The following is a 57,671-nucleotide window of genomic DNA, read 5'->3' as shown; positions in this document are numbered from 1 at the left end:
AATGTTTTATGAACATCGAGTGCTTTTTTGTGTTCCGTTCCATAGAGATCCTGATAACTTCTATGAAACTGAGAAGGCTGACGTTTGTATATCTGACCGCCGGATTTTTTTTGTTCGTCGATGACAATGGGCTTAAAGCCATTTTTGATCAGGGTTTCTGCGCAACGAATACCCGATGGACCGGCCCCTATAATGACGATTCGTGGACTTTCCATACGGCCTCCGGTTCGGTTGTGACAATTTTCATTCCTTCAGAAACATAGGTTGAACAGGAACGGATTCGTTCTCCGGATTCTGTCCATACCCAGCAATCCTGACAGGCTCCCATCAGACAGAAACCGGAACGGTCTTTGTCACCAAATTCGTTAGTACGCAGCTTTGAGTCATGACACAGAATGGCCATCATAAGCGTATCGCCATCCAGTGCCTGCACCTGCTGACCATTAATTGAGAGAGTCACGGTTTTTCTGTCCGTTTCATTAATTCGGATAAATCTCGGATTCATGCATAATTTTCCTTTTTCTTTAATGGTTCCAGCACATGGATGTTGTTGTCGCTGTCAGACTGACTGGATTGCGATAATTTAAGCAATGTCGGTAAGGCCGGCTCCTGTAAATGACACAGAATCTGGCTTTGTTTATTGATGATTCTCCTGCTTGGAGCCACACTGCTGCATTGACTGGACATGCGTTTTGGACAGCGATCAACAAAGGCACAAATTTCAAGCTGTTTCGGGTTAGGTATGGAGTCTAAAACCTGAGTGGCTATCCGCGACTCATGGATCCAGTGAGTTCGCATTTGTGGAATCGAATCCATTAACAGGGCCGTATACGGATGTAACGGGCCGTGATATAACTCATTGACCGGTGATGACTGAACCTGAGTGCCTTTGTAAAGGACGATGACATCATCACACAGCGTTCTGACACTGTTCATATCGTGGCTGATAAATAAGTAGGCAAATCCCAGACGATCTTTCAGATCATTTAACAATTCCAGAATAGCAGCACCCACTACTGTATCCAGAGCCGAGGTTACTTCATCGCAGATAATTATATCGGGTTCTGCCGCTAATGCTCTGGCAAGATTGATTCTCTGTTTTTGTCCTCCGGATAAAGCAGAGGGTTTTCTGTCGATGACGTCAGGTGGTAACTGAACCAGTTCAATTAACTCTTCGATTCTCTGGGTTTGTTCTTTTTTGGACAGCTTGAAATAGGTTTTCAGTGGTCGTCCAAGTAACTGACGAACGGTATGTTTCGGGTTTAATGCGGTGTCGGCACTCTGGAAAACCAGCTGAATTTTCTGGCATTGTGCTTTACTGCGCTGAGACAGTTTAGGGGATAGTTCGTATCCCTGATATTTTGTTGTCCCGAGAGCCGCCGGAAGCATGCCGACCAGTGTTTTTGCTAACGTGGATTTTCCAGAGCCGGATTCGCCGATAATGCCGATAGCCTGTCCGGGATATAAGTTGAAATTGATATCGTCAAGAACCGGAAATTCAGGCATCCCCTGAGAATTTCGTCTGCCGTAACCGGCGACTAATTTCCGGACAGCTAATAATGGTTCCTGTTGTTTCTCTTCATCTGTTTCGCTGGCTTGCGGGTGACCATCTGGCGCTGAGGGAGAGGCGGCATCAATGAGCTGTTTTGTATATGGGTGAACCGGGGCTGAAATGATCGTTTCAATGTCATTGACTTCTTTTTCCTGCCCCTGATTGAGTACCACTACTTTGTCTGCAACCTGAGCGACGACAGCAAGGTCGTGGGAAACATAAATAGCGGTTACATTGCGTTGTTGTACGACTTTACGAAATACCTGAAGCACCTCCACCTGAGTGGTGACATCCAGAGCGGTTGTCGGTTCGTCGAGAATCACCAGCTCAGGGTCGACGATCAGTGCCATTGCAGCCATAATGCGTTGCAACTGTCCGCCTGAGACTTCGTGAGGATAGCGTTGACCTATTTCTTCCGGGTCAGGCAATGCTAATTCTTTAAATAGTCTTATTGCCTTATTAATCAATTTATTGCGCGTATCAAGGTCGTGTAACAGTGCTGACTCAATCACCTGATCGATTAAGCGTTTGCTTGGATTAAAGGCAGCTGCAGCACTTTGTGCAATATAGGTTATCCGTTTCCCACGCCACGCTCTTAACTGGGGCTGGGAGGCATTGAGCAGATTATCTTCACCCAACCATACTTCACCGGATGTGAAGTGACATCCCGGTTTTGTATATCCCATCAGAGAAAGTGCAATGGTGGTTTTTCCTGAACCGGATTCGCCGATCAGGGCGAGTACTTTGCCTTTTTCCAGACTAAAACTCACGTCTTTGACGATCGGAACGGAGCCATGATCCTGTTCTGCGCTAATACAAAGTCCTTTTATATTAATAAATGCTGTCATAGCGCGTCCTTTAGTGTTGTTTGTTTCTTTGTTCAGCAATGCGGTCAATGACCAGATTGACTGCTACGGTCATCACGCCGATAGCCATCGCCGGGGCAATAAGAGCCGGTGCTCCCTGACTCAGTCCGCCGATATTTTCTCTTACCAGTGAACCCAGATCGGCATTTGGTGGCTGAATACCCAGCCCGAGGAAACTTAATCCGCTTAGCAGCAATACGATGAAGACAAACCGTAATCCGAAATCGGCCAAAACCGGATTAAGGATATTAGGAAGGATTTCTCTTATCGCAATGTATATGGCATTTTCGCCACGAATTTTAGCGACCTGAACGTATTCCAGTTCGCTTTGTCCTATCGCCAGACTGTAGGCAATGCGGAATGCGCCTGGTGCATATCCGATCACTGCTGTGATGATTAACAGATGGATCGACGATCCAAAGCCGGCAATAATCACCAGCGCCAGCATTTTGCTGGGAATGGAGATAAGGGCATCGACAAGACGAATGATCACTTCTTCCAGCCACCGGGGTGACATAACGCCAAGCAGAGCAACAAATGTTCCGACCGTTGAAGCTAAAACAGAAGCGGCCAGAGCCAGCCCGACGGTATACCGCATTGCTGTAAGAATCCGGCTTAAATTGTCACGTCCCAGATAGTCGGTTCCCAGTGGAAACTGGCTGGTTACCGGAGCGAAGATGGTTTTTGATACCACTTCACCAACCCCATGAGGGGCAAGGGATGGCCCGAAAATAGAGAGGAAAAAACACAGCAGACATATGATTGAGCTGAGTTTTTTCAGCGGAGACAGGCGCTGGGCCAATGATTCCTCTTTTCTCATGCTTTTTTCCTCAGTCTTGGGTTAAAGATAATGGCACTGATGTCAGCAATGAGAATGAGTGCCAGATAGCCGGTGCAGAAAAGCATGGTGCATGCCTGCACAAGAGCAATATCCCGGTTGGTAACGGCATCGACCATCAACCCGGCAATGCCGGGGAAATTAAAAATGGCTTCGACGATCACCACACCGCCAAACAGATAAGATAAGCTTAGCGCGACGGCATTGGCGATAGGGCCGATGGCATTTGGTAACGCATGGAAAATAGCAATCCGGAGAGTGGACAGCCCTTTCAGATAGGCCATTTCAACATAGCTGGTGTTGAGCTCGTCGGCCATTGCTGCTCGGGTCATTCTGGCCATCTGTGCCGTGATAACAAAGCAAAGCGTCATTACGGGGAGCGTATAGGAACGAAGAAAGTCCAGAATGCCATCACCGGAGCCTCCGTAGGAAATCGCAGAGAACCAATGAAGCCTGACTGCAAAAATCAGCACAGCGATGGTTGCAACAAGAAATTCGGGGACGGCCACTAATGCCAGAGTGATGGTATTAAGCAGTTTGTCCAGTTTCCCATTACGGTAAATGGCCGCGGTTATGCCCAATGTCAGTGCGATTGGTACTGAAACTACAGAAGTAGCCGCTGCCAGCATCAGGGTGTTTTGTAGCCGTCCTTCCATTAATTCTGTGACCGGCATGTTATTGGCAAATGACTGTCCCAGATCCCCGCATAAGAGATTAATAAGCCAGTGCAGATAGCGTGTTGTGGCGGGCTGGTCTAACCCCAGTTGAGTTCGTAATGCGGCAACCTGCTCAGGCATGGCAAATTGTCCGAGAATCTGCTGTGCGGCATCACCGGGTAAAATATTCGTGATCGTAAACACAACAATAGAAACCAGAAATAACGTAAGCAGAGCACTAAGAAGCCTACGTATAACCAGAGACAGAATAACGTTATTCATCAGGCGGCCCTCAAGATTGAAGTAGCAACGGCGAAACGCCGTTGCTTTTATGTTGGTATCAAAGTCAGTTTGTTATTACGCGTCTAACCAGACTTTTTCTGCAAACATATAGCCCATGAAACCTCCCAGAGGGTTTGTTCCATAACCTTTTAGCCGGGAGTCTACGCCATCGATGTTACTGATGAAGACAGGAATACCGATGCCGCATTTTGTGTTAACCAGCGTCTGCATTTCTGCGTACATTTGTGCACGTTTGTCATCATCTGTTTCCTTACGGGCATCAATTAACAGTTTATCAAAGTGGCTGTTTTGCCAGTGGGATTCATTCCAGGCTGCACTGGACAGGAAGAACTGGGAGAAAATAATATCGGCGTTAGGACGTGGGTTAATATTGCCGAAGCTTAATGGGTGTTTCGCCCAGTGATTTGACCAATAACCATCAGCGGATTTAGTCTGAACATCCATTTTGATGCCGACTTCTGCCGCGGATTGTTGCATCATAACAGCAATATCGACAGAGCTGGTTGCCGCACTGGATGCGACCAGTGGTATTTTTGCGTCCGCAAAGCCTGCTTTCTTAATTAAATACTTCGCTTTGTCCGGATCAAATGTGGTTTGTGGCAGTTCACTGTTAAAATACCGGGCACCGGGTGCGATTGGCGTATCATTACCGATGACGGCGAAATCCTGGAAGATGGCCGATTTTATTTGTTCTCTGTCCATCAGAAGTTTCATTGCCTCTGTGAAATCAGCGCTTTTACCTGGCATCATATCCTGCCTGATAATTAAATCCGTATAGTTCCCTGAAGGCGCATTGACGTAACGGTGTCCGCTGCTGGCTTCAATACGGCTTGTGGAACGTGGATTGACTTCATTAATGACATGCACTTCACCGGACAGTAATGCGTTAACCCGCGATGGCTCATCCGGAATGGCAAAGAGTTCAATTTCATCCAGATAAGGTAATCCCGGTTTCCAGTAATTTTCATTCTTTTTAACAAGGGTGCGCATGCCTGGTTTGAAGTCTGTGACTTTAAACGGACCGGTCCCAATGCCTTTGTTCAGACTGATGTGAGCCGGAACGATCAACATATGGGATATAGCCAGAATCGAAGGCAGTTCGGCGTTCGGTCCTTCCAGCGTAATAGTGACATCGTATTTCCCTGCTGCCGAAACAGACTTAAATTGTTTGGCCAGTCCCATGACTTTTGAGGCCGTTTCCGGCTTTTTATGCCGGTTCAGTGAGAATACGACATCTTCTGCCGTTAGTTCTTTTCCATCGTGGAACAGAACGCCTTTTCTCAGTTTAATGTGCCAGACAGTGGCATTTTCATTATCGATGCTTTCTGCCAGTTCCAGATGCGGTACCAGATGTTCATCGAACTTTGTCAGACCGTTATAAACCATGTAATGACGGGTATAGTCAGTGGATAGTGCTCCTTTAGCCGGATCTAACGTATCCGCCGTTGATGAAGATAAACTGGCGACTTTAATTTTGCCTCCAGGCTTACCTAAAACCGGCTCTGAACCTGATTCGCTTTTGGCAAATACATTGAACGGTGTCATGGTTGTCGCGCTGGATGCCGCCAGTAACAGACCTGCTGCCCCTAATGATTTAAGTATGTTTCGTCTGGAACGGCCTTCACTGGTCAGGTGTTCATAGTCATTCAGGCATTCCTGACCGGTAATGATTTTTTTATCTTTCATAATATTGCGTCCTTTCTATATTACGATTGGCTTGAGTGAATGGTGTTTAATGCAAATAGTCCTGAAGTTTGTAGTAAGCACCAACCATCGGTAAAAACCAGGGTTTTCCCGTATAGGCCGGAATGGCGTGCCATGATTCTTCACGCCATGGATTTGCATCGATATTTCCGGCGATCATTTTTGCCAGTTGCTGACCCATGTAGGCCGACATCTGAACACCGTGTCCGCTGTAGCCCATGGCATAGAACATGCCGTTGTGCTGACCGGCACGGGGTAAACGATTCGGTGTGATATCGACGAGCCCACCCCAGCAATGAGATGCCTGAACCCCTTTTAAGTCCGGGAACATGTCTCCCATCGCTTTCGTGAGGATTTCGCCGCTGACAGCATCGGATTTCGGATCGGACATGGCAAATCTGGCTCGTCCCCCAAATAAAAGACGGTCATCACCCATGACCCTGAAATAGTTGCCTATAATCCGGCTTGTCACATACGAGCGCTTATGTGGCATCAGTTTTTCAATGAGTTCCGGGCTTATTTTTTCGGTAACAACAATAAAGCTTCCGACAGGAACCATGCGGCGCCTGAACCAGCCAAGAGGTCCATACTGGCTGATACCGCTGGCGGCAATCACATCTTTTGCCGTAATTTTCCCTTTCTGAGTTTCGATGGAAAATTGAGAGCCGTTATTTTTGATGCCGGTTACCTGAGTATGTTCATACAGATGAGCACCATATTTCACTGCTCTGTCTGCAATACCAACGCCAAGTTTTCCGACATGAATCTGAAAGGCATTTTTCTGGACCATTCCGCCATAGAATTGTTCAGAGGCAATTTCTGTTTTTAATTCTCCGGCATTCAGAAATTCAACCTCGGTATCCACTTCTTTTTTTATTAGTTCATAAGTTTTGTAAATTCTTTCCGCATGCTGAGGTTTTGCAGCCAGTTTGAGTTTGCCACTTTCCCTGAGTTCACAATCAATGTTCTCTTCCTGAATAATGGTGCGGAGGCTGTTGACTGCGTTGGCGTAGGCGGTGTAGTAACGTTTGGCTTTGTCTAATCCGATTGAGCCGGCCAGTGATGCAAAATCCTGAGCAACCCCTGTACTGCATTGTCCGCCATTTTGTCCGGAAGCGTGCTCCATTATCTGGTCTGCTTCAAACAGGGCGACACTTGCTCCCTGTTTGGCCAGTGTGTAAGCGGCAGATAATCCGGTTAATCCACCGCCGATAATAGCAACATCGTAGTAACTGTCTTTCAGTTCTGCCGAACCGTTGGTAAATTTGGGTTTTGTATCGATCCAATATGATTGGTTAATCATATATGACTCCTAATTTCCTGGTTTAATCCAAACCCAGCAAGTCAGCGAGCGCATTGATGTCGGGGACCTGATGATATGAGTAAATGCTATTAGCAGGTTGTTCATGGCCGCGGGCAATAAAGGCTTTATTCTTAATGCCAATATCATCGGCTGAAAATAGGTCATAACGGAAACTGGACGAGACATGAAGAATATCATCAGGGCTGCAGTTAAGGTTATCAATCATGTATTCAAAGGCGGCAAGGCGAGGTTTGTAAACTTTTGCTTCTTCGGCCGTAAATACTTTATGGAATGGTGCACCCAGTTTTTCGACATTATCCATAATCTGACTATCACTGGCATTGGAGTAAATAACAAGCGGAAATTCTTTTGCCAGACGGGACAGGCCTGATGGTACGTCTGCATGCGGTCCCCAGGTCGGAACAGCATCATAATAACTTTGACCTTCTGCATCATGATACGTGATGCCCCAGCGTTTGCAGGTCCTTTCTAATGCACTTTTCACTACCTGATCATAAGGTTGCCATGCACCAAGAACTTCATCCAGCCGGTAACTTGCAAAGTCTTTAACAAACGCATCCATACGTTCTGGTGAAATACGATTTTTAAAGATCTCTCTTGTCATTGTTGCCATCTGAAAATTGGTCAGAGTGCCATAACAGTCAAAAGTAATGTATTTGGGGCGAAGTGTACTCATCGTATTCATCCTTAAAACTTAAAGTAACAGTTTAGAAACATTTATATATCAATTAATAATATTTATTATTACATCACAGTTACACAGCAGATGACGTTTAATTCGGTGACTCAAAAGCAGGAATACACTTTTTTCATTTATATTACAGCAGTAAATACGGTGTATTTTCCGGCATCAACGAAGTGAAATAAAAAAGGTGGTAATGCCGAAATTTTTTTCTTTATGTTTTAAAATTCAGTTGGTTATATTTTATTTTTGATGTTTTTTAGAAAATAGAAGACGTTGAAATCCAACTTGCGAAAGAAAATTTGAGTGAGTTTATGTATGAAAACCGAAAGAATCTGCGGGCAAAGAGGATGGTAAGGAGAAAAAGAATGGTTTCTTTTTCTCCTGTGTCTGAATGTTAAAAATCAATAAGCACGCTCTTACTGTGCAGGTTTGCCTGAAAGGCTTCGACGCCGATGTCTTTGCCGATTCCGGATTGCTTAAAGCCACCTGTCGGCATGATATGATCAAAAGACCGGCCATAGCGGTTTATCCATACTGAGCCGGCCTCCACTTTTCTCATACCAGTCAGTGCCCGTTTTATGTCGTTTGTATGGATTCCGACGGCCAGTCCGTAAGTTTCATGGCTGGCTAAATTCCAGGCTTCCTCATCAGTCTGAAAGGTTTGAACCGTTAGAACCGGTCCGAAAATTTCACTGGTAATGGCGCAGTTATCTGCTTTATTCATTTTTAATATGGTAGGAGTATAAAATGTTCCGCCTTCCAACACTTTTTTACCACCGCATATCAGTTCCGCGCCATCTGCAATACTCTGACTGACAATGGATTCAATCCTGTCGGCTTGCCTGGCGGAAATGATAGGTGGCAGAGTCGTTTCTTTATCCCATGTTGCTCCCATTTTTAACTGGCTGAAATATTCAACGAGTTGTTGGGTGAATTGCTTTTCTATGGATTCGTGGATGATAAGTCTGGAACCTGAGACACAAACCTGTCCGGCATTTCCTGTTATTGCTTTTGCAACAATGGTTGCGGTTTTATCCAGATCTGCGTCATTAAAAACAATTTGCGGACTTTTCCCGCCAAGCTCTAAAGTCGAGGGCTTAGGACCTTTTAATGCGCAGGTTGACATAATTGCTGCACCGGTTGCCGTTGATCCGGTAAAGGTGACTTTGCCGATGGAAGGATGTTCGCAGATTGCCTGTCCGACGGTATGTCCCAGTCCCTGAACGACATTGAATATGTTTTTCGGGATACCTGCATCGCATGCCAGCCGGGCAAGGTGGTTACTTGAAAAGGGGGTCAGTTCTGAGGGTTTGAGGACAACCGCATTTCCGGCTGCTAATGCCGGTCCGACTTTCCAGATAAGCATACTCATCGGGAAATTCCATGGCGTAATAGCACCAACTACGCCGTAAGGTTGGTTTATTACCATCCCAAGCCGGTTTTGTTGTGTTGCGCCTATGTACCCTCCGTGTTTATCTGCAAGTTCAGCAAAAAATTTGAGGCAGTCAACCACGTAAGGGATATCCCATTGCAGTACTTCATGGTATGGGCGGCTTGAACCTAATGATTCAAGCTGAGCCAGATATTCACGGTCGTTTTCGACAAGACTTGCCCATTTAAACAGATAGTCTGCCCTATCCCGCGGAGCCATCGTTGCCCAGTCTGTTTCGGTGAACGCCTGTTTCGTACTGTTGATGACAAAGTCGACGGTATTTTCAGAGGCGCAAGGTAGTGATGCGTATGGTTTCCCTGATGAAGGGCAGCATACTTCAGATAAGGTATCGTCATCAAACGTGCGTAGTTCTCCATTGATGAAATGACCGTTTGGGATTTCTATATCCTGAGGGTTGTACCAGTCCATATGGTCTATCCTGATTTTATGTTTCCTTTTTTATTATGTTAATGAAGTGGTGCAGTATGTGATACCGACATGCTATGCCGATTCAGCAGCAGTGTTGTTTTAAGCACGCCGAAACAGCGTGATCTGCCGTTCTTACTTTTTACTCTTGCCTTTGTTTTTAAGTAATGGAATAACATTACGGGTGGAATCAGGAAAACACGTCAAAGGATTGAAAATGGATGTAACGATGCCAATTGAAAATGTTGTTGTGAGACCAATGACTTCATCTGATCTGATGAATGCTCTGTCCATGACGCAGGCACTCCACTGGCCTCATACGTATCAGGACTGGGATCAGATAGTGTCACTTGGCCCTTCACTGGTGATGGAAATAGACGGTGACATGATTGGTACGGCTTGTTTAGTTCCTCAGGGCGACTATGCCAGTGTCGGATTAATTGTTATTTCAGACCAGTATCAGGGGCATGGACTCGGGCGCAGGATAATGCATGACATTATGGATTGTGCTGCTACGGATTCTTATTTTTATCTGACCGCAACAGAGATGGGAAAACCTTTATACAAAAAATTAGGGTTTGTGGAATACAATGTGATTGAACAGTATCAAAATACAGTTTCATCCAAAGACATTACATTGGTTCAGCCAATCGCGAATGCGGATATCAGAACATATCAGACAAAAGACTATGACCGTCTTCACTCGCTTATTAACGCAGCAACCGGCATGGACCGTAAAGCTATCCTTGATTTAATGCTGAGGGTTTCCTCTCACACCCTGGTCGTTTCTGATGATGGTGAAATTACGGGATTTGCTATGTACCGTCCTTTTGGCCGGGGGTTTAGTATTGGTCCGGTGATCGCTGACTGTACCCAAAATGCGCTGGCCCTTATTTCATCGTTATTAAAGAATGCCGATGGAGAATTTGTCCGGCTGGACATCATTAATCAATATCCTGAAACAGGAAAGATGTTGACAGAGTGGGGACTGGCTAAAGTCGATACGGTCAGTCAAATGGTAAAAGGTAAAGTCCCTGAAGTGAATGGGCATTTTAAGCAGTTCGGGTTAGTGACACAAGCTATCGGTTAGATTGTGTGTTTATCCGTCGTTAAATGGAATTTATTGTTTAATCTTTAAGGAGTCTATTATGGGTGGGATCAGTACATGGCAACTATTAATTATTGCAGTTATTGTGATTGCATTATTTGGTACTAAAAAACTGCGTAATTTAGGTAGTGATGTCGGTGGCGCCGTCAAAGGATTTAAAAAAGCGATGGAAGATGATTCTCCGAATTATCAAAATAATAATAAGGAATGAAATAACAGCAATAGAAACGATTCAATGATTCAATATTGAAAGAGGGCTGATTGTGTTTGAAATTGGATTTTGGGAACTTGTTCTTATATCAGTTATCGCATTATTTGTTTTTGGACCTGAACGTCTTCCGGATGCGATCCGAACCGTAAGCAGAAATATTCGTTCTGTCAGAAATATGATGAATAATGTTAAGACTGAGTTGACAAAAGAAATTTCGATTCAAGAAGCCCGGGAATTACCTGAAGTGAAAATGGTTCATCCTTCAGGGGATAGCTTACCGGAAAACAGTCTGACTGGGGAAAGACCGGTGATTCAGAACGAAGCAAACAGGGATGAGATAAAAGCCGTAAGTCATCATTTATAGGAAGCTGTCTGGATACATATCCGGTTTTTATTGAGGTATAAATTATGGTTGCTAAAAATCATGAAGGAACATTGATTGGCCATCTGATAGAGTTAAGAAGTCGTCTGTTAAAAATGATTGGCGCCATCTTTTTTGTTTTTCTGTCGTTGGTTTATTTTTCCGACAACATTTATGAATTTATTGCCAGCCCGTTAATTGCCCGTCTGCCTGAAGGCACAAATATGATTGCCACTGATGTAGCTTCTCCTTTTTTTACACCACTGAAATTAACGATTGTTGTTGCCTTATTTATTTCCATTCCTTATGTGCTATATCAAATATGGGGGTTTATTGCTCCGGGTTTATATAAACATGAAAAAAAACTCATATTACCGTTATTAGTTTCCAGCTCTTTTCTTTTTTATCTTGGTGTTGCATTTGCTTATTATGTTGTGTTCCCGTTAGTCTTTAAATTTTTTACATCAATCACACTCAGTGGTGTTCAGTACACAACGGAAATATCAAGTTATCTTAATTTTGTCCTGGCTTTATTTGTTGCATTCGGGATGGCATTTGAGGTACCGGTTGCCACTATTTTATTGTGTTGGACGGGAATTACATCAACGGAGAGCTTAGCCAGAAAACGACCTTATATTATTGTGGTTGCGTTTGTTGTCGGAATGCTTTTAACACCACCGGACATCATCTCACAAACGCTTTTGGCGGTGCCTATGTGCTTACTATTTGAAATAGGAATATTGATTGCCCGTTTTTATGAAAGAAGCCGTAAATTGTCAAACGTTGAAGTGCACTGAGCCAGCCAGAGGCTGACTCAGTCTCTTTTATTCAGAACGTGAGATAAGCGCACAGAGTGATGACCGGAACGGTAATTAATGTCCGCAAAATAAAGATAATAAACAGTTCGAACAGATTAACCGGGATTTTACTTCCGAGTAGTAAGGCGCCTACCTCTGACATGTAGATGAGCTGCGTTACGGACATTGCTGCGATGATAAAACGGGTCATTTCGCTGTCAATGGATGACACAATAATGGCCGGGATAAACATATCGGCGAAACCGACCATCACTGTTTTGGATGCGGCCTCTGCTTCAGGGATATGGAGCAGTTCTAAAAATGGCACAAAAGGTTGACCCAGCAAGGAAAAAACAGAGGTATGCTCTGCCAGTACCAGTGCGATTGTACCAAGTCCCATGACTACGGGTAATACCCCGAAGACCATATCAATGGCATTTCTTAGTCCCTCGACAAACACATGCCTGAAAGACGGTACCTGATTGGCTTTTTTCAGTGCGAGATGAAATCCCCAGCTAAAACTGGTGTGTCCATCAGGAATGTAGTTCTGGTTTGGGCTGGGGGATGTACCGTCAATGTAGACATCTTTCTTGAAACGTAGTGGTGGAAGGCGTGGTAAGACAACCGCGGCCACAAGACCGGCGATGCAGATTGTGGCGTAAAATGGGACAAACAATGCTTCCAGTTTGACCTGAGCCAGAACCACCAGACTAAAGGTTATCGACACTGCAGAAAAGGTGGTGCCTACGACAGCGGCTTCCCGCTGTGTGTAGAATTTTTCTTCGTATTGCTTACTGGTTAAAAGAATGCCGACACTGCCATCACCAAGCCAGGATGTCATGCAGTCGATGGCACTTCTTCCCGGTAAGTTGAATAACGGGCGCATAATTTTACCCAGCAGGGTCCCGAACAGTTCCAGTAGTCCGAAATTGAGCAGTAATGGCAGAAGAAGACCTGCGAAGATGAAGACAGAGAAGAGAGTAGGAAGTAAGCCGTTTAAGACCAGACCACCGGTATTTTCTTCCCAGAGCCATTCAGGACCAAGTCTGAGGTAAGCGCAAAAAACACAGACACCACCGATGACACGGACTAAAAGCCAGACCGGTGTCGGGGAAAGCAAGTTATGCCAGAAAGTAGACTTTTGAATACATTGAGGTTTGACCACAGTGTATATAACCGAACATACGGACATTGAAATAATAATAACAGAGATGATTCCGATAATACGGTCTGCCAGAAAGGAGCGAAGTAATGTCGCAAGAACGGCAACAGGTATGGTTGTTGTTTCTTTATAGCTTAATGGCGCCATAAAGAGATACAGTCCCAGACATGAAGGAATCAAAAATCGTAATAATAGCTTCGCAGAAACCGGATTTTGGTCTTGGATAGCGGTTGAATCTGAACTGTCGCTCATAAAACTCTCGTATAATTTGAAAAGATTGTCCGTCCGCTGAAGCGATGTCTTCTCATGATTTTTAAAAAGCGCGGAGAATATCTCGTTTTCTTTAAAATTGCAATACTATTCAATATCAATCATTAGTTATTCAATAATTAATATTGTAGGTGGATTGTTATATAGATTGTTATCTTGTTTTGATAAAATCAGGGATGTTCGTATATGTTTGTAGTGTGTATGTGGCTGAAAAGCGTGATATTAGAAGTTGTAGACATGCGACAAATTTCTTATTATTCATAGTGTGTGAACAAAAACTCACCAGTGTCTTGCGTTTTAAATTGTACAAATTAGTGAATATATTTCTATAGTTAAAGGTGAAGCGTGAAACATAAGGTAAATCTTTCACGACAAAACGGAGTTTGCAGATGATTAATAAACGTTATTTCAAAACTAAAAATGAGGTCGAAGTTACTTTTGAGTTAGAAGCTCCTGAGTCTTCTTCAAAAGTTGCTATCGTTGCTGATTTCCTTGACTGGAAACCAGAGCCAATGAAAAAAGTAGCTAAAACAGGAATGTTTAAGTTTAAAACCAGATTACCAAAAGATGAGGAGTTCCAGTTCCGGTATTTACTTAACGACGTCGAATGGATGAATGATCCAGGTGCAGATAAATACATCGCTAATGATTTTGGTGACGATAATTCTTTAGTATCCACCTATCAGTAGTCAGTAGTGTTTGCCTGATTGTTAATATTTAACAATTTGCATAAGATTTGTTACCTATTGAAAGTAGTATGAGATAGTGCAGGGCACTTAATGTGCCTTTTTTGTTATTTCTTTGACTTGATCTAGGTGACAAGTCTGTTACAAGCATTTAATCTTTAGCTTTTGCTGAATTAAACTTGGATCTATTGTGGTATTTCAATCAATCAACGAACGTGTAGTAGGGTTATCCAAAAAGCCAAAGCTTTTGTTGGCAACGGTGCCGGTTATTGCGTTGGTCGCTTTATGGAGTACGTTTAGTTCTGATGTGTCAAGAACATCGGTTAACGTACAAATTCCGGAAAACAGACTTGTTGAACAAATTATATCTGACAGGCATGTGAAGTCTGCACCTGTGCCGGATTATGAATACCATATTCGTTCGGGCGATAGCCTGAGTAAGATTTTTGAACAGCTTGGTTTCGGTTATTCAGATTTAATGAAAGTGATGGAGACTGATCTCAACTATCTTTCATTAGATACAATTAAACCAGGTGATACCCTCCGGTTTTGGAAAGGTTCTGACGGACATTCTCTTCAGAAACTGTCTCTTGAGCTAAGTCTGACGGACAGTGTTGTTTATACACGTCTGGCTGATGGCACCTACGATTACAAGCATATTACTATCCCCGGGACATGGAAACGAAGTGTTTTGCTTGGTTCTATTCACGGTTCTTTTTCTCAGTCCGTTTATAAATTGGGTTTGAGTAGTAATGAAATTGAACAAATTGTCCGTCTCTTAAAAGATAAAATTAATTTCACCCGGGATCTGAGGGCCGGTGATACGTTTGAAATAGTTCGTTCCGTTCAGTCCGTTGATGGACAGCTGACCGGAAGCAGCGAAATTCAGGCGATTAAAATTGGTGTAAGAGGGAAGCCAATCTCTGCTTATCTGTACAAAGATGGACAATATTACGATCAGAATGGTCAAAGTCTTCAGAAAGCGTTCAGAAGGTATCCGACGGCCAGACACTGGCGTATCAGCTCTCCATTTAATCCACACCGACGTCATCCGGTGACCGGGCGGTTAGCGCCGCATAATGGTACGGACTTTGCGACACCGGTTGGAACACCTATATTATCGACAGGCGATGGTGTGGTAGAGTTGATTCGTAACCATCCTTATGCCGGTAAGTATATTGTTATTAAACATGATAATGTTTATAAAACCCGCTATTTGCACTTGAGTAAAGTGCTGGTGCATAAAGGACAGCATGTCTCCCGTGGTCAGAGAATCGCACTTTCTGGGAGTACGGGACGCGTTACTGGTCCACACTTGCATTATGAGTTGATCATAAGAAATCATCCGGTTAATGCAATGACGGCAAAAATTCCGATGGCGACATCTGTGCCGAAGAAAGATATGTCTGACTTTATTGCCCGACGTAATAAGCTGAACAAATTGATTGAAAATAAAGAACTGGCGATGAATCAAAACAGTTCTGGTTCGGTGAACAGCTAATTTTTAAAAGTCTGAGTGATGTTAAGACGTTTATTTGCCGGCTTCCGTTTCATTTTCTGCATACTGCAATCTGTTGATAATTTCATTGGGAGTTATTGGTTTGCTAAAATAATAGCCCTGAATCCAGTGACATCCCATTGAATACAGTTTTTCCAGAGCCGTTCTGTTTTCAACTCCTTCTGCTATTAAATCTAGCCCGAGAAGTTCTGCCAACTGAACAATAAGTTTTACAATTTTTTCTGACGTAGAGTTTTCGAGCATATTTTTGATAAACGAAGCATCAATTTTCAAACAGTCTACCGGGTAGGAATGAACGTAATTAAGGCTGGAATAGCCAGTCCCAAAATCATCCAGTGCGATCCTGAATCCGAAATTTCTTAAATAGTAGAGTACATCATTAACGGATTTATCCTGCTCAAGTAACGCGGTTTCGGTGATTTCTAGTGTGAAATCGCAAGGTGAAAATTTCCAGTCTGTAATGGTTTTGGTCAGCAGATCGGCATAATTTTGTGAATGATTTAGTTCTTGAGCAGAGCAATTGAGTGACAGGTGAATGTTTTTACCGATTGATTGCTCTATCTGAGCTTTGGCCTCGCATGTTTTTTGTAGAATTAAGTGACCCAGATCTACCATTAAGCCGGATTGTTCCGCAGCGGCGATAAACTCCACAGGTGAGATGGAACCCAATTCGGTACTCTGCCAACGGGTGAGCACCTCAAACCGTTGCCATTCGGTGTGTTTTCGGTGGATGATAGGTTGCAATACGACATAAAATTCGGAACGTTTAGCGGTTACTCTGTGAAGTTCATTCTTTAACGCTTCGACAATTTGTGTCTGACGATAGTACTGCTCATATAGCTCTGTATTAAAACACGAAATCAGTTTTCCCTGTGTGTTTTTGCAGTCTTTTAGAGCCAGACTGGCATTAAGTAAAATTTGCTCTGCATCGGTTTCATGGTCATTTCTGGTGACAACTCCACAGCTTGCGGATAATTTTATATAAACGTTGCCTTGCCGATATCCTTTTGAAATCACTTTAAGGATGTTTGTACATATTTCTGTCGGATTTTTATCGAAGAGGATAAAGGCAAATTCGTCTGCGGCGACTCTGAATACGAACTTATCATCATTAATGACATTTTGTATGCATGAAGAGACATACCTTAAGACCTGATCGCCAATATAGTTACCATAAATGTCATTGATTGCTTTGAAATTATCGAGATCGATCAAAACCAGACTAAATGTATTATTGTGTTCTGATGTTGTGATAAGCCGTTCAAGAGTATCGGATAAGTAGCTTCGGTTAAAAAGTCCGGTCAGGTTATCGTGTGAGACTTCATAATTTAATTTTTCAAACAATCCATCCGTTTTGCTTTGACATTTAAGGCAGAAGGCGTGTTTTATGATTAGCTGAGTTGCAAAGTGATGCCAGTTCAGGATTTCATCCGGTTCGACAATAGGTCCTGTAGTCAAAGAGATTAACAGTCCTAGCATTTCTCCTTTTTCTGTTATGATGGCGCTTCCCACATATCCCTGAATATGATGAATCGTAAAATAATCAGAGTATGAGAATAGAGCGGAAAGCTTATTTGGCACGATATAGTCTTTGCGGGAATTGTCATTTATATGTTGGGACACGATTAGCTGAAGATCATCCAGCAGGTAGTGATTAGCTGGTTGCTCTGAAGACAATGCTTTAATTTTGTTGCAGCGATACAAATAATCTAAAGTAACAACCATTGTGATATGAGTTGAAAACAAGTTATGGATTAAATCAGTCGCGCGCATGTACACAGTGTCATCCGTCATATCGTGGATTAAGTCGGTAACCTGTTTGATTGCTGCAACTGACTGATAACGAGATTTAGAATCCATAAGCGATCCTTTTTTTGATCTCTGCTTGTTTCTCATTTGTATTTAACTGTGGTGTAATTATGGTCAACTTTCCAGTTTTAAATGAGAATTGATGCATAAATGAATGCGCATTTTATCTTTAAATTCTTTCAATAAAATTCGTTAATTGAGGTAAATTAATGCAAGAAACTGAATTTCAAGAGCTTGTTAAGCAGGCCAGCAGCATGGGGTCATTACCAGAAGCCTTAGCATTTTTAAAAAATTGTGATCTTGAAGATGTCGCTTCTGCAGCTAAGGATCTGACCGGGCAGTTTGCATTAGCTGAAATGGAAGGTGTGAACAAGATTTATCATGTCATTACAGAGAAAGATGAGCAGGGTAACGAGGAAGAGCTGCTGGAATTTATCATGAATGAAGGCGATGATACGTTAATTTTTGTTGCCTGGTTCTTTTCAAGTCAGTTTTCACTGAAAACGCGGGATGTTTACCGTGCGGCAGGGAAAACGTATAAACAACCAAAGCGTTCATAAAAAGATTTTGTGAGAATTAACAGGGAAGTTAAATGAAGCAGATTAAAGTTGATGGGAAGTTTGTAACACCATCTAAAATTGTTTGTGTTGGCCGAAATTATGTTGAGCACATAAGGGAACTTAATAATGTTATTCCTGAACAGATGGTTCTGTTTCACAAACCAAATTGTTCAGTGACGAATGTACTGCTCTCTTTTCGACAGGAGCCACTTCATTATGAAACGGAAATTTGTCTGGTTATTGAAGGAGGACAGTTCCGGTATGCCGGAATTGGCCTGGATCTTACCAAGCGCGAATTGCAGTCCTCACTAAAGGAAAAGGGACTGCCTTGGGAACGGGCTAAATCTTTTGCCGGTTCTGCGGTATTTAGCCGTTTTATTTCTCTTCAGAATATTGCTCTTGATACGTTAAATCTGGAGCTTTATATCAACTGTACCCGAATTCAGTGTGGTCATGTTAACCAAATGATTTATTCCCCTCCGGTGATTCTTGATGAAATCAATAGTTATTGTGATTTAGAGGATGGAGATGTTGTGATGACCGGGACGCCTAAAGGTGTTGGTGTTGTTCACCGGGGAGATGTTTTTCTTGCCAGACTGAAGAGTGAAGAGACGATTCTTTTGGAAGCCGAATGGATAGCGCAGTAGTCCCAGGATGTTTTTTAAATCAAAAAAATACAGCAAGCAACTTCCATACTGAAGCGACTTGCTGCCTTGTCTGAGGATTATTGACCTAATTCAGCCTGATGTTGTTTGATGAATGACGTCATATGCTCATCAGCGTGTTCCTGAGCTTTCCAGTACCCTTCTCCGGGTGCCATTGGGTAACTCAGTTCGTAATAACATTTTATCTTAGGTTCTGTTCCTGAAGGGCGGACGATAACGCGGTAGCCGTCCTCTAAGTGATAGATCAGAACATCACTCTCGGGGAAATCAAGCGGTTTGGTTTCACCTGAACTGAGAGTTTTTACCGATGACAAAAAGTCTTCAGTGCATAGAATTTGTTTTCCGGCGATTCGTGTCGGTGGGGTTAGCCTGAGTTTCTCACCGATTGATTGTTCATTGGGGTCAAAGGCAATGCTTTTTTGGGCGGTAACATAGAATCCATACTGTTGGTAAATCTCTGACAATCGATCCCATACCGATTTTTGTTGTTGTTTCAGGGTTTCTGCCAGAGAGGTAAACACAGCAAAAGCGCTTAACCCGTCTTTATCCCAGACCAGATTGTTAACGGTATAACCCAATGCTTCTTCATAGGCAAAAACAAATGGTTTTGTTTCAGTCTGATTTTCCATTGCAACATTGGTGAGCCATTTAAAGCCGGTCAATGTTTTAAAATAGGAAGCGCCATATTTAGATGCAATGTTCTCCAATAAGCTGGAAGAGACAATGGTATTGCCAATCCAGCATGGTTGTTGCCTGTTCGACAAAATGTAGTCAGCCAGCAGAATGCCAACCTGATCGCCGGTAAGCATCCGGTAATGGCCGGATTCTGTTTTTGCAGCAGCGGCAAAACGATCGGCATCGGGATCATTAGCACAGGCAATATCGGCATTCTTTTCCTTTGCTAAGGCAATTACTTTATCCATTGCACCGGGTTCTTCGGGGTTAGGGAAGTTAACGGTCGGGAACATTCCATCGGGATCGTATTGTTCTTTTACAGTGTAAAACCGTTCAAAACCGGTTGTAGAAGCGATGGTTGAAATGAAACGTCCACCGACTCCGTGCATAGCCGTATAAGCGATAGAGGCTTGTTTCGGTGTGGTTGTAATTAACTCAGAGCTTTTTAGCATTTTATCCAGGTAAGTTTGATAAAATGATTCACCCAGCCAGTGAAGTTTACCGTCTGCATTACTCAGAGAGGTCAACGTTATGGGCAATTTTGTAGCTTCGTCTATACAGGCGGCAATACCATGATCGTGGGGTGGAATAATCTGAGCACCGTTTTCCCAGTATACCTTGTAGCCATTATATTCAGGTGGATTGTGACTGGCAGTCACAACAATCCCTGCTGCGGTTGAGAAATGTCTGACACCAAACGCAACAAACGGGGTGGGAACCACATTGTCGGTCAGATAAACGTTAAATCCTAACGAAAGAAGGACTTCGGCGCTGTCGTGCGCGAACTGTTTTGAATCTGGACGGGCATCATAGCCGATGAACACGCCCTTCTGTTTTGCGTTCGGAATGGTTTTCTCAAGGTAATGACCTAAACCGAGAGACGTTTCTTGTACAACGAGCCGGTTCATCCGGTTTGGGCCAGCTCCAACTTTCCCCCTCAGTCCGGCAGTACCGAATGCCAGTCTGGAAGAGAACCGTTCAGCAAGTTCCTGTTTATTCTCAGTATTGATAAGTTGTTGTAATTCCTGACGGGTCGAAGGGTCGGGATCTCTGTTTAGCCATTGACTGATCGGACTTTCCATACTGTTTTGCCTTTGCTTTGTGTTGATGTTTTAAGTGTACGATAACTTTTTATAGGTAAATGTGCACGCAATCGTTAAATAGTGTTATCTTCGGATTTGGTTACATATAAAAATTAGATCAAAAGGCTGTTTTAGCTTTGTTTCTATGATGATATAAAAATTAAATGTAAATTATTGTTTACATCATGGTTTACAGATAATGTTATTATCTCTATTGCAATAAGTTTTAAATAATGCTTGCAAGTCTTGTAATAAGCCGCTAACTTACCATGGTCAACGAACAAAGTCCTGTCGTTTTAGTTAATTTTAAACGTAGGTACATATTAAAAAGTAGTAAAGGATGTAGAGCAGAATGTTTCAAACTGATGATGTAAAAATAAAAAAAGTTAAAGAATTATTGCCCCCTGTTGCGATCTTAGAGAAGTTCCCTGCTACTCATACTGCGTCTTCAACTACGTTTAATGCGAGACAAGCTATTCATGATGTACTGGAAGGAAAAGATGATCGGCTTGTTGTAGTCATTGGCCCATGCTCCATTCACGATACTGAAGCCGCATTGGAATATGGCCGTCGTTTAAAAGCGTTACGTGAAGAACTCGGCGATAAACTTGAAATTATTATGCGGGTTTATTTTGAAAAACCACGTACAACCGTTGGATGGAAAGGTTTAATTAACGACCCTTACCTGAACGATACTTACGAAATTAATGATGGTTTAAGAATCGCGCGTAAATTGCTTCTTGATCTGACTGATATGGGAATTCCAACCGCAACAGAATTTCTGGATATGATTACACCGCAGTATATTGCTGATTTAATCAGTTGGGGGGCTATTGGTGCAAGAACTACGGAATCTCAGGTTCACCGCGAACTGGCCTCTGGTCTGTCATGTCCTGTTGGATTCAAAAATGGCACTGATGGAAATATTAAAATAGCGGCAGATGCAATCCGGGCGGCAGAAGCTTCACACCACTTTTTATCTGTTACTAAGTATGGTCATTCAGCGATTGTTGAGACTGAAGGAAACCCATATTGCCATTTAATCCTCCGTGGTGGTAAAGAGCCGAATTACAGTTCTGCACATGTTACTGAAGTTGCGCGTAAACTGGGTGAAGCCAATCTGCCACAGAAAGTTATGATTGATTTCAGCCATGCGAACAGTCTTAAAGAATATCAGCGTCAGATGGCTGTTGCAGAAGACGTCTCAGGACAGATTGCAAATGGAGAAAAAGCTATTTTTGGTGTGATGGTTGAGTCTCATCTGGAAGAAGGTCGTCAGGATCTGGTTGATGGAAAAACAGCGACATACGGGAAGTCTATTACAGATGCATGCATTGGATGGAATGATACCGAGCTGATGCTTCGCCAACTGGCTGGCGCAGTCGCTGCCAGACGGGAACGCAGTTAAGCCGGTCCCGTATAGAGGAAAGATGAAAAGCATAAGGTTTGTCCTTATGCTTTTTTTGCTTTGAGCTGTTTCATCATTGACTGATAAAACAAGCAGGCCGCGATACCTGCAAGGCAATTTCCAATTAATGCCCCAATGTAAATCCCCTGAATTCCCCAGATATAAGAGCCAATCCATAAAGACGGCAGGAAAAAGGCAAACAGTCGTAATCCTGAAATGATCAGCGCTTTATATGAATAACCCAGTGCGTTTGATACTGAGACAATCAGAATGCAAACGCCAAGAGGACCAAGACTAACAGGTATCCAGCATAAGTGCCAGTTTAGCAGATTCTGAACACTGGACTCGCTGGACATTAACGTTGTTAATGGACCGGAAAAAATAAAGGCAATAAAAGCCAGCAAGGACTGAAACACCAGAATAAACCGGATGGCAATGTTAAGCAGTTCTTCAATTTTTATGTATTGCTTTTGTCCTAAAAGTTTACCGATCATTGGTGGTATTGACATGGTTAATGCCAGAACGGAAACGATGGAAAAAAATTCAAATCGTGAGCCGACAGCCCAGGCTGCAACCGCCGATGAACCAAACATTGCAAGCAATTTAGTGGCCAGCATTGACGACAGCGAGGGCAGCAACTGGCTAACCATCGCTGGTCCCATTATTGATAAAATACCGGCAATACTATGGGTAATATCGAAACCTTCCCAATGAAACGTCATCCAGTGTTTCCGGTAGACCCGTGGTAAGACGATGAGTATTCCGGCCGCAAATGAGACGATAGTGGCGATTGCCGCTCCCCGGATGCCTAAATGAAACTGAAAAATAAAGATAGGATCCAGTATCACATTCAGAATACTGGTTAGTACCATCATCGAACCGGGTAGCATGGTATTTCCATTTGCCCGGCACAGGCTATAAAGAAAATACAAAGTGGCCCCTGCCCATGCACTGATTAACCAGAGCGGCCAGTAGCTGTCAATAATTGGGAGAACATTGGTGGGAGCGCCCAGCAAATTCAGTATTGTGTGCCTGAGAACATAAATCAGGCCGCAAAATACGGCTATGGAGGCACATCCCAATAGGAGTATTAATCCACCTAATTGCCGGGCCAGAAGGCATTTTTCTGCACCGATAGCTTTGGAAATAATGGCGGTTGTTGCAATCCCCAAACCGACCTGAATACCGATAATAACCATCTGCATAGGCAGGGTAAATCCCTGCGTCGCCAGAGGTAATACCCCAAGCTGACCAATAAAAGCACTGTCAACCAACTGAAAGCTCATCAGAGATAAAACTCCAAAAAGCATTGGCCATGTCATAGAAAACAATTGTCTGGAAAGTGATGGTCGCATTAGTTGCTCGTTCCGAGGTGGTCTTCATCAAAAACGGGCAACCAGTAGACCATAACTGAACGGTAAACCCAAGAGGTTACCGAAAAATTCGGCAATGCTGGTTACTATTTGTTCACTTAGACCTGAATAATGGATAAGTCACTATAAATTAAACAAATTGCATTTAAACTACAATTAAGCATGGAAAGTTAAGCAGGAAAGATTATGTCAATAAAATGTATGAGTGCATCTCAGTTATATCGTACGACAGAACTTGAAAACTTGCCTTGTAAATCAACCAAAGAGTTATCGCCAATTGATGAAATTATTGGTCAGGAAAGAGCTCAGAAAGCCGTTGAATTTGCAATGTCAATTAAAGAAAAAGGATACAACATTTACGCCATTGGCCGTAACGGTCTGGGTAAGCGAACCATGGTACTCAGATATCTCAGCCGTCATCAGTATAATTCGGATAATCTTTTTGACTGGTGCTATGTTGCCAATTTTGATGACATCCGCACCCCAAAAGTTCTTAAGCTTCCAAGAGGTATTGGCAACCAGCTACGTCAGGATATTGAAAAACTGATCACCAAATTAGTGAATGCTATTCCTCTTGCTTTTGATAACGAGATCTATATCAGCCGGGCTGAAAAACTTAAAGATCAGCTCTCTGCAACTCAGCAGGATGAACTGGAAAAGATTACAAGCAGTGCAAAAGAAAAGGGCGTGAGTCTGACCATTACTCCACAGGGCGACTATCAGTTTGTTGCCATGAATGGTGAGGACTTACATACCGAAGAAACGTTCGAAGCTCTGGATGTGGCAGAACAGGAACGCTTTGGAACCGTAATTGATGAACTGGAAGTCAGTCTGCGTAATATGGCTCGCCTTCTGACGGAGCTGGAAGAAGACTACAGTAATAAAATTAAAAAACTGAATGAAGAAGTGACGTTAGAAGTCATTTCTCATTTTATTAAAAATCTGAAGTCGGATTATACAAAATATCCGGAGATAAAAGAGTATCTGAACAATCTTCAGCAAGACATTATTGAAAATGCCGATCTGTTTTTAGATGATAGTAATGAGCAGGGTGAACTGGCCACGGCTTCCCTTGATAAAAAATTGCCCCGTCGTTACAAAGTGAATGTCTTGGTTGCGCATTCGGATGATTCTTTCCCTATCGTTGTGGAAGAAAACCCGAACTATCATACTCTGTTCGGTTACATTGAAACCGCCACTTTTAAAGGAACAGTTTTTACTGATTTCTCTCTGATTCGTTCTGGCAGTATGCACCGGGCAAATGGGGGGGTGCTTCTGATGGATGCCATTAAAGTGTTGGAAAGGCCGTATGTCTGGGATGGCCTGAAAAGGGCACTGAGGGCCAGACAACTTAGTCTGACATCGCTTGAGAAAGAAATAACGCTCACCGGAGCCGTATCTTTGGATCCGCAACCCATTCCTTTGGATGTGAAGATCATCCTGTTCGGTGATTACCATACCTATCAGCTTCTGACCAATTATGATCCTGAGTTCAGAGAACTGTTCCGTGTGACGGCTGACTTTGAAGATGAAATGAAGCGTGATGAAGAATCCGAGCTTCAGTACGCCCGCTTTATTTCCAGTTTCGTTCATGATAATAATCTTCTCCATTGCGATAAAAAAGCGATTGCCCGTTTAATCGAGCACAGTGCCCGGATTACCGGCGATCAAAACAAGCTCTCGTTACATTCTGCTCACATCGGAAATTTATTGCGTGAATCGAACTATGTTGCCCGTCAGGCTAATTCGAATATGATTCGTCAGTCTCATGTGGATGACGCTCTGAAGAATCAGGAGCACCGGGTTAATCGTCTTCAGCATGGTGTGATGGAAAGCTTTATTAATGGCACGACATTAATAAAAACAGAAAGTGAAGCCGTGGGGCAGGTGAATGCATTATCTGTCTTGGCGACGACCGATCATGATTTTGGTGTTCCAAACCGAATAACAGCAACAACGTCTTTTGGCGATGGTGAAATCATTGATATTGAGAGAAGTGTTGACCTTGGCGGCAGCATTCACTCAAAAGGGGTGATGATTCTTTCGGCTTATCTTCATTCTATCTTTGGCAGAACGGCTCACGTTCCTCTGACGACCACCATCACGTTTGAACAGTCCTATGGAGGCGTTGATGGCGATAGTGCCAGTATGGCGGAAGTCTGTGCGATTGTGTCAGCGTTTTCCAAAATTCCGAATCGTCAGGATATTGCCATTACCGGTTCGATGAATCAGTTTGGCGAAGCTCAGCCTATCGGTGGAATTAATGAAAAAATCGAAGGGTTCTTCGATGTTTGTGTCATTAAGGGACGAAAAGCATCACAGGGGGTGATCATTCCCCATTCCAATATGCATAACTTAATGCTGCGTACCGATATTGTGAAAGCTGTTGAAAAAGGGGAGTTTCATATCTGGGCCATTGAGCACGTACACGAAGCGATTGAAATCTTTACCGGAAAACCGGCCGGGATGATGCACGACGACGGTAGTTATCCGGTGGATTCTGTCTTTGGTATTACTCAGTCTAAACTCAACGCATTGAGAAAATAGCATTGATGCCGGCGCTCTCTTGCTGAGTTCGCCGGTGTTTATTTTTTCGTATGTTGCAAGAAAGGCAGGTTGATAGCCGGTAATTATTGGATGTCTGGTGCTTTAGTCTCCGGAATTATTTCCGGATTAGGACGCGTTTCCTGCTGTAGTTTAATTGTTTGCGTAGGAAAGGCGATGTCGGCATCATACTGATGAATTATCGCCATGATTTTTAATAAAACGTCTTGTTTTACTTCGTGATATCGAATCCAGTTTACGGTTTTTGTGAAGGTGTAAACGAAGAAATCCAGAGACGAGGGCCCAAATTGGTTGAAATTGACAATCAGGGTTTGATTGGTATCGATATCGGGATGTGTTTCAAGCATGACCTTTACATCCTGAATGATTGAGGGAATTTTGTCTCCATCATCGTATCTTATTCCAATTGTCTCGTATATTCTGCGGTTTAACATACGAGAGGGATTCTCGACCACAATGTTACTGAACACGGAGTTTGGAACATACAACGGTCGTTTATCAAAGGTTCGGATAATGGTCATTCTCCAGCCGATTCTTTCTACTGTCCCTTCTATATCTCTATCGGGGGACCGAATCCAGTCTCCGACTTTAAAAGGTCGGTCAAAATAGATCATTAGCCCGCCAAAAAAGTTAGATAGTAAGTCTTTGGCAGCTAGACCGACAATTAAACCACCGACACCACCAAAAGTGAGCAAACCCGACAGACTGAGTCCGAATGCCTGAAGAAAGGTCAGCAATCCTATAATAAGGAAAAATAACTTGGCGACTTTTGATATTGCCTGAACGGTTGTCTCATCCTTTTTTTTAGTCGATAAGACGTAATACTCTATGTTGTTGATCAGGCGAAGCAGAATCCAGATAAAAATCATGACAACGATAAGTCGTTTGCTGGTATCGAGCCAGTTCAGATCGCTCTCAACGTGATGCTCAAGTACCAGACCAAAAGAGATTGTGGCCGGCCAGCACCATATCAGTGTACTTATTGGTGTTTTCAGAGCATGTAGCAGCAGGTTATCCCACTGAACATTAGTTTTTTCTGTAATGACAATAAGTCGGCTGTATAACAGGCGCCAGATCCCCCAAATAACAAGACTGGCTAAAGTAATAAACAACACACTGTTATTCCAGCTATCAGGAATAGAAATGGCATGGGTATTCAGCCATTTTAGAATTTCCATAAATTTTAAACCGTCATTTTTTAAGGCGTATAGAAGTTAACAGTAATGTTATCTTACAGGTCAACAACATTTAAATAATTTATAAAAACAAAGTCATTTACTGAACAGCGACCTTTCGTTTGCATCATCGTAAGACAAGGGCGATTTTCCTTTTTGACGTGATTGCTCTTGTTTAAACTGTGCTTCATCTTCTTTTCGAATCAGCATTTTTTGTGGACTTGAAGGTTTAATCCGTTTCAAGATAGGCATTTTATGGGTTCCGGCAATCCGATAAATGGTTTCTCCACCGCCCGTTGAAAATTTAATTTTCTTACCGTCATAGTCAAGATTCGTGGTAATCAGGTGAGCATTCAGGTAAACGCCCTGTTTGTTAAATACCAGAACATCCTGGCGTGTTTCCAATACATTAAGTTCTACCCATGTCCCATAAATCTGTTTTGGATTTACATAAGCACTATAGCTGACATAAATCATGTAGCCAGCCAGAGAAACTCCAAGCAGACCTAAAATAAAAAATAAAATTTTCAAAGGATTCAGCCTTTAACAACGTGTGTCTGGATGATTAAGAGAGTTAGTCTACACAATTATAGTTTAGGATGTGAAGAACAAATCCTTGAGGAACATTTTAATTTGAGGTAAAAGTCATTTTCCGACAAATGAAGTTTTATGATGTAAACACGGAAGGTTAAATGATTAAAGAAAATCGTTATTTTGATGAACAGGTTAAGTCTCTTGGCTTTGAGCAGGATGGTCAGTCATTGTCCGTCGGTGTCATGGAAAAGGGTGAATTTACCTTTGTAACCGGAGCTTCGGAAAAAATGACCGTGGTTTCCGGCCAGTTAACGGTAAAGTTGTCAGGAGCAGAAAACTGGCAGATTTTTTCTCAGGGACAGGCGTTTAATGTTCCCGGTGAGTCATCTTTTGACGTGAAAGTCGATCAGCCAACGGCTTACTTATGTGAATACATTAAGTAACTTCAACTTCAGAAGTTTCCGGAAATTGTGAAACATTTTCGTTTTTGAGAAGGGTACCCCCTTCTCTTTACTCGTAGGTTTCAAATTTTCCTGAGTTAAAATCATCAATGGCCTGTTCAATTTCCTGTAAGCTATTCATGACAAAAGGACCATAATGTACAACCGGTTCATGGATGGGTTTGCCGGACAGTATTAATACCCCCGATGTTTTTTCTGCCTGTATTTTTAGCTCAGTCCCTTCTGACAATAAAACCGCAGAACCCGCCCCGATATGTTGTTCGTCAGTCTGAACTGTTCCCTGATAAACATACAAGAAATGTTGATGGTCAGCATGAAGGTTGATAGTTACTGACTGATAATCAGCGAGCATTAAATCAGCTACATCGTAATTGATACTGGTTTGTTGTAAAGGGCCTTCTATCCACTCATTTTCAATGCCCACAGATCCTGAAATAACTTTAAGCCTGACGCCTGTTTCTGTTGAAAGAACAGGAATAGTTTCAGATTGAAAGTCCTGATATTGAGCTGGTGATAGTTTACTGGCTGCCGGTTGATTAATCCAAATCTGGAACCCAAGTAGTTGTCCGGCTTTCATTATTGGCATTTCGCTGTGGATAATACCTTTCCCTGCCGACATCCATTGGGCTCCCCCGTCTCTGAGTTCTCCCTGGTTTCCCAGGTGATCTCTGTGCTGAAAATGGCCACTGATCATATAAGTAAGCGTTTCTATTCCCCGGTGAGGGTGCGGAGGAAAACCACCGATATAGTCAGAATTATCGTCAGATTTTAATTCATCTAACATTAAAAATGGTGAAAAGGCATTATCATTAAAGACAGCAATACGGCGGATTTTAACACCATCGCCATCGGAGGTTGGCTGAGTTGGAATGATTTTTTTAACAGTCGTTTGAAAAGACATAATGCCTCTCCCTATATAGCTTGTTTGTTTCAGAGTTACTTCAGGTTACGCAGGCAGTATATCGATCTCCGGTTGTCACTGTCAGGAGAGCAATTTGGTCCTCATTGTCAATAAATTTGAATAAGTCTGATATTTCACTTTTTATGTAACTCAGACACATTTATTGATATGAGTATATAATTAACATATATGAGTATGTTTCGGGAGGTTATATGGCAGTCGTCCCCAAACACGATAAACAAGGAAAAGGTTATGATCCAAAGGATGATCTGACACTCGATCAGATACATCGTTTTACCAGGGTGGCAAATAAGGCTCAGCACGAGAAAGACGAGCACGATGCTTTGAATGAGCATATTACGGCGACGGAGGAAGCATTAGAAGAGTCTATTGAGATCAAAGAAGAAGAATTTGTTCATAAACAGATTGAGCAGGCGAAGTTACATAAGAAAAAAAGAAGAAGTAAAAAATACGCATATGCCAGCTTAGCAGTTAGCCTGGTAATACTAAGCATGGCAATCATGGCGTTGTTTAGCTAGTTTTTGGCAATTAATCCATAAGGCAGAGAGTCCACCATATCAGATTGTTTATCAGCGGTTGGAGCCATATGCGGGCCTTGCCAGTTTAAAAACATAATGGCTAACGTATTTCGGTGTTCACCATTTTCCAGATCATTACTTCCGTTTACGGATGGTATCATTTTTGCGTTGCTGTCGTATTTTTTAACCAGAGCTTGTTTTAGCTGGGCTACAACTGGATCGTTGGGTTTATTTGCCAGCATAAAGCAGACACCAACTTCAGCTAATATGTCAGGCTTAGCCCTTAGTAAAATAGTATTGATGTTGTTACGGAAATAAGTATATATCCATTGATGTTTACGTTCAGATACCAGTGTCTGGTAATACATCGAGTCGGCCAGAATAATATGAGTTAAGCCATATAGTTTGTTTTCATATTGTTGTCGGTTTAAATTTTTATCATCCCTATCAGGATAAGCCGCCTTAAATGCATTGGTAAACTCTTTGATATAATCAGCCTGATTTAATTGTTTCAGCCAATATACCTGATTCGCCAGTTGAGCCGCCCAGGCACGAATCATTTTTTTATCAGTTACGTATTTAGAAAAATCATAGCTATCTAAAATAGCGCGTAATTTACTGTCTTGAGCCGATTTAAGACCATATTCATTGGCTCTTGCCATTGCGCTAATTAAATTCAGACCTAAATAGAAATATTCAGGTCGGTTCTTAGTTGTTTCATACCGGATATGTGAACGAATACTTTGTTTCTGTTTATAATTTGCTAAATGTTTTTGAGAATACAGGAAAATCTTTTCAGGGGTATTAATATCATTAGCAAAATAATTTAATTTATTGGCAATACGATATAAATCGACAGCGATTCCATTTTTATAGATCGGGTCTAATGTTTGTCGATATAAACGAAGTGAGAAATGTCCCTGAGAGTACGTATCTAGTGATAAGTAATGATTTTGGTAGTTAGACAAAATCTCTGATGAAATTTCAGTATATTGATTGTTTTTTTGAGAATGAACTATCTGTGTTGGTGACTCTGGTGCGCTTATCTCATTTGCAGACACCAGCAAAGGAAGAACGAGAAACCCTAATAATAGTCCTTTTTTCATCTGGCTTGATTCTAACCTCTAAGAAAATAATTGTTATTTAACAGTAGATTATTATACTGCCGAAATGTTAGTTCGAGGTAATAGTTTTATGTAAATTATTAAAAAATGGGAGCAATAGATAATAAAAGGATGAGAAGTGAGTCAAGATAAACAGATCTTTGTAATATAGAACCAGTATGTGATAATGCTTAATTAAACCACCGATCTTTTGATTGTTCTTAGTGACGAATTATTTACATGAATAGAAAGTTTAACTCTTGTTTATTTATCTCATTGCTCTCAGTTATTGTGATAATTAGTACTATTTCTATTGAAGTATTATCTAACCGTCACCAGACTTCGATGATTCAGGCAAAACAACAAAAAGCGAATGAACGTTTGTCGTCCTTTCGTTATAAGCTTGAAGCTCGTATTCTCTCCGATATTTATGTGGCCAAAACCCTGGCAACCCTGACGACGGTAAATACATCGCCGATTGAAAAAAACTGGGACTCTGTGGCCAGAGATATTATGTCTCAGTCCAGAGATATCCGGTCACTGGCTTTGGCTCCGAATGATATTATCCAATATGTTTATCCGTATGAACCTAACAAAAAAGTCATTGGTGTGAATTTTCGGCAAATACCCGAGCAATGGATTACGGTCAAGAAAGCCAGAGATATAAAGAAAGTGTACCTTGCCGGACCGGTTGATCTGATTCAGGGAGGTGTTGGTTTGGTTGCCCGTTATCCGGTGTTTCTTGATCCGCCTGATAATCAGTTTTATTGGGGGGTGATTAGTGCCGTATTGGATATTCAAAAATTATTTCGAGAAACCGGACTTGAGCGTCTGAAGAAAGAATATGATGTTTCTATCCGGGGTAAAAACAGCAAGGGTGCGGCCGGTGATGTTTTTGTCGGTGAAGTGTCAACATTTTCCACTCCTTTAGCTCAGGAATCGGTTTATTTTCCTTATGGTAGCTGGGTTGTTGCTTTGTCTGCCAAACCGGAAGAACTTGGATTTTCCAACTGGATCAAAGCAAACAGTGTAAGATTGGTTGGGTATCCGATCCTTCTGATATTGATGCTGGTCATTACGGTTATGTACTACCTCTATCAAATGGCCCGTCGTGCTTCTTTATATGATGAACTGACGCAGTTACCAAACCGACGTTATTTCATGCAAACATTAGACAGAATTTTCACTAAGAATCAGCTGAAAGATAGGAGAAAAACGTTTTTTGCTTTGATTAATGTGGATTTGAATAATTTTAAACAGATAAACGATCAGTATGGGCACCATGCCGGTGACAGTGTTTTACAACAGACCGCTAAGCATATTGTTCATTCTGTGAAACCGGATGATTTTGTTGCCCGGATTGGGGGCGATGAATTTTTAATTATCGTATTGAACGTTCATTCTGAGGCTGAAGTACGACAAAAAATCGAAACTGTCCGGAATCATTTATGTGGTGAGACGTTGATCGTTGATAATTCACAGCTTAATGTATCTGCAAGCATTGGCTTTTCATTGTATTCCAGTGAATTTACTGACTATGAGGATATGATTCTTCAAGCCGATGCCCGGATGTATAGCGAAAAAAAACAAAGAGATTAATTAGCATCAGGGCAACAGTCCCTGATTTTTAACTGTTCAGTGCTTTTTTCTCAAGAGCTTTCGCCCCTTTCAGCATGGCAACGATCAGTTCGGTAGCATTGAACTTTTCCAATGCCTCCTGAGCTCCAACCTGCCTTGCTCTGTCTACACAAATTTCACTGGATAATGATGTATGAAGAATAGTGTAACAGTGGCTAAGCTGAGCGTCATTCTGAACTTCGAAAGCCAGCTCGTAACCATCCAGCCCTGGCATTTCAATATCACTGACGAGAATATCAATCGGGTTATTCTGTTCTGCCCTTGATTTCATATACTCCAAGGCCTCGAGACCATTTTTGCAGATGTTATATGAGATGTTTATACGATCAAGTGCGTCCGAGAGTTGCTTTCTGGCGATGGTTGAGTCGTCAACAAGCAATATATTGAATGATCTCAGGCGTTCCCTTTCAACATCCGTTAGCATTGGGACTTTTGTGGACTCGTACTGAGGATAGATTTTAGAAAGAAGCAGCTCAACGTCCAGCATTTGGACTATTTTTTCTTCATAACGGGTGATTCCGGTAACAAAAATGTTTGAGCCCGCAGTTTCAGGGGCCGACTCAATAGAGCGCCAGTCACATTCAATGATTTTTTCAATGGTGCGCACCATAAAGGCGACGACGGTCCGGAGACAATCGGTAACGATCAGAAAACAGTGGTCATATTCTTCTTTTTCAATTGGTCGAAAGCCAATTGCTGCGGCCATATCGATAACCGGAACAGTAAGGTCGCGTATTGTGACTGTCCCAATTACATTCTGATGAGAATAGGGAATCTGGGTCATCGGCATGAAAGAGACGATTTCGCGAATTTTCAGTGTGCCGATTGCAAATAATTGCTTTTGCATATTGAGAGTGAACATCAACATACCCTGAGATTGATTTGCTTTACTCGCGACTTTTGCCATAACGTAAATTCTTATAAATGTGCTTACTATAAATACTAAACTAACATAGCTGCTATTCAACTATCTATTTAAGTAATTATCTATTTGTTGGGCACTTTATCAATAATTCTTGTCAAAGTTTATTCAGAAAAAGGCAGTGTAACAAGGAGATAGACATTAAATAATGCAGTTATTCATAAAAGAGAGGGTTAACCTTTTAATCATTCATCGTGACATCTTTCCGACGATTGATTAAACTCCACTGCGTTTAGTTTTTGAGAAGAATATGATGGCCAGAACGGCAGCAGCATTGCACATTCTTGTTAAGCACAAGAGTCAGGCAGAAGATTTGTTAAAACAGCTTGGTAAAGGCGCGAAGTTTCAGACACTGGCCCGGAAGTACTCATTATGTCCATCTGGGAAAAAGGGCGGGGATCTCGGTGAGTTTCGTAAAGGGCAAATGGTTCCCGCATTTGACAGAGTTTGTTTTTCCGGTGAAGTACTCAAGCCCACTTTGGTAAAAACTAAGTTTGGATGGCATATTGTTAAAGTGCTCTACCGTACTTAATTCAATTCAGTTGCCGGCTGGTTGGACTTTGGTCATTTATCCGTTTAGTTTCTTTAGGCCATGTTTAGAAAGATAAGTATTCTGAAGCATATACATGCGTTTTACATCCTGATAGCGTCCGTTAATGAAAAACTCTTCCACTAAATGACCTTCTTCAATAAATCCGGCTTTTTCATAAATATGGACAGCAACTCCGTTTTCTATAGCGACGTGCAGATAGACTTTGTGCAGATTTAATATGGTAAAGGAATAATCCAGTGCTTTATTCAGGATCTTCGTTGCAAATCCCTGCCCCTGATAATCTGGAGCGACGATAATCTGAAATTCTGCACTGCGGTGAATGTAGTTGATTTCAATCAGTTCGACTAACCCAATCAGCTGTTGGGTTGAATTCTCAATCACAAAGCGTCGTTCTGCGTTATCGTGAATGTGTTTGTTGTAAAGTTCTTCCAGTTCATCAAAAGATTCATAGGGCTCTTCAAACCAGTATGTCATTACATTCCGGTTATTGTTTAAGTTGTGAATAAACCGTAAGTCTTCTCTTTCTAATGCCCTGAGTTTCAGTACTTCTTTCATGTGTCCAGCCTTGGTTTTTATATCCGGGAATACCGATCATCAGGAATGATCTGACGATATAGGAGATTATATACCCAAACGACCTGAAGATGCATGATTCAGGTCGTTTGGGTATATGATTAATCTGAGGAAGGGATAAGAATAAATGGCTTATTTTATTGAAAAAAATGGATGAGGATCAGAGCTCCCGGCAGGAAGGTGCATGTCCGATATACTGCAGGAGAACGTAAAGGCTTTCCTGGTTCAGAGCGACTTTCCGGAATAAATTGGCAAAAATGTCATCGCCGCCGAAACATTGCTGAATATAATGATTGATTTGCTCGTCGTTGTAACCACTGACGTAAAGAGAACGAACCCATTGATATTCAACGGACTTTGTGTTTTCGATCGTAGAGTGACTCAGCGTCACACTTAAGCTGCTCAATTTGGTTGTCTCCGGATCACCTTCTCTTAAAATCACACAACATTAAAAAGGATAATCATGAAGCTAATATGACAGCCTGACGAAAACTTATTTTAAAACAGATATTTTACCTGTGCCTGCATCTCTTCACCGATTTCTTTTCTCATGTTCATCAGTTTGATTGCTGACTTTTCAAGTTCAATATCTTCCTCTTCCTCAGGAATCCATTTAGGAACTTCTGTTGGTTTTCCATTTTCATCAACGGCAACCATGATGACAATACAGTGAGTTGTGAACTGGCTTTCGAGTTTTTTGGGATCACTGGCAACCACATCAATTGCGACGTGCATTGATGTTTTCCCCGTATAAATAATTTTGGCATTTACTTCGACCAGATTTCCAACCAGAATCGGGGCCACAAAGCGAATTCCACCGGCATAGGCGGTGATGCAATATTTTCCACTCCAGGCTGCAGCATTGGCGTAAGCCGCCAGATCGATCCATTTCATGACTGCTCCGCCATGAACTTTACCGCCAAAGTTAACATCACCAGGTTCCGCCAAAAAGCGAAGTGTTAAATCTCTTTTTTTATTTGTCATAGATATACTCAAAATTTCTCTTATACCTTAAAAGTAGTGCAATTGGTGAAATATTCTAGAAATATGAATAATTTATTAATTTAAAAAACGTAACATTATTGTATCATTACGTGGCTTTGTTTTTGATACAATTTCTTTGAACACCATCATTTATGTTATAGAGAAAATGAGACTTAAAATGTATATGTGAAATTGCATATTACAGATTTGTGATGTGTGCGACGTTAACGATGATTTCTGGTTGCGGTGTATATAATGTTTCTGGACTATGTTCTTGATATAACTCTATGAAGTATACCTATTTTTGGTTTATTCTCTGTATTCGTTCCCTCATATTAAAAGTAGAAGCATGATGGAGGCCACCGTGGCAAAAGATTGGGATGCTCTAGCAGCACAGTGGGAAAACGATGATGTGAACATCGAGTTTGTTGAAAGTGCACATGCATTACTCGAAAAGACAGTCAGTACGGAAGGTAAGCACATTCTTGATATGGGATGTGGAACCGGGTTAATGACAGAGTTCGTTGCAATGAATGCAAAGTCAGTTGTTGCTCTGGACAGTTCTGAATTAATGATTGAAGAGCTGGATAAAAAAGGGTTAAGGAATGTTGAACCAGTTGTGGATTTGCTAACCCGTGGGCTTGTCGCGCAGCATCCCGCATTTCGTAAACAATTTGATGTTATCGTTGCCAGTTCTGTTTTCGGTTATCTTGAAAATATTTCTGAAGCCATGGAAGTGATTTATTCTTTGATGGATAAAGATGGCGTGTTTGTTCATTGGGACTGGATTAATGATGATGAAGACCGGACTGAAGGTGTCAGTACTATCCAAATGCAGGACGAATTGATTCAGGCTGGATTTGCAAGTGTGAAAATGTCACACGCTTTCCGGGTCCGTACACCTAAAGGCTATAAATCTGCCATGATGGGTGTGGCAATAAAATAATTTAGAATTCATGCTTTTCTTGTAAAACCGGATTTTTTATCCGGTTTTTTTATCCCTTAAGTTTCTCTTAAGTTTCTGTCGTTAATCTCTTTACATCAGGTAAGGGGATTTATATATGACAAATTTATTTTCTGACTTTCAGCTATTGGCCATTGGTGAACATCATCCTCTTAAATCATCAATAGAGCAACATGTGTCGCAGCGCTATGCCCGGGCATTTAAAGCAACCTTAAGTGAATTTATGCCGGGTTATCTGGCGTTGTATCAGAAAAGAAAGCTGATCTCTGTTTGTGGAATCCGGTCCGCGGGAAATAGTCGTCTGTTTTTAGAACAATATCTGGATTCCCCGATTGAACAGATCATTCATGAGCAGAAGCTGGAAGTCCCACGTAGTCAAATTATCGAGTTTGGACAACTTGCCTCATTTTCTTTCAGGTTTTCAAAAATTCATTTTTACCTTATGACTAAATACCTTATTGAGTCAGGTTTTAGCTGGTGTGTTTGCACTGTGACGGATCCCTTGTTTGCCTTAATGGAAAGTATGGGACTTGAGCCTTTACAAATTGGCACCGCCAATCCGGAGAAAGTTAAGAATGCTGAACGCTGGGGCCGGTATTACCAATACACTCCAAGAATTGTTGTCGGTAATTTGCAGCAGGCAGCAGATCAATTGGGAGAGATGATTTGTTGTTCTGCTGAAAATACCATTTCCCGGAGATAAAACGAATGTCATTAATTATAGATAAATTGTATCAGCAAGCTGATTCTGAACCAGAAAAAGTGGCGTTTTACGCGAGTGAAGCGATCAGCGGCAGAGAAAGAAGCGTGACATACGGTGAGTTGGCAACAGAAGTCCGGCGGTTAACCCGTCTCATTACCAGTCATGACGTGTCTTGTCTTGCAATTGAACTAGAAAATAGCTACGAGTGGCTGGTTTCGGATTTAGCGGCATTGGCCAGCGGTATAGCCTGTTTACCGGTTCCTATGTTTTTTACCCGTCAACAGAAGAAGCATCTGTTTAACTCGGTCCGGGTTGATGCCATTGTTTCCCGCCGATATTCCGAAACTATACCGGAGACCGGACATAGTATTGCCGAGCTGTCCCATGATGTATTGATCGTTTCTGTTCAACCGGAAAGTAACGTTAATGCATTACCGGGAACGAGCAAAATAACGTTCACATCGGGCTCAACCGGAACACCTAAGGGTGTATGCCTTAGTTCTGCTCATCTGGATCGTGTGACAATGTCACTAGCGACCGTTTTGCCTACGTTGAATGAAGGTGATAAGCATTTGGTTATGCTACCTCTTTCGACATTACTGGAGAATATTACCGGTATTTATGTTCCTATCATTGTTGGAAGCCCATCAACTATCCTGGTTGGTGAGAACGTCGGTCTTATCGGTTCCAGTCAGTTCGATACTCAGGCTTTTTGCCATTCTCTTGAAGTGGTTCAGCCTGCGACACTGGTACTAACGCCAGCCCTGTTAGCTGCATTAGTCGGTGTCGCTGCACATTATCCCGGGTATACCCGTTCATTAAAATTTGTTGCCGTCGGTGGGGCGAAAGCTCCGGTTTCGATTTTAAATCAGGCTCGTGATTTAGGGCTACCGGTCTATGAAGGGTACGGTTTATCTGAATGTGCTTCCGTTGTTAGTGTGAATTCACCAGTGTGTTCGGAAATTGGAACCGTTGGATGCCCTTTGCCGCATCATCAGGTTAAGACGGCTTCAGATGGTGAAATACTGGTTTCTCCTGCCGGTTTTTTAGGTTATCTGGGTGAGCCTTTTGATGGAGAGTGGTACGCCACCGGGGATCTCGGTGAATGGTCGGAAGAAGGATATCTGAACATTATCGGCCGTAAAAAAAACCTGATTGTGACCAGCTTCGGACGGAATATTTCTCCGGAATGGATAGAAACGAAGGCTTACGAATGGCCGGAGCTCAGAACGCTTATTCTTGTCGGTGAAATTGCAGGTAAGCTTGTTGCTCTCATTATCTCAATGAACCCGGATAAGGTTACCGATTCCATCTGTAAGCTGAATGCCGTATTACCCGATTATGCACAAATCCATACAGCGGTCATCGTTACCGATGATGCTCATGTCCGTTCTTATTTTACGCAAAATCTTCGTCCTGTCAGAAACGACATTTATTCGGCGGTTCATGAATGGATGTCCGGTTCAGAGTCATTGAAAGCCGGAATTTGCATTGAATCTATTATTCAAAATCAGTAGAGGAAATTATTATTATGTTTTATGAAGAGTTAGTGTCTCAAACGTCTGCCGCCAGAGAATATATGATGCAGGCACCTGTCATTCGGGAGTGTGTGGAAGGACAGATTTCACTGGATCAATACGTTGCGTTTTTAGAACAGGCTTACCACCATGTTAAACATACCGTACCTCTGCTTATGGCTTGTGGCTCGAAACTTCCACAATCTTATGAATGGGTCAGAGAAGCAATAGCAGAATATATTGAAGAGGAAAAGGGGCATCAATACTGGATTTTGGATGATATTGCATGTTGTGGCTACGATGCGAAACAGGTTGAAAATGGTCGTCCCGGACGAGATATCGAGCTGATGGTGTCTTATCTTTATCATCTGATCGATCGTGACAATCCGATGGGTTTTTTTGGCATGGTGTTGGTTTTAGAAGGGACCAGTGTTGCCATCGGGGGTGAAATGGCTAAGCACGTCAAAGAGAATCTGAACCTGTCAGACAATGCGCTAACATACCTGACCTCTCATTGTGAACTGGATCAGGAACATCTTCAGTTTTTTGCCGGTTTAATGAATAAAGTAGAATCTGGAGAGGACCAGAACGCCATTATCCATTCCGCTAATATGATTTTTCATCTATATGGCGATATGCTGCGGACGCTGAGCCGGGGGAAAGATAATGGATGTGTATAACAAACGTATTCTGTTAACCGGGGCAACAGGTGGTATTGGGGAGCAAATAGCGAAAGAGCTGGCGTTCAAGGGAGCAAAACTTGTATTAGTCGCAAGAGATATACAAAAACTTGAGCAGTTAATGTCGGCTTTGGAGTCTCCTTATCATCACGAGATAATAAGTTGTGATCTTGCTAATGATGAATCAATCCGGTTAATGGATTGCAAGTTGAAAACATTGATTAAAACCTGGAATGAAGGCATCGATATTGTTATCAACAATGCCGGACATAATCAGTTTCAGCTACTAAGCCGGAAAAACACCGGGCAGATTTATTCCGAGTTGTCTCTTAATTTAACCGGTCCGATATTGGTTAGTAAATATGCCATTAATGGTTGGCTGAACCAGCCGGGGCTTATATTAAATATCGGTTCAACGTTTGGTGGCATCGGTTATCCCGGTTACGCCGTTTATGGTGCGGCGAAATCTGGCTTGTATCGGTTTACGGAAGCCCTAAACAGAGAAATGCATGGCTCGAATATAAAAGTCCACTATCTGGCCCCAAGAGCAACAAAGACCAGACTGAATAGTCAGCAGGTAAACGATCTGAATTCTGAATTAGGTAATCATGTTGATACACCTGATTATGTGGCAGGTCAGGTGCTGAAAATGATTCATACCGAGAGAGAGTATTGTTGGTTAGGCTGGCCTGAAAAGTTGTTTGTCAGGGTGAATCAGATACTTCCGGGATTGGTTTCTAAATCTATTCAAAAGCAGCTCCCTACAATTTACCGTTATATGACGACTTCTGGCACGAAATGAGGATTGTAAAATGAAGATTACCTTAATGTGTTTTATATTGTGTTTCATGCCACTGACTTTCGCAAACGCAGCCGGTCATTTTGATCCATTGGTCACCATTCAGAAAAAATGGGCAGAATGTCAGTATCAGAGAGACGATAAAGACGACCATATTTTCTGTCTTGAAAACCTGATCAAGCGGACAGAAAAAGCAGTCAGACAACAGCCGGATAATGCCGGACTTAAGGTTTGGCTTGCCATTAATAAGAGCTCTTTAGCCGGTGTAAGAGGTGGATTAGGTGCATTGTCTTTGGTTAAAGATGCGAAAAAAATTTTAGAAGGTGTGATAGAAACGGAGCCGACAGTATTAAAAGGTTCCGCATATACCAGTCTTGGTTCTCTGTATTATAAAGTTCCGGGGTGGCCATTAGGGTTCGGGGATGATAAAAAAGCAGAAAAAATGCTGAAAAAAGCGTTGGAAATCAACCCGGATGGTATCGACCCTAATTACTTTTATGGTGATTTTCTAGCTGAGAATGGTGAAGAAAAACAAGCCATTAAGTACTTAACTAAAGCATTACATGCACCAGCCCGTAAGGGACGGGAACTCGCTGATGCAGGACGAAGAAAAGAGATTGAAAGCCGGATAAAGGAAATAAGTCAATAGTGCGAATATTATTAGTTGAAGATGATGTAATGCTGGGAGAGTCAATGGTGGCCTCGTTATCAAGACAAGGTTATACCGTTGACTGGCTTGAAAGAGGAAGTGGTGTTCTTACTGCACTAAAGACGGAAACATTTACGGCGATTATTCTGGATATTATGTTACCTGATATCAGCGGTTTTACAGTATTAAAACAGGTGAGGCAGGCTAATTTCAATATTCCGGTAATGATACTGACTGCCCGGGATGAAATTAATGACCGGGTTCGGGGATTAGATGGCGGGGCCGATGATTATCTGGTTAAGCCTTTCGCCCTTGAGGAATTGCTTGCCCGGTTACGGGTGATGATCCGCCGGTTATCGGGAACAACGGAAAATCAGCTGGAAGTGAATGGTTTGGTGCTAAACCTTGATAGTCAAAGTGTCACTTATCATGGTGAAGCGCTTAAATTAACCGTAAATGAATATAAAATTCTATCAACTTTGCTGAGCAGTGCCGGAAGAGTGTTAAGCAAGGAACAACTGATACAGTCATTGCATGGGTGGGATGAGGGGGGAAGTGATAACGCAATTGAAGTTCATATACACAATTTGCGTCGAAAACTGGATTCCTCTGTGATTAAAAATATTCGGGGAGTTGGCTATATCATTGAAAAATAAAATGTACTCTATTAAACGCCGTCTAACGTATTCAGTGATTTCAATGTCACTGTTTTTTATGGTTATTGCACTGTATTTTAGCTATCAGTCATCTCATCATGAAGTTTACGAAGTCTATGACGCCAGACTGGGGCAGACCGCTAAGTTGTTTTTATCCACTCTTGCTTCAGAAAATGACACACTGGATGTGAATTATGTCCAAAAACGTTTAGAGCACTGGATGGCGCAGATCAGAGCTTTATCCGACGGGCAAAATAAAAGCACAACATACGGACATACTTATGAAGAGAACATCCTGATAAGAATCTACCGGAATAACCGCATTATTTGGGATTCCCAGCCTCAAATCGGGGAATTACCGCATTCACCCTCATTTTCCGGGTTTGGTTATGCTTCTCTTGGCAATCAAACATGGCGGTATTTTCAGTTGCAGGATATTTCACATAGCGGAGAACAAAGCAAATCTTATATTATTGTTGCGGAAAAAGAGTCCATCCGCGAAGAGATGATGACGGAACTTGCTCTGTCAGGATTACTGCCTCAGGTTGTACTGATTTTATGTATTGCCTTTCTACTCTATTGGCTGATTGAGCGCAGCTTTAAGCCTATCTCTGAACTGAAGTTTGCCATTACTCAGCGGAATATTAATAAGCTTGATGAAATATCGGTCAGCCGATCAACTGAAGAGTTATCACCTCTGGTTGATGCGTTGAATTCTCTTCTTTATGAGCTGGATAATGCATGGAAGAGAGAAAAACGTTTTACAAGAATGGCTGCCCATGAGTTAAAAACACCGTTGGCCGTATTGAGATTAAATGCGGAAAATGCGTTGCGAAGCCGGAACCAGGATGAGTTACAAAATGATCTGGAGAGAATTCTTCAGGGGATAGAGCGTTCCGACCGGTTGATACAACAATTGCTGACATTAGCAAGAATAGAAAGTGTGCATGAACTCCATTTTTCTCCTATTGAGCTTCAGTCTTTAATCCGGAGTACGATTTCTGATCTGGTACCTCTGGCTCTAAAAAAGAATCAGGACTTGTCATTTGTCGGAAATGAAAGTTTTGTTGAGGGCGATGAATCTTTTTTAAGGTTGCTGTTTACGAATTTGATTGATAATGCCATCCGGTATTCGGGAAATAATTCAAAGATTACGGTCAATATTGTCAATGGAGAAGAGTTTGTTGACGTTTATGTGTCAGATACCGGTGCAGATGTTTCTGAAGAAACACGACTTAAATTGTTTGAAAGTTTTTATCGTTCTAACCGAGAAAAAGGGGATGGAGCCGGGTTAGGCTTGGCGATTACCCGGGATATTGTTGATCTTCATAACGGAATTGTTGAGTTTTTACCCAGAAATGAGGGGAGAAACACATTTTTAGTTCAATTAAAGAGGCTTAATAGATACAGTTTGGATTAAGTGAATTTCATAATATGAAATTCACTTCAAAAACTCCGTTAAGTTTTATATTTACTAACAACGTGGCTACGCAGTACAAAAATTATAAAAAAATAAAACAGGGTGACTTGTTAGTTCACCCTGTTTTTCTATCTTTCTTATGCATTTCCAGGGCGAAACGCCACAAGCCATCCATTTTCTTCTTTTAAGTCCTGCAGGTTAATGTTTTGCTGGCTCATCAGTTCAGAATATTCTTTAGGCTGATTCGGGAAGTTATTATGGCAGGTCAGAAACAATTGTGTTTCGGATTCGGTTAACCGGATATCCAGTCCAAGCGCATCATATTTTACAAAGGCTTCACCTGAATATGGGGTTGAGAAACACATTGAACCGCATACGATTAAATCAGGAGAAGTCAGTATGGTTTGCAGGTTCGATTTAAACAATATTTTTGCTTGCTGAATTAAATCAGACTGATCGCACTGGGCACTAATTAAGAGGGTTTTCAGAGAACTCAATGCACTACCATACATAGGGTTCTGATTGTTATAGCTCATCAGTTTGAGAAGAAAGGGTTCATCTATCATCGTGACAGTCGTGTCAGATGTATCCAGTAGTTTATAGAATGAATCGGACGATGGGAAAATGGGATTTCCTTCAAAGAGAGCCAGAGAAGACCCATTTGCCATCAGAGAAACATGCCACAGCCACCGGGGATCTGCAGGAGGGTATATACAGTGGCAAATGGAGTTAGGCTGAATGCCGAGTTGCAGTTGCTGTTCTTTCAGATGGTTTAATATGGTTCCCCCTACGCTATGAGTGACCGGTGTTGATCCGGTTCCCTTAGTAACGAATAACGGCGAATTAAACCAGACTCTTTCGTATTTTACACTTCTGGGTAGATAACTGGCTAAGATGGCTTCCCAGTCTGAGAATTTTTCATTAAATTCGGGAGGCAGTGTCGGTGAAATGACATGTTCTATCTGACATATCGAAGTCAGAGACATGACTGAATTTGCAATGTGCTGATTGAGTTTACATAAATCGATATTTTTACCGTCGTCGTAATATCCGTTGCTGCATATCATCGCTTTAGGCTGGACGTTTTTCAGGAATAAAGGTGTGTTTAAAGAATCGATTTCATCTGGTGATATCGGACACCATACTGCGCCAATGCTTGTTACGGCTAATAAGGAGATGATATTTTCTATGCAGGAAGGAAGCAGAGAAGCGATGACATCATTCTTTCCGATATTATTTTGTTTTAGCCATTGCTGAATGATGGAAACTTTATCCGAAAGCTCTTGCCAGGTGATACTTTTGGTATTCCCATTTTCATCATTTTGATATATCGCAATGCTATCCGGTTCCTGAAAGGCATACGAAAGCAAATTTTCTGCATAATTTATCTGGGCATCCGGAAACCAGACTGAATCAAGAATAGGATCAAAACTGCGTCCCTGGGGTACTTTTTCCCCCAGAACACATTCACCCTTGTAGCCAATGACATCACAGAATTGCCAGACTTCCAGCCAGAATCGCTGGCTGTGCTCAATGGACCACTGATGTAATTGGGTGTAGTCAGTAATTGCTTCTCCCTGCATATTGATATGCTGGATGAACTGACTCATATTTGAACCGATGCTATAGTCACTTTTCATACTGCAAACACCCATTTTTATAAAGTCATAAGTATTTGATTAAAGTGTTAATACAGAAAGGATGAAAGTCAAATATCTAGGAAGTATTGTGAGGTGAATGTTGAAAAAAAAAGCCATTTGTTATACGAACAAATGGCTACAATTTGTGAACAATAAATTCTATTCACTAACAACGTCAGTTGGCTGGGTAATCCCCGATAGAATCGAGGATTACTAAACTAACAAGCACATATCGTGCCATATTTAAAACCCAATAAAATTAGATGGGAAATGGTCATATAATAGCCATTGCTGTTGTATGAATAACCATAGTGAACTATTTTGCATTGCAAATTGCAAAATAGAATCAATATGCTAATCGGATAATAATCAATTAGGTTTCGTTCAAATTAGTTTTATTGTTCCTTTACTTTATAAGCTAAATTCTATTAATATGCAGCGCTTGCTAAGATTCGGTCCGGACCTGATTATGTACAATAAAAGCGATGAATGTGTTGTTTTACTGAATGATAAATTGGTACCTGAAGGGCAAGCGGATAAACGTTTTGTTCATAATATGGATACGCCGCTACATCTCGCTTTTTCCTGCTATATCCTTAATCAGGAGGATAAAGTACTTATTACCCGGCGTTCTCTGAAAAAAATCGCCTGGCCGGGAGTATGGACGAATTCTGTATGTGGTCATCCTCTCCCAGATGAAAAGATGGTTGAAGCGGTGAAAAGAAGGGCTCGTTTTGAACTGGGGTTCAACTCTCTTGAAGAAATTCAGCTGGTGCTTCCTGAATTTCAGTATTGTGAGCGTGATGCCAGCGGTATTGTGGAGAATGAGTTTTGTCCTGTATATCAGGCAGTGGTTCAATGTGAGCCCAGCATAAATCCTGATGAAGTTATGGATTTTCAATGGGTTAATAAAGATGACTTACATCGTTCCGTTCGTTCCACTCCATGGGCATTCAGCCCATGGATGGTTAAACAACTGGAGCAAATGACCCAAATGACCAGGAATTAATGTTGAGGCTGTTGTTCCTGGCCCTGAATACCGGACAGCTTGTTGGGTTGACTTTAAGTGTCTTTTTAGCCGGGATATTACTATCTCTACTTTTGTGTTTTTATGATCCTTTCTTCTATTATGATATTGGCTAATGATCTTAGCGTGATTACCGAGAAAGGGGCGAAAATGTTAAGTGAGCGAAGCAATTACTTGATATCGGATGTACCTACGCTCAGGGATATCAAATTTCGGAAGCACTTGATGAAGCCGGATTTATTACTTTCATTTCGAATGAATTTAGTGAATCTTGATAAAGGGCTTAATTATTTCCCAGTCAACGGGAAGAATCACTAATTGCATGTTTTTTTCGGGTATATCATTGTAAATTTTGAACAGCTTATCGTTATGATGAACGGGAAAAGTCATCGCGGCAGGCCAGATGTGATTGGCTGTAAGTGGTTCGGTTTCATAAATGCTAAGATGTAATGCAGGTAATTTCATTGAACATACCTCCGTATACTTTACATTTAGAACTGATGTTGCTTCATTTTCTATTACCTTCCTATTTGAATATGGGGCTAGCGTGAAAAGAATCAACCCCTCGTGTTTTTATTATATTTTAAGTGTAGCTGAATTGAGTATAGAAGGTGTGATGTCATCAAAGTAATAATATATGACGCTATTCATCGATAAATAATATTGATGAGTTTTTGTTATCCGCTGGAGCATTCATCATATTTGCGACTCGCTGTAAAGACGACAAGATAAGATTTTGCTCCCAGGCATCAAGATTCTGAAACTGGTTAACAAAATTCTTTTCCATCATTTGAGGCGCATTTTCTAATATGCTTAAGCCTTTTTCCGTTAATGTTGCGTGTACTTTTCTTTTGTCTGTAGTGTCTCTTACTCTTGATACAATGCCTTTTGCTTCCAGTCTGTCAAGAATACTGGTTGCGGTTGCCTGACTCATATTTGTGTTTGATGACAACTCCCGTATAGTTACATCGCTGGATTGTAAAATGGCCTTCATCAGCAGTATCTGAGGACTGGTTAATCCATATTCCCGCTTGATTTTTTTTGAATAGAGATCCGTTGCACGGATGATTTGTCTCAGGGAAATTAAGACTTCTTCATATCGTTCCAATACCGGCTTCTCCCTGCTTAATGAAACTCAGGGCTACGTAGTAGCGATGTAGCCCTTTGTTTTTCGATGTTTTATATAGGTTACATAGCGGCTTTCTTCGCTTGCGCAATCCAGGAATTGAATAATTGCTGATGAGCTTTAATCCAGCCGTTCGCGTGAGCTTCAATGTCGGCGGAACTGTTTGCCCCCTGACGCATCATCATATTTTCAGCACTGACATCATTAATGCTTAGCTTCATAATCGAGAACAGCTTTGCGGCTGCAGGATTTTTCTCTGCAAATTTTTTGTTCGCGACAATTCTCATGGTGTTCATCTGGAAACCATAGTTTTTACCATTTGGCAACGTGGTATCAATACCAGCGCGTTTGCCTGGCAATGATGAAAATGGAACCTGCAGCCAGACCACATCTTTACCTGGAACCAAGATGCCACTCACCCAATATGGTGTCCATGTATAGTAGAAGATTGGCTTACCACTTTTATAGCGAGTGATGGTGTCTGCCATTAAAGCCGCATACTGACCCTGATTGATTTCAACGGTGTTGCTCAGGCCATAAGCTTTGATTTGATGGTTAGTCACACCCTCACATCCCCAGCCGGGGTTACAACCGGTCATATCCGCTTTGCCGTTACCATTGGCATCAAAAAGCTTGGCAATTTTGGGATCTTTAAGCTGTGCAATGTTGGTGATCTTGTATTTATCCGCGGTTTTTTTATCGATCAGGTAGCCCTGAGCAGCACCGGAAATGTACGTTCCCTTGACGTAAAACGCGTTGTTACCGCCGGCTTTATCAAATTTTGATTTGTGCAGGGGATTCCAGTTTACAGCCAGATAAGTCGCATCGCCTTCGGCAATGGATGTGTAGGCGACATTATAATCTACTTCTTTCGTTGGTTTTACTGTGTAACCAAGTGCTTCCATTGCTTTATTAACGATCAGTGTCTGAAATGTTTCTTCTGCGACTGTTGATTGTACCGGTTGTACCGTAATACCTTCGCCAGGCAGTTTTTCTGCTAATGCTGAAGCAGAAAGAGTCGATGCTAATATGAATCCTGACGTTAGTATGCTTTTCCATGCATGTTTCATTATTTGCTCCTGTATTGGGTGTTTATTTATGATTGACTTTGAATTTATAGAAAATGGATACCGGACCTTTTTGATACCAATGCGTTTTGTTATCACGGGTTTCGGTGCCCAGTGTTTGAGTAATCCTATCCAGAAGGATGGCCAGTATAACAATGCCAACGCCACCGACAGCGGCCAGTCCCATATCCAGACGTCCAATCCCCCTCAATACCATTTGACCAAGACCTCCAACGGCAATCATTGAGGCAATGACTACCATAGAAAGGGATAGCATCAACGTTTGGTTGACGCCTGCCATAATGGTCGGCATGGCCAGTGGTAACTGGATACGGTAAAGCATCTGTTTCGGACTGGCTCCGAAGGCGTGTCCGGCCTCGATTAATTCTTCCGGTACCTGTTGAATACCCAAAATGGTCAGCCGGACTATCGGAGGAAGGGCAAAAATAATCGTGACAACAACCCCCGGAACGTTACCGATACCAAAAAGCATCACGATAGGCACCAGATAAACGAAGGCTGGGGTGGTTTGCATGGCATCCAGAAGTGGCCGGATAATTTTGGCGGCAGTATCGTTTCTGGCCAGCCAGATACCCAAGGGCAGCCCTATCAGCATGCAAAAGAACACCGAGGTCATCACTAAGGCAAGTGTGATCATGGCGCCATTCCAGGCACCAATCAAACCGATAGCGATCAGAGAAAAGAGAGAGCCTATGCCCAGTTTGGGGCCGGCAAGTTGCCATGCAATTAAAAAGAGGATTAATAACATGAAAGGCGCAGGTGTCGAGGTTAAGGCTGCCTGAAAAGAGGACAGGATTAAGTCAATGGGAACCCGGATAGCCTGAAAAACAGGACGACCATGTTGTACCAGCCATTCCAGTGCGGTCTCGACCCAGTGATCAAAGGGAATGACGGCTTCTTTAAAAGGGTGCAGCCAGCTGAAAGGGTCCTGAGCAGCTGTTGCATGAAGCCAGTCATTTGCCGTGGATCCACCTTGAGTCGTTGCCTGCGTCGCTGTTGACCAGGGATCGGATGTTGTCGTTGCGGCTTGTGCCGCTGCGCCCCAGGGGTCACTGTTTTGTGCTGCCTGAGTGGCGGTTTCTGTTGTTGCCATTGTGATTATTCTCTGTCTAATGTTTTCAGCAAACGTGATTTGGTGATGACTCCGTAATATTTTCCATTATCGTCCACAACCGGTACCGGATAAGGGACTTTGGCGACGATGCCAATCAGTTCACCCACGGAGGTCTCCGGCGAAATGGATACTGTGTCCGGTAAAAGAGCATGGGTCAGCGGATGATGATTCCGGCCAGCTTCTTCCAGTGAGTCAATGGAAATGATGCCTGAGTAATGGTTTGATCGATCCACCACCACCCCATAGTCACGGTCATTGTCTATGAGCATCTGTATGGCGGCTCCCGGACCATCGTTGTCATGTTTTTTAAATATAGCGGCCGGATTTTTACGGGCAATGTCTTTTGCAGAGAATACGCTGGCGACATTGACGCCTTTAAAGAAAGAGCTGACGTAGTTGTTGGCCGGGTTATGCAGAATTTCATCGGGTGTCCCCACCTGAACTACAACACCATCCTGCATAATGGCAATCCGATCACCGATTCGCATGGCTTCATCTAAATCGTGAGAAATGAAGACAATGGTTCTTTTGTCATCATTCTGCAAACGGATCAATTCGTCCTGCATTTCGGTCCGGATGAGGGGATCCAAGGCGGAGAAGGCTTCATCCATCAGCAATATATCCGGGTCGTTGGTCAACGCGCGAGCCAGACCCACCCTTTGTTTCATCCCTCCCGATAATTCATCGGGGAACGAATCACAATATGCTTCAAGACCAACTCTGGTGAGTGCTTCTTTAGCAAGCTGGTTACGGGTGACAGGTTTCACCCCTGCAAGCTCTAATCCAAATGCTGCATTTTCTAATACAGTCATATGAGGCATCAGAGCGAAGTTCTGGAACACCATCGAAATGTTTTTCCGCCTGACCTCACGAAGTTGCTCTTCAGAAATGTTGGCAATATTACGGCCTTTCAGGAGTACGCTTCCGCGAGTCGGTTCAATAAGACGATTGAGTAAACGGACAAGCGTGGACTTTCCGGAACCTGATAGTCCCATAATCACAAAGATTTCGCCTTCGTTGATGGTCAAAGAAACGTCTTTAACACCAACTGTCAGGCCAGTTGCCTCAAAAATTTCGTCTTTGTTCTGACCTTTATCTAACAAAGGGAAAGCATCTTTAGGCGTTTCTCCAAATACCTTGTAAAGTGATTTCACTTCGAGTATTGGTTGCATTGAACATGTCCTTTGTTTATACCAAGTATATGTCTAAAAAATGAATTTATATAATGTACTCTAAACATTAAGAAGAATTATTTCAAGAAGATAAGTTTCCATAAATATGTCTTTTTGATATTAATTTATTGATAAATAAAATGAAAAATAATATTTTTTGGTTTATTTATTTTTTGTTAAATGCTTTGAGTCCAAATAAATAAACGTAATGAGCTGCAAATAACTGTTAAAGGGATGCTAAGTGAAAAACATGAAACTACTACTATCAGGAATAATGTTGCTGATTCTATGTCAGGGGACCGTTTTAGCTAAAGATTCACCTAATATGACTGAGAAGAAAGTTGAGAAATATTCAGAAACTGCACTGTTGGATCGCCCTTTGATGGAAAGATACATTTTAGATGAACTGAAATCGCTGAGGCATGATCAGCAGGATTTGGAAAGAAAACTGACAATACAGATGACTGACAGAGAGCTGAGTGTTGCTGATAAATCAATGAATTATGCTAACGTCACGGTGACTTATTTCTTTTACATCATCGCAGGTGTTGCTTCACTTATCGCGCTGTTTGGCTGGCATTCTTTGAAAGAGGTTAAAAATAATACCAGAGAACTGGCAGATAAGCGCCTGAACAAAATTGCTCAGGATTATGAGAAAAAGTTCATTGAGTTGGAACGGGATCTGAAGCGTAAAACCCGAATTATTACGGAAAACAACCGGGAAATTGAAATTATTAATGAAATCCATAATTTGTGGCTACGGGCTCAAAGTATGCAGACTCCGGAACAACGAGTTGAAGTTTATGATGACATTCTGAAAATCCGGCCGGGTGATCTTGAGGCTTTAACGTATAAAGCAGACGCTGTGATGGAAATGAAAGAATATCATTGGGCAATGAGTTTGTGTAACCGGGTGCTTGAACTGGATGGAACGAACGGCCCGGCATTATATCAACGGGCATGTGCTTATGCCCGTCTTGGAGCTGAAGAGCAGGCGATCGATGATTTAATACTGGCGATTGCACAAAGTCCGTCATTGAAGGAGTTGTTATCGGAAGAGATGGATTTTGAGTCCCTCCATGGCAACCAACGTTTTGATGATTTAATATTTTCAAGTTCGGTTACAGATGAAAAATAACAGTCAGAGAGCATTTATTTTATTATTTAGAATTCTTAAAAATGAGTCTCTGATGATATTTTAAAATATAATAATTGTTTCTGACTGAAAAATGACATATGGAGAAGAAGGTTTTGTCATTGTTATTCTTCTCTGTATGATCAAAATAAATAGTCGCAATGGAATTAACACACGAAGATTTGTGCATTTTACAAAATGTCTGGATGTCACAAAAAGCGAAAATGCAATTAACTCAAATGGAAATCTCTCGTTGCCTGGGATTGACGCAATTGGAGTTTTCTAAAATAATGAAAGGAAAGAGTGAGTTAACTCTTCAGTTTGTACAAGATTTTTGCCATCAGCTTCATGTAGACCCTTATACATTCCTTCCTTCTTTAATTTCGCTGAGAAAAGAGAATAACCGGCCAATAATAATAACCACAAAAGTTGAAGTTGCCGGTGAAATACAAAATGTTCAGGTCGAAAATAATCAGGTCTTGATTCAATATCAATATATTGATAAATAATTATTATGTAGTTATTCCATCAATTACTATTTGCCGCTATACTCAGCCCGAAAAATAAATGTAACAAAATGTTACTTAATATAGACGGTATTTTAGCCAGATTTATTAATGGATTCTTTTATTGAATTTATTATTCAGGCAATGTCATTGTTTAGGGAGACTACAAAAATGAAAAAAATTCTTCTTGCGCTAACGGTGAGCGCATTTATTGGTGGAACGGCTCAGGCTTCCGGATGGGGATATGAGGGTGAACATGGGCCGGATCATTGGGGTTCTGTATCTAAAACTTGTGCTGAGGGGGTAAACCAAAGCCCGATCGATGTTGCTAAGGTAGCAAAAGCTCAGTTGAAGCCTTTAAAATTTCATTACACCGGTAAGGTGACTGACCTGACAAATAATGGTCATAGCCTTCAGGCAACGGTTACAGGAGATAATACGCTGACAATTGATGGTGATGTTTTCGAACTAAAGCAATTCCATTTCCATACGCCATCTGAAAACCTGATTAATCATCATCAGTATCCATTAGAGGCCCATTTTGTTCATGCGGATAAAAATGGCAATCTTGCAGTTGTCGCTGTGATGTATGAGATGGGGGACAAAAACTCAGAATTGGATAAATTGACATCATCACTACCAACAGTCCATAAGACGCAAAAATTAACAGCGCCATTCGATGTTAGTGATATGCTGCCCGCCAATGTCGATAAATACTATCGTTTTAATGGATCTTTAACGACGCCACCTTGTAGCGAAGGTGTTCGTTGGTTTGTTATTAAGCAAACAGGTACATTGTCTGCTGAGCAGGAAAAAGCATTAAAAGGGATGATGGGTCACAACAACCGTCCGGTTCAAAAAAGAAATGCCCGCTTAGTTGTTGAAAATTAATTAATCCTTTTTCTTTTTGAAAAGCACTTGATTTCCAAGTGCTTTTTTTGTGTGTATATCCAAACGACCTGAACACCGCATTTTCAGGTTGCTTGGGTATACATCGGGTAGGAAATCACCGATTATTCGTAGTATCATAGCGACTCTGTTTTCATGCAGACAACTATTACAGCAGAAGGAACCACATGAATAAAATTGCCGTTTTTGGTAGTGCTTTTAATCCTCCCAGCTTAGGCCATAAAAGCATCATTGAGTCGATTTCTCATTATGATTCAATACTACTTGTTCCAAGTATTGCCCATGCATGGGGAAAAGACATGCTTGATTACGACATCCGGTGTGAATTGGTTGATGCTTTTATACTTGACCTGAACATGCCGAATGTTCACCGTTCTGATGTTGAAGAACGCTTAGTAAAACCAGAGCAGGTTGTGACCACGTTTGATGTGCTGGATTTTTTGCAGCAGTGCCATCCGGAAAGTGAGTTAACGTTTATTCTTGGCCCGGATAATTTGTTTGCTTTTAAGAAGTTCCACCGGGCAAGTGACATTTTGCAGCGTTTTTCTGTTCTTGCCTGTCCGGAAAGAGTGCCGGTCAGAAGTACAACAATAAGGCAATATCTGGCTGAAAAAAGGTCGATCTCAGAACTTACCACACCACAAGTTGTTTCTCTGATAGCAAAACGTCATCTATATACCCGGTAGCATAGTCTGGTTTCCCCATGTTTATGTTATCTGAAGGTAATGCAAGGTATTGAAATTATTTCGCATAAATAGCTCGAGATTCTCCATTATTTCTCTTTTTCTCTTCAACAAATTTTTCAGATTGTGCTAAAACTTAATAAGTAGATAATTATAAGTGGAGCCAATATGGAGTTATTCGCTGATAAAAAGTCGGATCAAGCAAAAACGAATGATACGGTGCAAGACAATAAGGAGAAACCGTGCTGGAAAGTTTTACTTGTTGATGATGATGTACAGGTTCATCAGGTAACCAAATTGGCTTTGAGTGGCTTTTCTTTTCAGCAAAGAAAACTTGAATTAATTTCTGCCTATTCCGGTGAAGAAGCAAAGCAAATTTGCCAGCAGGAAGATGATATTGCTCTTGCATTAATTGATGTTGTTATGGAGACGGAGCATGCCGGTTTAGAATTGGTCAGATACATTCGTGAAGATATGGACAATAGCCTGATACGATTGGTCTTGAGGACTGGTCAGGCGGGGCAGGCACCTGAAGATAATGTCATCAAAGATTATGAAATAGATGACTACAAAGAAAAAACGGAACTGACGACACAGAAACTCAGGACATTGCTTTACTCTATGCTGAGATCTTACCGGGATCTTTGTATGATAGAGGAACAGAAGAAAGGATTGAGTCTGGTTATTGAAGCCTCCGCTAAGGTGCAGAATACCAAAACACTGGAGAGCTATGCGTCAACGGTTTTAGCGCAGTTAACATCACTACTGAAGTTAGAGTCATCTGCTTTTTATTGTATTGTTAAGCCTAAAGATGATGATGGTGAAGACAACAAAACGTTAATGGTTGCAGCGACCGGTGAGTTTGTTTCTTTTTATCGTAACAGCCGTATCAGTATGCTGCCGGAAAACGTTGCGCATCGTTGTCGGGATGTTCTTAATTGCCATCATTCAATGAAATTTGATGATAGCTATGTCTTTTATCTTAATGATGATCGTGGTTATGACAATATCCTTTATGTGAAGCTTGAAGATTGTTTATCTGATCATGATATTCAGCTATTAGAGCTCTATATGCATAATATTGCGCTCACCTTTGAAAACATTAATCTGTTTGTGGATCTTCAGGAAACGTCGAAAGAACTGGTGTTCAGCCTTTCTAATGCAGTGGAAGCCAGAAGTCGTGAAACTGGGGCTCATGTGCAGCGGGTTTCTTTGATCAGCGAAAAACTGGCTCGCTTGTATGGGCTTGAAGAGCACGATGTAATGTTAATTCAATACGCTTCTCCTCTTCATGATGTAGGTAAAGTGGCGATTCCTGACAGGATTCTTCATAAACCCGGTAAGCTGGATGCGGAAGAGTGGGAAACTATGCAAAAACACGTTGATTTTGGGGTGGAAATTTTAAGTCGTTCCGATCGTCCCTTAATGCAGGCAGCGATGGAAATTGCTGGTTATCATCATGAAAAGTGGGATGGTAGCGGCTATCCGAAAGGCATTAGTGGAGAGTCTATTCCAATTTCCGGTCGTATTGTTGCGATAGCCGATGTTTTTGATGCGCTTGGCGCTGTCAGAAGTTATAAAAAACCATGGCCTGATGAAGACATCAAGAAAGAAATTCTGGCTCAGAGGGGAAAACATTTTGAGCCAAAACTTGTCGATATTTTTCTTGAACACTGGGATGAATTTATAGACATCCGCAATCAATTACCGGATGAAGAGTAAACATCGTTTTTATAAACGCCCACATATTCTTTTTAAAGGATGACTGTGGGCGTAAGCGATAATACTGGCATGAGTTTGTCTTAATGTTCCAATTCTTTAGGCAGTGTGATTTTATAAAACACGCCGTGTCCTTCTTCGGATGAAAATTCCAGTTCACCTTTCAGTTTTTGATTAATGAGATTATAGACCAGATTCAATCCTAAACCGGATCCGCCTTTACCTCTTTTTGAGGTATAGAATGGCTCAAATATTTTTTTGTGCAGGTGTTTGGGAACACCTTTACCATTATCCCGGTATTCAAATATGATTTTGTTTCCTTCTTCTTTAAAACCGATGTAGATTTCAGGTGCAGACTCATTATCAAAAGCGTGATTAACGCTATTCATTACTAAGTTAGAAATCACCTGAGTAATCACTCCGGGAAGGCTGTTCATGATGAGTGATTCATTTCCATCCAAAATGGGTTCAACCGGTAGTTTTCTTGTGACCGGGTGTAAGCTCGCAATCAGAGAGGACAGAATTTGGTGAATATTAAACTTATCCCGGCTTTCGGAGACCTGGTCGACGGCGGTTTGTTTGAAATCTTTCACCAGTTTAGCGGCCCGGTTCAGATTCTGTTCTAAGAGTTCAGTTCCTGAGGTGAGTTTCTCCATTTGTTCCTGAAATTGTTCGGTTGTTAAGGTTTGTGCCTGAAAAGCGGTGGATAAATCGGTAACGGCTTCCTGAATGACGGATGAAGCCGTTACCGATATTCCCAGTGGGGTATTGACTTCATGGGATACCCCGGCAACCAGACCGCCTAATGCCGCTAGTTTTTCGCTTTCAATCAGATGGTTTTGCGTTTTTTTTAGTTGGGCCATGCTTTCGTTAAGTTCTTTGGTTCTTTCCTGAACTGTTGATTCCAGATTATCATTCATTTGTTTCAGTCGTATCTGAGCTTCTTTCAGTTCTGAAATATTGATGGCGGTTCCTCTGAATCCGATAAATTCAAACGGTTCTTTCTTATATAGGGCTTTACCCTGAAAGAGAAGGTGGTGATTACCCTCGGAAAGCGTAAGTTGTATTTCCAGTTTATCAAAGGATTGTTTGGATTCGACTGCGTTTACAAAGTCCTTATTCGATGCCAAAGGTATTATCTCAAGGAGGTTAATCGATGATTTTTCCGGTAGATTTAATGAATGTCGCATTTCATCTGAACAATAGATGAGTTTTAACTGATTATCGGTTTCCCATAGCCAGTCCGATGAAACTTCTGCAAAGTCCTGGAGCCTTTTTTCTTCTTCTTTAAGGTTTTGATATAACTTGGTCAGATTGGTGGTGAGTTTATCTACATCAAAGGCCAGAGTTGTGATTTCATCATGCTCGGAAGTGATGAGTTTGTGGTTATGAACCCGTAAAGTATGTTTGGCATGTCTGGGGTTATAGGTTCGAAGATACTTCATTATGGTAAATAATCGTTCATTAATACTGTAGTGAAAAACGATCAGTATTATGTAACACACAATAATTGTCTTAAATAAGTTTATGAAAAATATAGTAAAAAATTGATTTATTAAAGATTCGTAAACTCTGTCTGTTCCTGATTCCAGATAAAGAGTCCCCACTTTTTCCTTTAAATTATTAACGGGGGAATAATAGATAATGTCGTAGTTTTTTGATGATAAAGAGCCGGTTACTTTTTTACCTGCATCCATTTTGTATGTACCGGCATCAATATGAAGATAGTCAATATGAGGAATGTTAACCAAAGCATCCAGCCGTTGCTGGAGAAGAGTTAAATCAAAATCCCATAAGGCGGAGGCCAGAAGGTTCAGTTGTATGGTTTCAATTTCGTGTTGTCTTTTTTCTATCTCATTCATTTGTTGTTTGTATGAGAAAAAAAGCTGAGTCGACGTTGCAAGAAAAGTGATGGTCCCACTGATAATAATTAATAGCAGAATGATTCGTTTTCCTAGTCTGCTGTCAGTGGGTCTTCTAACGTTATCAGTCATAAAAGCTGACATTTACGATACCTTCTGCAAGTGGTTAACGAGTAGTGATGAAATTATTTCAAATATAATAAGGTTGGATAAATAAAGTATAGTATGAGACTAATCTTATGAGACTTTACTTTGATTTTTATATGCATAAACTGATTATTTGGTAGAAAAATATGAAGAAAAAAGGAATTAAGTGAATGAATAAAGAGCAACTGATTGCTTATATTAAATCAGAGCCAGATAGGATCGATTTTTTTCAGGTTATTGAAGTAATTGATAGTGAATTTGATTTTACTCCGACTCGTTTTGTTAATGGAAATTTAGTTAATGAAGCCAATCAGAATAACGGGTCTTGCAAAATTTTCTCTTTTGCAAGACGAATGGGATTGGATGAGCAACAGACTCTTTCCTGTTTTGGCGATTTTTATCGAAACGATGTGTTAAAACATCCTGAGAATAAGGATCATCAGAATATCCGGAACTTTATTCTCTCGGGTTGGAAGGGAATAAAGTTTGATGCTGAAGCATTGAAATAGGGTTCAATCCTGGATGTAAGATCCAGGATTGATGTTTTTTCTTAATTGTAAAGAAAGTGACAAGGCGTCTTCCTAGAGGCTTATGTTTTGATTGGCAGTCAGAAGAATATTAGAAATTTGTGCATTAAGCTCTTCCAGTTTAGCTTCGATGCTTTCCATCAGCTCTTTTTCTGCATTTGTATAAATAACAGCCTGATCAACATTAGAGCTAATGTGTTCCATAGCC

Annotated in this window: 57 protein-coding genes and 1 pseudogene (2 of these 58 running past the window's edge); 29 read left to right on the top strand and 29 right to left on the bottom strand. The window is 41.7% G+C overall.

What is annotated here, in order from left to right; genetic code table 11:
• From LRQ06_RS14000 to LRQ06_RS13960, 9 genes are all read right to left on the bottom strand, one after another.
• Positions 1-215, bottom strand: the beginning of a protein-coding gene (locus LRQ06_RS14000) for an NAD(P)/FAD-dependent oxidoreductase (protein WP_232767364.1). Its footprint begins 1,180 nt before the window's first position; the window shows 215 of its 1,395 coding nt (coding positions 1-215); it begins with the start codon at positions 213-215; the stop codon falls past the left edge of the window.
• The gene (locus LRQ06_RS13995; RefSeq protein ID WP_232767362.1) at positions 188-505 is read right to left on the bottom strand and encodes a (2Fe-2S)-binding protein; all 318 of its coding nucleotides are present in this window, start codon (positions 503-505) and stop codon (positions 188-190) included. The genes LRQ06_RS14000 and LRQ06_RS13995 overlap by 28 nt, the downstream gene beginning before the upstream one ends.
• Entirely contained in the window at positions 502-2,400 is a 1,899-nt protein-coding gene (locus LRQ06_RS13990) for an ABC transporter ATP-binding protein (RefSeq protein WP_232767360.1), read from the bottom strand. Before LRQ06_RS13990 ends, LRQ06_RS13995 begins: the two co-directional genes overlap by 4 nt.
• A 10-nt stretch (positions 2,401-2,410) precedes the next feature.
• The gene (locus LRQ06_RS13985) at positions 2,411-3,238 is read right to left on the bottom strand and encodes an ABC transporter permease (RefSeq protein WP_232767358.1); all 828 of its coding nucleotides are present in this window, start codon (positions 3,236-3,238) and stop codon (positions 2,411-2,413) included.
• On the bottom strand, positions 3,235-4,194 hold the full coding sequence (locus LRQ06_RS13980) for an ABC transporter permease (RefSeq protein ID WP_232767357.1): 960 nt from the start codon (positions 4,192-4,194) through the stop codon (positions 3,235-3,237). Before LRQ06_RS13980 ends, LRQ06_RS13985 begins: the two co-directional genes overlap by 4 nt.
• Before the next feature lie 75 nt (positions 4,195-4,269).
• Positions 4,270-5,901 carry an ABC transporter substrate-binding protein gene (locus LRQ06_RS13975; protein WP_232767355.1) on the bottom strand — a complete coding sequence of 544 codons (1,632 nt, stop codon included), beginning with the start codon at positions 5,899-5,901 and terminating at the stop codon, positions 4,270-4,272.
• 46 nt (positions 5,902-5,947) lie between these two features.
• Entirely contained in the window at positions 5,948-7,222 is a 1,275-nt protein-coding gene (locus LRQ06_RS13970; protein WP_232767353.1) for an NAD(P)/FAD-dependent oxidoreductase, read from the bottom strand.
• Between the two features lie 22 nt (positions 7,223-7,244).
• Positions 7,245-7,919, bottom strand: a complete 675-nt coding sequence (locus tag LRQ06_RS13965; protein ID WP_232767351.1) for a haloacid dehalogenase type II — start codon at positions 7,917-7,919, stop codon at positions 7,245-7,247.
• Between the two features lie 403 nt (positions 7,920-8,322).
• The gene (locus LRQ06_RS13960) at positions 8,323-9,789 is read right to left on the bottom strand and encodes an aldehyde dehydrogenase family protein (RefSeq protein WP_232767349.1); all 1,467 of its coding nucleotides are present in this window, start codon (positions 9,787-9,789) and stop codon (positions 8,323-8,325) included.
• Positions 9,790-10,003: 214 nt separating this feature from the next.
• Here LRQ06_RS13960 and LRQ06_RS13955 point away from each other — a divergent pair, with 214 nt between their 5' ends.
• The 4 genes and pseudogenes from LRQ06_RS13955 (at position 10,004) to tatC (ending at position 12,263) form a co-directional block, all read left to right on the top strand.
• The gene (locus LRQ06_RS13955) at positions 10,004-10,876 is read left to right on the top strand and encodes a GNAT family N-acetyltransferase (protein WP_232767347.1); all 873 of its coding nucleotides are present in this window, start codon (positions 10,004-10,006) and stop codon (positions 10,874-10,876) included.
• 58 nt (positions 10,877-10,934) lie between these two features.
• Positions 10,935-11,105 carry a twin-arginine translocase TatA/TatE family subunit gene (gene tatA / locus LRQ06_RS13950; protein ID WP_232767345.1) on the top strand — a complete coding sequence of 57 codons (171 nt, stop codon included), beginning with the start codon at positions 10,935-10,937 and terminating at the stop codon, positions 11,103-11,105.
• A 52-nt stretch (positions 11,106-11,157) separates the two neighbouring features.
• Positions 11,158-11,340, top strand: a pseudogene (tatB, locus tag LRQ06_RS13945) (Sec-independent protein translocase protein TatB); the annotation flags it as partial.
• A 173-nt stretch (positions 11,341-11,513) separates the two neighbouring features.
• Positions 11,514-12,263: a twin-arginine translocase subunit TatC gene (gene tatC, locus LRQ06_RS13940; RefSeq protein WP_232767344.1), complete on the top strand. Its 750-nt coding sequence runs from the start codon at positions 11,514-11,516 to the stop codon at positions 12,261-12,263.
• A 31-nt stretch (positions 12,264-12,294) separates the two neighbouring features.
• On the opposite strand, the gene LRQ06_RS13935 is transcribed toward tatC, so the two are convergent.
• The gene (locus tag LRQ06_RS13935) at positions 12,295-13,572 is read right to left on the bottom strand and encodes a YjiH family protein (protein ID WP_232768976.1); all 1,278 of its coding nucleotides are present in this window, start codon (positions 13,570-13,572) and stop codon (positions 12,295-12,297) included.
• Positions 13,573-14,084: 512 nt separating this feature from the next.
• Here LRQ06_RS13935 and LRQ06_RS13930 point away from each other — a divergent pair.
• Positions 14,085-14,384, top strand: coding sequence for an isoamylase early set domain-containing protein (locus LRQ06_RS13930; RefSeq protein WP_232767342.1), 300 nt, complete (start codon positions 14,085-14,087; stop codon positions 14,382-14,384).
• A gap of 187 nt (positions 14,385-14,571) precedes the next feature.
• The gene (gene shyA, locus LRQ06_RS13925; protein WP_308218835.1) at positions 14,572-15,882 is read left to right on the top strand and encodes a peptidoglycan DD-endopeptidase ShyA; all 1,311 of its coding nucleotides are present in this window, start codon (positions 14,572-14,574) and stop codon (positions 15,880-15,882) included.
• Positions 15,883-15,912: 30 nt separating this feature from the next.
• On the opposite strand, the gene LRQ06_RS13920 is transcribed toward shyA, so the two are convergent.
• Complete coding sequence (locus LRQ06_RS13920) at positions 15,913-17,760, bottom strand: putative bifunctional diguanylate cyclase/phosphodiesterase (protein WP_232767340.1); 1,848 nt, start codon at positions 17,758-17,760, stop codon at positions 15,913-15,915.
• A gap of 158 nt (positions 17,761-17,918) precedes the next feature.
• Between LRQ06_RS13920 and LRQ06_RS13915 the strand changes: the two genes are divergently transcribed.
• Positions 17,919-18,269, top strand: a complete 351-nt coding sequence (locus tag LRQ06_RS13915; RefSeq protein ID WP_232767339.1) for a hypothetical protein — start codon at positions 17,919-17,921, stop codon at positions 18,267-18,269.
• A 32-nt stretch (positions 18,270-18,301) separates the two neighbouring features.
• The gene (locus LRQ06_RS13910) at positions 18,302-18,916 is read left to right on the top strand and encodes a fumarylacetoacetate hydrolase family protein (protein WP_232767338.1); all 615 of its coding nucleotides are present in this window, start codon (positions 18,302-18,304) and stop codon (positions 18,914-18,916) included.
• 77 nt (positions 18,917-18,993) lie between these two features.
• Here LRQ06_RS13910 and LRQ06_RS13905 read toward each other — a convergent pair whose 3' ends face one another.
• Complete coding sequence (locus LRQ06_RS13905; RefSeq protein WP_232767337.1) at positions 18,994-20,691, bottom strand: phospho-sugar mutase; 1,698 nt, start codon at positions 20,689-20,691, stop codon at positions 18,994-18,996.
• A 352-nt stretch (positions 20,692-21,043) separates the two neighbouring features.
• On the opposite strand from LRQ06_RS13905, the gene aroG reads away from it, so the two are divergent.
• A complete protein-coding gene (gene aroG, locus LRQ06_RS13900; RefSeq protein ID WP_232767335.1) occupies positions 21,044-22,099 on the top strand; it encodes a 3-deoxy-7-phosphoheptulonate synthase AroG in 1,056 nt (351 codons plus the stop codon).
• A 44-nt stretch (positions 22,100-22,143) separates the two neighbouring features.
• Here the strand turns inward: aroG and LRQ06_RS13895 are convergent, their stop codons facing one another.
• Positions 22,144-23,454, bottom strand: coding sequence for an MATE family efflux transporter (locus LRQ06_RS13895; protein ID WP_232767333.1), 1,311 nt, complete (start codon positions 23,452-23,454; stop codon positions 22,144-22,146).
• A gap of 204 nt (positions 23,455-23,658) precedes the next feature.
• Here LRQ06_RS13895 and LRQ06_RS13890 point away from each other — a divergent pair, with 204 nt between their 5' ends.
• Positions 23,659-26,019 carry a Lon protease family protein gene (locus LRQ06_RS13890; RefSeq protein WP_232767331.1) on the top strand — a complete coding sequence of 787 codons (2,361 nt, stop codon included), beginning with the start codon at positions 23,659-23,661 and terminating at the stop codon, positions 26,017-26,019.
• A gap of 83 nt (positions 26,020-26,102) precedes the next feature.
• Here LRQ06_RS13890 and LRQ06_RS13885 read toward each other — a convergent pair whose 3' ends face one another.
• Both LRQ06_RS13885 and LRQ06_RS13880 read right to left on the bottom strand, forming a co-directional pair.
• Positions 26,103-27,215 carry a mechanosensitive ion channel family protein gene (locus LRQ06_RS13885; RefSeq protein ID WP_232767329.1) on the bottom strand — a complete coding sequence of 371 codons (1,113 nt, stop codon included), beginning with the start codon at positions 27,213-27,215 and terminating at the stop codon, positions 26,103-26,105.
• Positions 27,216-27,308: 93 nt separating this feature from the next.
• Positions 27,309-27,743 (bottom strand): DUF2850 domain-containing protein, encoded by a 435-nt coding sequence (locus tag LRQ06_RS13880; protein ID WP_232767327.1) that lies wholly within the window; start codon positions 27,741-27,743, stop codon positions 27,309-27,311.
• Positions 27,744-27,904: 161 nt separating this feature from the next.
• Between LRQ06_RS13880 and ppnP the strand changes: the two genes are divergently transcribed.
• Positions 27,905-28,189, top strand: a complete 285-nt coding sequence (ppnP, locus tag LRQ06_RS13875) for a pyrimidine/purine nucleoside phosphorylase (RefSeq protein ID WP_232767326.1) — start codon at positions 27,905-27,907, stop codon at positions 28,187-28,189.
• A 67-nt stretch (positions 28,190-28,256) separates the two neighbouring features.
• Here the strand turns inward: ppnP and LRQ06_RS13870 are convergent, their stop codons facing one another.
• Positions 28,257-29,108 (bottom strand): pirin family protein, encoded by an 852-nt coding sequence (locus LRQ06_RS13870; protein ID WP_232767324.1) that lies wholly within the window; start codon positions 29,106-29,108, stop codon positions 28,257-28,259.
• A 212-nt stretch (positions 29,109-29,320) separates the two neighbouring features.
• On the opposite strand from LRQ06_RS13870, the gene LRQ06_RS13865 reads away from it, so the two are divergent.
• Entirely contained in the window at positions 29,321-29,647 is a 327-nt protein-coding gene (locus LRQ06_RS13865) for a hypothetical protein (protein WP_232767322.1), read from the top strand.
• On the opposite strand, the gene LRQ06_RS13860 is transcribed toward LRQ06_RS13865, so the two are convergent.
• Positions 29,644-30,753 carry a DUF3541 domain-containing protein gene (locus LRQ06_RS13860; protein WP_232767321.1) on the bottom strand — a complete coding sequence of 370 codons (1,110 nt, stop codon included), beginning with the start codon at positions 30,751-30,753 and terminating at the stop codon, positions 29,644-29,646. The two genes, LRQ06_RS13865 and LRQ06_RS13860, sit on opposite strands and share 4 nt — an antisense overlap.
• 237 nt (positions 30,754-30,990) lie before the next feature.
• Here LRQ06_RS13860 and LRQ06_RS13855 point away from each other — a divergent pair, with 237 nt between their 5' ends.
• Complete coding sequence (locus LRQ06_RS13855) at positions 30,991-32,349, top strand: diguanylate cyclase domain-containing protein (RefSeq protein WP_232767319.1); 1,359 nt, start codon at positions 30,991-30,993, stop codon at positions 32,347-32,349.
• A gap of 28 nt (positions 32,350-32,377) precedes the next feature.
• On the opposite strand, the gene LRQ06_RS13850 is transcribed toward LRQ06_RS13855, so the two are convergent.
• Positions 32,378-33,295: a chemotaxis protein gene (locus tag LRQ06_RS13850; RefSeq protein WP_232767318.1), complete on the bottom strand. Its 918-nt coding sequence runs from the start codon at positions 33,293-33,295 to the stop codon at positions 32,378-32,380.
• 268 nt (positions 33,296-33,563) lie between these two features.
• Here LRQ06_RS13850 and ppiC point away from each other — a divergent pair, with 268 nt between their 5' ends.
• Positions 33,564-33,842, top strand: a complete 279-nt coding sequence (gene ppiC / locus LRQ06_RS13845) for a peptidylprolyl isomerase PpiC (protein ID WP_232768974.1) — start codon at positions 33,564-33,566, stop codon at positions 33,840-33,842.
• 36 nt (positions 33,843-33,878) lie between these two features.
• Here the strand turns inward: ppiC and speG are convergent, their stop codons facing one another.
• From speG to LRQ06_RS13830, 3 genes are all read right to left on the bottom strand, one after another.
• Complete coding sequence (gene speG / locus LRQ06_RS13840) at positions 33,879-34,418, bottom strand: spermidine N1-acetyltransferase (RefSeq protein ID WP_232767316.1); 540 nt, start codon at positions 34,416-34,418, stop codon at positions 33,879-33,881.
• 178 nt (positions 34,419-34,596) lie between these two features.
• The gene (locus LRQ06_RS13835; RefSeq protein ID WP_232767315.1) at positions 34,597-34,842 is read right to left on the bottom strand and encodes a hypothetical protein; all 246 of its coding nucleotides are present in this window, start codon (positions 34,840-34,842) and stop codon (positions 34,597-34,599) included.
• Between the two features lie 92 nt (positions 34,843-34,934).
• The gene (locus LRQ06_RS13830; protein WP_232767314.1) at positions 34,935-35,420 is read right to left on the bottom strand and encodes an acyl-CoA thioesterase; all 486 of its coding nucleotides are present in this window, start codon (positions 35,418-35,420) and stop codon (positions 34,935-34,937) included.
• A gap of 352 nt (positions 35,421-35,772) precedes the next feature.
• Between LRQ06_RS13830 and LRQ06_RS13825 the strand changes: the two genes are divergently transcribed.
• The 8 genes from LRQ06_RS13825 to LRQ06_RS13790 all read left to right on the top strand — a co-directional run bounded on the left by LRQ06_RS13825 (position 35,773) and on the right by LRQ06_RS13790 (position 42,808).
• Positions 35,773-36,366 carry a class I SAM-dependent DNA methyltransferase gene (locus LRQ06_RS13825; protein WP_232768973.1) on the top strand — a complete coding sequence of 198 codons (594 nt, stop codon included), beginning with the start codon at positions 35,773-35,775 and terminating at the stop codon, positions 36,364-36,366.
• Between the two features lie 115 nt (positions 36,367-36,481).
• Positions 36,482-37,087 (top strand): thermostable hemolysin, encoded by a 606-nt coding sequence (locus tag LRQ06_RS13820; RefSeq protein ID WP_232767313.1) that lies wholly within the window; start codon positions 36,482-36,484, stop codon positions 37,085-37,087.
• Positions 37,088-37,092: 5 nt separating this feature from the next.
• The gene (locus LRQ06_RS13815) at positions 37,093-38,604 is read left to right on the top strand and encodes an AMP-binding protein (protein ID WP_232767312.1); all 1,512 of its coding nucleotides are present in this window, start codon (positions 37,093-37,095) and stop codon (positions 38,602-38,604) included.
• 8 nt (positions 38,605-38,612) lie between these two features.
• Positions 38,613-39,284: an iron-containing redox enzyme family protein gene (locus LRQ06_RS13810; RefSeq protein ID WP_232768972.1), complete on the top strand. Its 672-nt coding sequence runs from the start codon at positions 38,613-38,615 to the stop codon at positions 39,282-39,284.
• On the top strand, positions 39,271-40,086 hold the full coding sequence (locus LRQ06_RS13805) for an SDR family oxidoreductase (protein ID WP_232767311.1): 816 nt from the start codon (positions 39,271-39,273) through the stop codon (positions 40,084-40,086). The genes LRQ06_RS13810 and LRQ06_RS13805 overlap by 14 nt, the downstream gene beginning before the upstream one ends.
• Positions 40,087-40,096: 10 nt before the next feature.
• Complete coding sequence (locus tag LRQ06_RS13800; RefSeq protein ID WP_373054833.1) at positions 40,097-40,732, top strand: tetratricopeptide repeat protein; 636 nt, start codon at positions 40,097-40,099, stop codon at positions 40,730-40,732.
• Complete coding sequence (locus tag LRQ06_RS13795) at positions 40,732-41,388, top strand: response regulator (protein ID WP_232767310.1); 657 nt, start codon at positions 40,732-40,734, stop codon at positions 41,386-41,388. The genes LRQ06_RS13800 and LRQ06_RS13795 overlap by 1 nt, the downstream gene beginning before the upstream one ends.
• Positions 41,378-42,808, top strand: a complete 1,431-nt coding sequence (locus LRQ06_RS13790) for a sensor histidine kinase (RefSeq protein WP_232767309.1) — start codon at positions 41,378-41,380, stop codon at positions 42,806-42,808. The genes LRQ06_RS13795 and LRQ06_RS13790 overlap by 11 nt, the downstream gene beginning before the upstream one ends.
• Positions 42,809-42,945: 137 nt before the next feature.
• On the opposite strand, the gene LRQ06_RS13785 is transcribed toward LRQ06_RS13790, so the two are convergent.
• Positions 42,946-44,448, bottom strand: a complete 1,503-nt coding sequence (locus tag LRQ06_RS13785; RefSeq protein ID WP_232767308.1) for an AMP-binding protein — start codon at positions 44,446-44,448, stop codon at positions 42,946-42,948.
• A gap of 469 nt (positions 44,449-44,917) precedes the next feature.
• Between LRQ06_RS13785 and idi the strand changes: the two genes are divergently transcribed.
• Entirely contained in the window at positions 44,918-45,457 is a 540-nt protein-coding gene (gene idi, locus LRQ06_RS13780) for an isopentenyl-diphosphate Delta-isomerase (RefSeq protein WP_232767307.1), read from the top strand.
• Positions 45,458-45,736: 279 nt separating this feature from the next.
• Here idi and LRQ06_RS13775 read toward each other — a convergent pair whose 3' ends face one another.
• The 5 genes from LRQ06_RS13775 to proV form a co-directional block, all read right to left on the bottom strand.
• Complete coding sequence (locus tag LRQ06_RS13775) at positions 45,737-45,940, bottom strand: hypothetical protein (RefSeq protein WP_232767306.1); 204 nt, start codon at positions 45,938-45,940, stop codon at positions 45,737-45,739.
• Between the two features lie 178 nt (positions 45,941-46,118).
• A complete protein-coding gene (locus LRQ06_RS13770; RefSeq protein WP_232767305.1) occupies positions 46,119-46,583 on the bottom strand; it encodes a MarR family winged helix-turn-helix transcriptional regulator in 465 nt (154 codons plus the stop codon).
• Between the two features lie 80 nt (positions 46,584-46,663).
• Entirely contained in the window at positions 46,664-47,671 is a 1,008-nt protein-coding gene (gene proX / locus LRQ06_RS13765) for a glycine betaine/L-proline ABC transporter substrate-binding protein ProX (protein WP_232767304.1), read from the bottom strand.
• Between the two features lie 22 nt (positions 47,672-47,693).
• Positions 47,694-48,782: a glycine betaine/L-proline ABC transporter permease ProW gene (proW, locus tag LRQ06_RS13760; protein WP_232767302.1), complete on the bottom strand. Its 1,089-nt coding sequence runs from the start codon at positions 48,780-48,782 to the stop codon at positions 47,694-47,696.
• Positions 48,783-48,787: 5 nt separating this feature from the next.
• Positions 48,788-49,975, bottom strand: coding sequence for a glycine betaine/L-proline ABC transporter ATP-binding protein ProV (proV, locus tag LRQ06_RS13755; protein ID WP_232767301.1), 1,188 nt, complete (start codon positions 49,973-49,975; stop codon positions 48,788-48,790).
• A 325-nt stretch (positions 49,976-50,300) separates the two neighbouring features.
• Between proV and LRQ06_RS13750 the strand changes: the two genes are divergently transcribed.
• The 5 genes from LRQ06_RS13750 (at position 50,301) to LRQ06_RS13730 (ending at position 54,930) form a co-directional block, all read left to right on the top strand.
• A complete protein-coding gene (locus LRQ06_RS13750; RefSeq protein WP_232768970.1) occupies positions 50,301-51,113 on the top strand; it encodes a tetratricopeptide repeat protein in 813 nt (270 codons plus the stop codon).
• Positions 51,114-51,271: 158 nt separating this feature from the next.
• Positions 51,272-51,619, top strand: coding sequence for a helix-turn-helix domain-containing protein (locus LRQ06_RS13745; RefSeq protein WP_232767300.1), 348 nt, complete (start codon positions 51,272-51,274; stop codon positions 51,617-51,619).
• 168 nt (positions 51,620-51,787) lie between these two features.
• Complete coding sequence (locus LRQ06_RS13740; protein WP_232767296.1) at positions 51,788-52,507, top strand: carbonic anhydrase; 720 nt, start codon at positions 51,788-51,790, stop codon at positions 52,505-52,507.
• Between the two features lie 185 nt (positions 52,508-52,692).
• A complete protein-coding gene (locus LRQ06_RS13735; protein ID WP_232767294.1) occupies positions 52,693-53,211 on the top strand; it encodes a nicotinate-nicotinamide nucleotide adenylyltransferase in 519 nt (172 codons plus the stop codon).
• A 165-nt stretch (positions 53,212-53,376) separates the two neighbouring features.
• Positions 53,377-54,930, top strand: coding sequence for a DUF3369 domain-containing protein (locus LRQ06_RS13730; RefSeq protein WP_232767293.1), 1,554 nt, complete (start codon positions 53,377-53,379; stop codon positions 54,928-54,930).
• Positions 54,931-55,010: 80 nt separating this feature from the next.
• On the opposite strand, the gene LRQ06_RS13725 is transcribed toward LRQ06_RS13730, so the two are convergent.
• Positions 55,011-56,933, bottom strand: coding sequence for a PAS domain-containing sensor histidine kinase (locus tag LRQ06_RS13725; RefSeq protein ID WP_232767291.1), 1,923 nt, complete (start codon positions 56,931-56,933; stop codon positions 55,011-55,013).
• Positions 56,934-57,106: 173 nt separating this feature from the next.
• Between LRQ06_RS13725 and LRQ06_RS13720 the strand changes: the two genes are divergently transcribed.
• The gene (locus LRQ06_RS13720) at positions 57,107-57,445 is read left to right on the top strand and encodes a HopJ type III effector protein (protein WP_232767289.1); all 339 of its coding nucleotides are present in this window, start codon (positions 57,107-57,109) and stop codon (positions 57,443-57,445) included.
• Between the two features lie 72 nt (positions 57,446-57,517).
• Here the strand turns inward: LRQ06_RS13720 and LRQ06_RS21225 are convergent, their stop codons facing one another.
• On the bottom strand, positions 57,518-57,671 hold the 3' end of the coding sequence (locus LRQ06_RS21225; protein ID WP_232768969.1) for a methyl-accepting chemotaxis protein. It continues 395 nt past the right edge of the window; the window shows 154 of its 549 coding nt (coding positions 396-549); its start codon lies beyond the right edge, outside the window; its stop codon occupies positions 57,518-57,520.

Origin of the sequence: Vibrio salinus, from assembly GCF_021272385.1 — a bacterium.
GTDB classification, from domain to species: Bacteria; Pseudomonadota; Gammaproteobacteria; order Enterobacterales; family Vibrionaceae; genus Vibrio; species Vibrio salinus.
The sequence above is the reverse complement of the archived record's forward strand: the minus strand, read 5'-3'. Positions and strand labels throughout refer to the sequence as shown.

Excerpts from the sequence above, each read along its gene's own strand:
- LRQ06_RS13995 (WP_232767362.1), bottom strand. The coding sequence starts at position 505 with ATGAATCCGAGATTTATCCGAATTAATGAAACGGACAGAAAAACCGTG.
- LRQ06_RS13990 (WP_232767360.1), bottom strand. The coding sequence starts at position 2,400 with ATGACAGCATTTATTAATATAAAAGGACTTTGTATTAGCGCAGAACAG.
- LRQ06_RS13985 (WP_232767358.1), bottom strand. The coding sequence starts at position 3,238 with ATGAGAAAAGAGGAATCATTGGCCCAGCGCCTGTCTCCGCTGAAAAAA.
- LRQ06_RS13980 (WP_232767357.1), bottom strand. The coding sequence starts at position 4,194 with ATGAATAACGTTATTCTGTCTCTGGTTATACGTAGGCTTCTTAGTGCT.
- LRQ06_RS13975 (WP_232767355.1), bottom strand. The coding sequence starts at position 5,901 with ATGAAAGATAAAAAAATCATTACCGGTCAGGAATGCCTGAATGACTAT.
- LRQ06_RS13970 (WP_232767353.1), bottom strand. The coding sequence starts at position 7,222 with ATGATTAACCAATCATATTGGATCGATACAAAACCCAAATTTACCAAC.
- LRQ06_RS13965 (WP_232767351.1), bottom strand. The coding sequence starts at position 7,919 with ATGAGTACACTTCGCCCCAAATACATTACTTTTGACTGTTATGGCACT.
- LRQ06_RS13960 (WP_232767349.1), bottom strand. The coding sequence starts at position 9,789 with ATGGACTGGTACAACCCTCAGGATATAGAAATCCCAAACGGTCATTTC.
- LRQ06_RS13955 (WP_232767347.1), top strand. The coding sequence starts at position 10,004 with ATGGATGTAACGATGCCAATTGAAAATGTTGTTGTGAGACCAATGACT.
- tatA (WP_232767345.1), top strand. The coding sequence starts at position 10,935 with ATGGGTGGGATCAGTACATGGCAACTATTAATTATTGCAGTTATTGTG.
- tatC (WP_232767344.1), top strand. The coding sequence starts at position 11,514 with ATGGTTGCTAAAAATCATGAAGGAACATTGATTGGCCATCTGATAGAG.
- LRQ06_RS13935 (WP_232768976.1), bottom strand. The coding sequence starts at position 13,572 with ATGGCGCCATTAAGCTATAAAGAAACAACAACCATACCTGTTGCCGTT.
- LRQ06_RS13930 (WP_232767342.1), top strand. The coding sequence starts at position 14,085 with ATGATTAATAAACGTTATTTCAAAACTAAAAATGAGGTCGAAGTTACT.
- LRQ06_RS13920 (WP_232767340.1), bottom strand. The coding sequence starts at position 17,760 with ATGGATTCTAAATCTCGTTATCAGTCAGTTGCAGCAATCAAACAGGTT.
- LRQ06_RS13915 (WP_232767339.1), top strand. The coding sequence starts at position 17,919 with ATGCAAGAAACTGAATTTCAAGAGCTTGTTAAGCAGGCCAGCAGCATG.
- LRQ06_RS13910 (WP_232767338.1), top strand. The coding sequence starts at position 18,302 with ATGAAGCAGATTAAAGTTGATGGGAAGTTTGTAACACCATCTAAAATT.
- LRQ06_RS13905 (WP_232767337.1), bottom strand. The coding sequence starts at position 20,691 with ATGGAAAGTCCGATCAGTCAATGGCTAAACAGAGATCCCGACCCTTCG.
- aroG (WP_232767335.1), top strand. The coding sequence starts at position 21,044 with ATGTTTCAAACTGATGATGTAAAAATAAAAAAAGTTAAAGAATTATTG.
- LRQ06_RS13895 (WP_232767333.1), bottom strand. The coding sequence starts at position 23,454 with ATGCGACCATCACTTTCCAGACAATTGTTTTCTATGACATGGCCAATG.
- LRQ06_RS13890 (WP_232767331.1), top strand. The coding sequence starts at position 23,659 with ATGTCAATAAAATGTATGAGTGCATCTCAGTTATATCGTACGACAGAA.
- LRQ06_RS13885 (WP_232767329.1), bottom strand. The coding sequence starts at position 27,215 with ATGGAAATTCTAAAATGGCTGAATACCCATGCCATTTCTATTCCTGAT.
- ppnP (WP_232767326.1), top strand. The coding sequence starts at position 27,905 with ATGATTAAAGAAAATCGTTATTTTGATGAACAGGTTAAGTCTCTTGGC.
- LRQ06_RS13870 (WP_232767324.1), bottom strand. The coding sequence starts at position 29,108 with ATGTCTTTTCAAACGACTGTTAAAAAAATCATTCCAACTCAGCCAACC.
- LRQ06_RS13865 (WP_232767322.1), top strand. The coding sequence starts at position 29,321 with ATGGCAGTCGTCCCCAAACACGATAAACAAGGAAAAGGTTATGATCCA.
- LRQ06_RS13860 (WP_232767321.1), bottom strand. The coding sequence starts at position 30,753 with ATGAAAAAAGGACTATTATTAGGGTTTCTCGTTCTTCCTTTGCTGGTG.
- LRQ06_RS13855 (WP_232767319.1), top strand. The coding sequence starts at position 30,991 with ATGAATAGAAAGTTTAACTCTTGTTTATTTATCTCATTGCTCTCAGTT.
- LRQ06_RS13850 (WP_232767318.1), bottom strand. The coding sequence starts at position 33,295 with ATGGCAAAAGTCGCGAGTAAAGCAAATCAATCTCAGGGTATGTTGATG.
- ppiC (WP_232768974.1), top strand. The coding sequence starts at position 33,564 with ATGGCCAGAACGGCAGCAGCATTGCACATTCTTGTTAAGCACAAGAGT.
- speG (WP_232767316.1), bottom strand. The coding sequence starts at position 34,418 with ATGAAAGAAGTACTGAAACTCAGGGCATTAGAAAGAGAAGACTTACGG.
- LRQ06_RS13830 (WP_232767314.1), bottom strand. The coding sequence starts at position 35,420 with ATGACAAATAAAAAAAGAGATTTAACACTTCGCTTTTTGGCGGAACCT.
- LRQ06_RS13825 (WP_232768973.1), top strand. The coding sequence starts at position 35,773 with ATGGAGGCCACCGTGGCAAAAGATTGGGATGCTCTAGCAGCACAGTGG.
- LRQ06_RS13820 (WP_232767313.1), top strand. The coding sequence starts at position 36,482 with ATGACAAATTTATTTTCTGACTTTCAGCTATTGGCCATTGGTGAACAT.
- LRQ06_RS13815 (WP_232767312.1), top strand. The coding sequence starts at position 37,093 with ATGTCATTAATTATAGATAAATTGTATCAGCAAGCTGATTCTGAACCA.
- LRQ06_RS13805 (WP_232767311.1), top strand. The coding sequence starts at position 39,271 with ATGGATGTGTATAACAAACGTATTCTGTTAACCGGGGCAACAGGTGGT.
- LRQ06_RS13800 (WP_373054833.1), top strand. The coding sequence starts at position 40,097 with ATGAAGATTACCTTAATGTGTTTTATATTGTGTTTCATGCCACTGACT.
- LRQ06_RS13785 (WP_232767308.1), bottom strand. The coding sequence starts at position 44,448 with ATGAAAAGTGACTATAGCATCGGTTCAAATATGAGTCAGTTCATCCAG.
- idi (WP_232767307.1), top strand. The coding sequence starts at position 44,918 with ATGTACAATAAAAGCGATGAATGTGTTGTTTTACTGAATGATAAATTG.
- LRQ06_RS13775 (WP_232767306.1), bottom strand. The coding sequence starts at position 45,940 with ATGAAATTACCTGCATTACATCTTAGCATTTATGAAACCGAACCACTT.
- proX (WP_232767304.1), bottom strand. The coding sequence starts at position 47,671 with ATGAAACATGCATGGAAAAGCATACTAACGTCAGGATTCATATTAGCA.
- proW (WP_232767302.1), bottom strand. The coding sequence starts at position 48,782 with ATGGCAACAACAGAAACCGCCACTCAGGCAGCACAAAACAGTGACCCC.
- proV (WP_232767301.1), bottom strand. The coding sequence starts at position 49,975 with ATGCAACCAATACTCGAAGTGAAATCACTTTACAAGGTATTTGGAGAA.
- LRQ06_RS13750 (WP_232768970.1), top strand. The coding sequence starts at position 50,301 with ATGACTGAGAAGAAAGTTGAGAAATATTCAGAAACTGCACTGTTGGAT.
- LRQ06_RS13745 (WP_232767300.1), top strand. The coding sequence starts at position 51,272 with ATGGAATTAACACACGAAGATTTGTGCATTTTACAAAATGTCTGGATG.
- LRQ06_RS13740 (WP_232767296.1), top strand. The coding sequence starts at position 51,788 with ATGAAAAAAATTCTTCTTGCGCTAACGGTGAGCGCATTTATTGGTGGA.
- LRQ06_RS13735 (WP_232767294.1), top strand. The coding sequence starts at position 52,693 with ATGAATAAAATTGCCGTTTTTGGTAGTGCTTTTAATCCTCCCAGCTTA.
- LRQ06_RS13730 (WP_232767293.1), top strand. The coding sequence starts at position 53,377 with ATGGAGTTATTCGCTGATAAAAAGTCGGATCAAGCAAAAACGAATGAT.
- LRQ06_RS13725 (WP_232767291.1), bottom strand. The coding sequence starts at position 56,933 with ATGTCAGCTTTTATGACTGATAACGTTAGAAGACCCACTGACAGCAGA.
- LRQ06_RS13720 (WP_232767289.1), top strand. The coding sequence starts at position 57,107 with ATGAATAAAGAGCAACTGATTGCTTATATTAAATCAGAGCCAGATAGG.